This is a genomic window from Vibrio sp. 1CM23M (assembly GCF_023161755.1).
Classification (GTDB): domain Bacteria; phylum Pseudomonadota; class Gammaproteobacteria; order Enterobacterales; family Vibrionaceae; genus Vibrio; species Vibrio coralliirubri.
This window is the reverse complement of the sequence record NZ_JALNTR010000003.1, coordinates 438,866-496,536: the sequence shown is the minus strand read 5'-3', so window position 1 is coordinate 496,536 and position 57,671 is coordinate 438,866. Positions and strand designations below refer to the sequence as shown.

The 57,671-nt window shown below is 45.2% G+C and carries 38 protein-coding genes (1 of these 38 cut by a window edge); 19 read left to right on the top strand and 19 right to left on the bottom strand.

All coding sequences use genetic code 11. From position 1 onward, the window contains the following. Window positions 1–246: the 5' portion of a hypothetical protein gene (locus MSG35_RS13085; RefSeq protein WP_248384162.1), read on the bottom strand. Its footprint begins 129 nt before the window's first position; 246 of the gene's 375 nt are visible here — the first part of the coding sequence; the start codon lies at window positions 244–246; its stop codon lies beyond the left edge, outside the window. 249 nt (window positions 247–495) lie between these two features. After that, window positions 496–810, bottom strand: coding sequence for a hypothetical protein (locus MSG35_RS13080; RefSeq protein ID WP_026012397.1), 315 nt, complete (start codon window positions 808–810; stop codon window positions 496–498). A gap of 363 nt (window positions 811–1,173) precedes the next feature. Between MSG35_RS13080 and MSG35_RS13075 the strand changes: the two genes are divergently transcribed. Beyond that, a complete protein-coding gene (locus MSG35_RS13075) occupies window positions 1,174–2,556 on the top strand; it encodes an MATE family efflux transporter (protein ID WP_248384161.1) in 1,383 nt (460 codons plus the stop codon). Between the two features lie 96 nt (window positions 2,557–2,652). Here MSG35_RS13075 and MSG35_RS13070 read toward each other — a convergent pair whose 3' ends face one another. Both MSG35_RS13070 and MSG35_RS13065 read right to left on the bottom strand, forming a co-directional pair. Next, complete coding sequence (locus tag MSG35_RS13070) at window positions 2,653–3,216, bottom strand: type II secretion system protein (RefSeq protein WP_282449878.1); 564 nt, start codon at window positions 3,214–3,216, stop codon at window positions 2,653–2,655. A 414-nt stretch (window positions 3,217–3,630) separates the two neighbouring features. After that, a complete protein-coding gene (locus MSG35_RS13065) occupies window positions 3,631–4,686 on the bottom strand; it encodes a DUF1254 domain-containing protein (RefSeq protein WP_248384160.1) in 1,056 nt (351 codons plus the stop codon). 403 nt (window positions 4,687–5,089) lie between these two features. Between MSG35_RS13065 and MSG35_RS13060 the strand changes: the two genes are divergently transcribed. The 7 genes from MSG35_RS13060 to MSG35_RS13030 are packed head-to-tail and all read left to right on the top strand — an operon-like array spanning window position 5,090 to window position 11,631. Beyond that, a complete protein-coding gene (locus MSG35_RS13060; RefSeq protein ID WP_059018614.1) occupies window positions 5,090–6,058 on the top strand; it encodes a MoxR family ATPase in 969 nt (322 codons plus the stop codon). A 14-nt stretch (window positions 6,059–6,072) separates the two neighbouring features. After that, on the top strand, window positions 6,073–7,005 hold the full coding sequence (locus tag MSG35_RS13055) for a DUF58 domain-containing protein (protein ID WP_248384158.1): 933 nt from the start codon (window positions 6,073–6,075) through the stop codon (window positions 7,003–7,005). Between the two features lie 19 nt (window positions 7,006–7,024). Continuing rightward, a complete protein-coding gene (locus MSG35_RS13050; RefSeq protein WP_248384157.1) occupies window positions 7,025–7,564 on the top strand; it encodes a DUF4381 domain-containing protein in 540 nt (179 codons plus the stop codon). Then, on the top strand, window positions 7,557–8,582 hold the full coding sequence (locus MSG35_RS13045) for a VWA domain-containing protein (RefSeq protein ID WP_248384156.1): 1,026 nt from the start codon (window positions 7,557–7,559) through the stop codon (window positions 8,580–8,582). Before MSG35_RS13050 ends, MSG35_RS13045 begins: the two co-directional genes overlap by 8 nt. After that, window positions 8,575–9,555: a VWA domain-containing protein gene (locus tag MSG35_RS13040; RefSeq protein ID WP_248384155.1), complete on the top strand. Its 981-nt coding sequence runs from the start codon at window positions 8,575–8,577 to the stop codon at window positions 9,553–9,555. The genes MSG35_RS13045 and MSG35_RS13040 overlap by 8 nt, the downstream gene beginning before the upstream one ends. Then, window positions 9,549–10,268 (top strand): hypothetical protein, encoded by a 720-nt coding sequence (locus MSG35_RS13035; RefSeq protein ID WP_248384154.1) that lies wholly within the window; start codon window positions 9,549–9,551, stop codon window positions 10,266–10,268. The genes MSG35_RS13040 and MSG35_RS13035 overlap by 7 nt, the downstream gene beginning before the upstream one ends. Continuing rightward, window positions 10,255–11,631: a BatD family protein gene (locus MSG35_RS13030; RefSeq protein ID WP_248384153.1), complete on the top strand. Its 1,377-nt coding sequence runs from the start codon at window positions 10,255–10,257 to the stop codon at window positions 11,629–11,631. The genes MSG35_RS13035 and MSG35_RS13030 overlap by 14 nt, the downstream gene beginning before the upstream one ends. A gap of 43 nt (window positions 11,632–11,674) precedes the next feature. Here the strand turns inward: MSG35_RS13030 and MSG35_RS13025 are convergent, their stop codons facing one another. Then, entirely contained in the window at window positions 11,675–12,625 is a 951-nt protein-coding gene (locus MSG35_RS13025) for a LysR family transcriptional regulator (RefSeq protein WP_054541129.1), read from the bottom strand. 149 nt (window positions 12,626–12,774) lie between these two features. Continuing rightward, window positions 12,775–13,662, bottom strand: coding sequence for a LysR family transcriptional regulator (locus MSG35_RS13020; protein ID WP_048609074.1), 888 nt, complete (start codon window positions 13,660–13,662; stop codon window positions 12,775–12,777). A 153-nt stretch (window positions 13,663–13,815) separates the two neighbouring features. On the opposite strand from MSG35_RS13020, the gene MSG35_RS13015 reads away from it, so the two are divergent. Continuing rightward, on the top strand, window positions 13,816–14,421 hold the full coding sequence (locus MSG35_RS13015; RefSeq protein ID WP_048608466.1) for a short chain dehydrogenase: 606 nt from the start codon (window positions 13,816–13,818) through the stop codon (window positions 14,419–14,421). Window positions 14,422–14,505: 84 nt separating this feature from the next. Here MSG35_RS13015 and MSG35_RS13010 read toward each other — a convergent pair whose 3' ends face one another. From MSG35_RS13010 to MSG35_RS12975, 8 genes are all read right to left on the bottom strand, one after another. Further along, window positions 14,506–15,132, bottom strand: a complete 627-nt coding sequence (locus MSG35_RS13010) for a LysE family translocator (RefSeq protein WP_017066602.1) — start codon at window positions 15,130–15,132, stop codon at window positions 14,506–14,508. A gap of 218 nt (window positions 15,133–15,350) precedes the next feature. After that, complete coding sequence (locus tag MSG35_RS13005) at window positions 15,351–16,214, bottom strand: delta-class carbonic anhydrase (protein WP_248384152.1); 864 nt, start codon at window positions 16,212–16,214, stop codon at window positions 15,351–15,353. A 357-nt stretch (window positions 16,215–16,571) separates the two neighbouring features. Continuing rightward, a complete protein-coding gene (locus MSG35_RS13000; protein ID WP_248384151.1) occupies window positions 16,572–17,057 on the bottom strand; it encodes a hypothetical protein in 486 nt (161 codons plus the stop codon). 137 nt (window positions 17,058–17,194) lie between these two features. Continuing rightward, on the bottom strand, window positions 17,195–17,572 hold the full coding sequence (locus MSG35_RS12995; protein WP_248384370.1) for a VOC family protein: 378 nt from the start codon (window positions 17,570–17,572) through the stop codon (window positions 17,195–17,197). A gap of 124 nt (window positions 17,573–17,696) precedes the next feature. Then, window positions 17,697–18,065, bottom strand: coding sequence for a hypothetical protein (locus MSG35_RS12990; RefSeq protein WP_248384149.1), 369 nt, complete (start codon window positions 18,063–18,065; stop codon window positions 17,697–17,699). A gap of 136 nt (window positions 18,066–18,201) precedes the next feature. Further along, window positions 18,202–19,266 carry a tryptophan--tRNA ligase gene (gene trpS / locus MSG35_RS12985; protein WP_248384148.1) on the bottom strand — a complete coding sequence of 355 codons (1,065 nt, stop codon included), beginning with the start codon at window positions 19,264–19,266 and terminating at the stop codon, window positions 18,202–18,204. 250 nt (window positions 19,267–19,516) lie between these two features. Next, window positions 19,517–20,332 carry a hypothetical protein gene (locus MSG35_RS12980; RefSeq protein WP_248384368.1) on the bottom strand — a complete coding sequence of 272 codons (816 nt, stop codon included), beginning with the start codon at window positions 20,330–20,332 and terminating at the stop codon, window positions 19,517–19,519. A gap of 169 nt (window positions 20,333–20,501) precedes the next feature. Beyond that, on the bottom strand, window positions 20,502–21,833 hold the full coding sequence (locus tag MSG35_RS12975; protein ID WP_248384367.1) for a D-serine ammonia-lyase: 1,332 nt from the start codon (window positions 21,831–21,833) through the stop codon (window positions 20,502–20,504). 133 nt (window positions 21,834–21,966) lie between these two features. On the opposite strand from MSG35_RS12975, the gene MSG35_RS12970 reads away from it, so the two are divergent. Beyond that, window positions 21,967–23,160 carry a CynX/NimT family MFS transporter gene (locus MSG35_RS12970; protein ID WP_135384301.1) on the top strand — a complete coding sequence of 398 codons (1,194 nt, stop codon included), beginning with the start codon at window positions 21,967–21,969 and terminating at the stop codon, window positions 23,158–23,160. Between the two features lie 30 nt (window positions 23,161–23,190). On the opposite strand, the gene MSG35_RS12965 is transcribed toward MSG35_RS12970, so the two are convergent. Continuing rightward, entirely contained in the window at window positions 23,191–23,988 is a 798-nt protein-coding gene (locus MSG35_RS12965; RefSeq protein ID WP_248384147.1) for a helix-turn-helix transcriptional regulator, read from the bottom strand. Window positions 23,989–24,011: 23 nt separating this feature from the next. After that, window positions 24,012–24,545, bottom strand: a complete 534-nt coding sequence (locus MSG35_RS12960; protein ID WP_248384146.1) for a YbhB/YbcL family Raf kinase inhibitor-like protein — start codon at window positions 24,543–24,545, stop codon at window positions 24,012–24,014. A 243-nt stretch (window positions 24,546–24,788) separates the two neighbouring features. On the opposite strand from MSG35_RS12960, the gene MSG35_RS12955 reads away from it, so the two are divergent. The 4 genes from MSG35_RS12955 to MSG35_RS12940 all read left to right on the top strand — a co-directional run bounded on the left by MSG35_RS12955 (window position 24,789) and on the right by MSG35_RS12940 (window position 30,150). Next, entirely contained in the window at window positions 24,789–26,198 is a 1,410-nt protein-coding gene (locus MSG35_RS12955; RefSeq protein WP_248384144.1) for a DUF3404 domain-containing protein, read from the top strand. Continuing rightward, window positions 26,176–26,823, top strand: coding sequence for a response regulator transcription factor (locus tag MSG35_RS12950; RefSeq protein WP_248384143.1), 648 nt, complete (start codon window positions 26,176–26,178; stop codon window positions 26,821–26,823). Before MSG35_RS12955 ends, MSG35_RS12950 begins: the two co-directional genes overlap by 23 nt. Continuing rightward, a complete protein-coding gene (locus MSG35_RS12945; RefSeq protein WP_248384142.1) occupies window positions 26,823–27,635 on the top strand; it encodes a DUF2861 family protein in 813 nt (270 codons plus the stop codon). Before MSG35_RS12950 ends, MSG35_RS12945 begins: the two co-directional genes overlap by 1 nt. Before the next feature lie 103 nt (window positions 27,636–27,738). Beyond that, window positions 27,739–30,150 carry a glycoside hydrolase gene (locus MSG35_RS12940; protein WP_248384141.1) on the top strand — a complete coding sequence of 804 codons (2,412 nt, stop codon included), beginning with the start codon at window positions 27,739–27,741 and terminating at the stop codon, window positions 30,148–30,150. Between the two features lie 68 nt (window positions 30,151–30,218). On the opposite strand, the gene MSG35_RS12935 is transcribed toward MSG35_RS12940, so the two are convergent. After that, complete coding sequence (locus MSG35_RS12935) at window positions 30,219–31,121, bottom strand: LysR family transcriptional regulator (RefSeq protein WP_248384140.1); 903 nt, start codon at window positions 31,119–31,121, stop codon at window positions 30,219–30,221. A 128-nt stretch (window positions 31,122–31,249) separates the two neighbouring features. On the opposite strand from MSG35_RS12935, the gene MSG35_RS12930 reads away from it, so the two are divergent. The 5 genes from MSG35_RS12930 to MSG35_RS12910 all read left to right on the top strand — a co-directional run bounded on the left by MSG35_RS12930 (window position 31,250) and on the right by MSG35_RS12910 (window position 37,369). Then, window positions 31,250–32,314: an HlyD family secretion protein gene (locus tag MSG35_RS12930; RefSeq protein ID WP_248384139.1), complete on the top strand. Its 1,065-nt coding sequence runs from the start codon at window positions 31,250–31,252 to the stop codon at window positions 32,312–32,314. Window positions 32,315–32,317: 3 nt separating this feature from the next. Continuing rightward, complete coding sequence (locus MSG35_RS12925; RefSeq protein WP_050648613.1) at window positions 32,318–33,868, top strand: DHA2 family efflux MFS transporter permease subunit; 1,551 nt, start codon at window positions 32,318–32,320, stop codon at window positions 33,866–33,868. Window positions 33,869–34,144: 276 nt separating this feature from the next. Then, entirely contained in the window at window positions 34,145–35,734 is a 1,590-nt protein-coding gene (locus MSG35_RS12920; RefSeq protein ID WP_248384138.1) for a response regulator, read from the top strand. Further along, window positions 35,728–36,060, top strand: coding sequence for an Hpt domain-containing protein (locus tag MSG35_RS12915; RefSeq protein WP_017060508.1), 333 nt, complete (start codon window positions 35,728–35,730; stop codon window positions 36,058–36,060). The genes MSG35_RS12920 and MSG35_RS12915 overlap by 7 nt, the downstream gene beginning before the upstream one ends. Window positions 36,061–36,472: 412 nt before the next feature. Then, complete coding sequence (locus MSG35_RS12910) at window positions 36,473–37,369, top strand: sigma-70 family RNA polymerase sigma factor (RefSeq protein WP_048612578.1); 897 nt, start codon at window positions 36,473–36,475, stop codon at window positions 37,367–37,369. Window positions 37,370–37,574: 205 nt separating this feature from the next. Here MSG35_RS12910 and MSG35_RS12905 read toward each other — a convergent pair whose 3' ends face one another. Next, window positions 37,575–37,928, bottom strand: coding sequence for a hypothetical protein (locus MSG35_RS12905; RefSeq protein WP_172379086.1), 354 nt, complete (start codon window positions 37,926–37,928; stop codon window positions 37,575–37,577). 195 nt (window positions 37,929–38,123) lie between these two features. Further along, window positions 38,124–57,671, bottom strand: a 19,548-nt coding sequence (locus tag MSG35_RS12900) for a tandem-95 repeat protein (protein ID WP_248384137.1), incomplete at its 5' end; no start/stop codon positions are given.

Here is a 57,671-nt window from a genome sequence, read left to right as displayed (position 1 = left end):
ACTAAATTTAACACCCTCAACAGTAAAACTTTCCTGTTGATGCCCTCCATAAGGCATCGGGTTAAAGTTCTCAACACTTCCTTCAACAACATCATATTCACCCTGACCGTAATCAGATAAAAGGGAATATAATTGAATTATTAAGCTTCCCCCACTTAAAGCAGTCCAAAGCACTGAAAAAATAAGGAGTATTTTGAAAACCATACCTATGCTTTGTTCAGTCGCAGGCTTACCAACAACTTGCACATCCCAACTGGATAATTTCTTTCTATTTTTATAACCTTAAGCCGATATATATATAAATAACAAACCGGGAAGAGCGAAACAAAGTGACCACAACCCTTCAAACTTTATATTATAAACAACTTCGTACATTACGACCTCAATTGAATGCTAACACCTTGGCTAATCCATTTTGCCATAAACTCAAAATCGGCTTGAATTGAAAGTGCCAAACGTTGTGAATCAAACTTAACCTTCTTGTTATACAAGTGGTTAATTGTGCTCTGCAGTTTCTTTAAAGAGCAGGTTCAGAGGTTTAACCAAAGAGTAAATCCACAAGCCAAATGCTACAAAGCACCACATAAATAATGTTAGAAACAAACTAAATATTGGCCACATAGCCAAGGCGAGCAGCAGGCCTGATATGCCCGTTACTGGTGTTTCATCCCACTTTACAGTCTCCGCACCAAATATAGATGCGATACCACATACTAAAAAGAAGACAAAGAAGCTCAGGCTAAAGCCGATAAAGAGCATTTTGAAAAGAGACCTTTTCGATATTTTCTTAACTGTAATTTCCATTTTCATCCCTGTATTTGTATAACAGCTGTGCTACAGAAAATTCTGCCTAGTTCATTAGTCACCAATTGTACTAGCCTTTGTCTTTCCATAACAATCACTTATACCACAACCTTAGTGATTAGCGTGGCAAATATAGAAATTATCCAACTAGCATGATTTACAATAAATCAATAACTTACGTGAGTTAGTGTTGTGTTTTGACCATCAGAATCGGCCCCTACCTCAAAGCTAGTGAAACTCAATAAATCCAATGCTTGACCCTATACGGTAAGGTGTTTATATTGTCGCCCGCCCAACGGGGCACATCCTAAAATACACACCGGCCATCCTGCCATCATTCGTGTATTTATATTGGTGTTGTGAACTTCCATGCTAACGAAACTTCGTCCTTTTACTCGAGAATCGGGTGCGCTTATGCATCTTTCGATTCCAATCATTTTGACTCAAATAGCTACCCAAGCGATGGGATTTGTCGATACGACAATGGCTGGCCAAGTAAGCCCTGCCGATCTCGCCGCTATTGCACTCGGCACTAGCCTTTGGATTCCAGTGTTGTTGTTGTTACGTGGTGTAATTATGGCGTTAACACCTGTTGTCGCTTACCATCGCGGCGCACGTGACTTCCAGAGTATCTCTGTTGAATTCTTCCAGATGGTTTGGTTGGCATTAATTGCTAGCGTATTACTCATCGCTTATTTAGTGAGTGCGAAACCGATCTTAGAGTGGATTGGTGTAGCCGCTGAGATTATCCCTATTGGCAGTGACTATGCTTTCGCCCTAGCCTTTGGTGTGCCGGGTATTGCCCTGTTTTATACCTTGAATGGCTTCTGTGAAGGTATGAACAACACCAAAGTACCAATGATCATTTCGGTGGTTGGTTTGTTGGTGAATATTCCGGTCAACTACGTGCTTATCTACGGTAAGTTCGGCTTCCCTGAAATGGGCGCTGTGGGTTGTGGCTGGGCGACAAGCTTGGTGTATTGGTTAATGTCGGGAATGCTGTATTCCTACATTAAAGGTCATCACCACTACAAGACCATTATTAGCTTTGCCGATGCAAAACCAAAAGCGAAAGAGATGCTTCACCTTCTAAGATTAGGTTTACCTATCGGGATGAACATTGCTGTGTGTGGCAGTATCTTTGCGGTTATCGCTTTGATGATTGGCCGTATTGGTGCAGAGAACGTGGCAGCGGCACAAATTGCACTTAACATATCGAGCCTAACTTACGTGATTCCTATGAGTATCTCTTTTGGTATTACGATTCGTGTTGGACATGCATTAGGTGAGAAAGACGAACTAGGCGCAATTGAACGCAGCAAAGTCGGCATTTTGGTTGCCGCGTTGATTTCATTACTTTCAGTTGCGATGTTCCTGCTGTTCCCAGAATGGATCATTAGACTTTACACCACCGACCCTGCAATTAGCGCAACGGCAGCAGTATTGTTGACCTTTACTGCGATGTACCAATTCAGCGATGCATTACAAACGTCTGCTAACGGTGCATTACGTGGTTATAAAGATACCAAGATCCCAATGATCTTAGCCATAGCTTCATACTGGGGCTTAGCATTACCACTGGGCATGGTGTTGGGCTTAACAGACCACATTGTTCCTGCAATGGGTGAAGAAGGCTTTTGGATTGGTATTCTAACGGGCTTGAGCGTTTCAGCGACGCTGATGTTAATTCGCTTGCGATACGTGATTAAGAAGCGTGATTTGCCACCAGCAAGTGCTGCATTGTCAAACTAAGAGAAATCATCAAGCTAATACAAAAAAGCGCGTTACTACCAACCGGTAATTACGCGCTTTTTTATTGAATGTCTATCAACAGTTAAAGAATGCGGTTTAACACTCGTCGTTCACTATACGAACTGTACATTCACAACCACCAGCAGGACATTCATTTCCGGTAACTCGCCCACCAAAAGAATCGTAAAGAACATAACAACCCGAGGGTAAGGCATCATCAGTTATGTTATTTCTGTCAAGGTCAGCTTGACTGAATGGCTGAGTAAATCCCACTACCGTGTGTCTGTTGCCTAATTCAGAAATTATGCTGTCATCATCTGACAAGGTCAGGAAATGGAGCATGTTTAACTCATCACCTGATTCCCCTACACTTTCAGGGCAAAGGGTTCCCCAGTCGACCTCAACTCGACCGATACCAAAATCGATGACATAGTTACTCTGATCATCTGGATTTTCCGCACTGGGATTAAGTCCAACAATAATGGCCTTTGAGGTTACTTGTGTAATTACCCCTTCCATCGCACCCGCAACACCTTCAAGTACCGCTTCTCTTGCAGATTCTTGAATACCAAGGAACCTCGGGGCAGCTGTAACGGCCAACACTCCAAGTATCACGATCACGATGATTAATTCCATTAAAGTAAATCCGTTTTTCTTCATGACATACACATCTTTTGATAACTTAAATATTCGATAACCCAATGAATTACCTATAACTATACACCTCAAATAGGACTCATAACACTCCACGGCTATCGGTTTTTATAACGCTGGTATGTGGTATTTGTTCCCTTTAGAGGCAGTAAAGATAACTGGAAGCGTTGTCACATAAGGTGTCAGCGGGTTTAAATTCGAACAAATACGTGGGGAAACTGAAAGTATCGATGGAAGAAGGTTTAATTGATTTATTTGAACTGAGGCACGCTGCGTATAATCAAAGTTAGACCATTTTTTGACTCGGTCTTTCTGTTTCTCCGACCAAGAAAACAAGAAACGAAATAGAATCCATAAAAAACGCGCTACTACCATAGGTAATAGCGCGTATCTATCTATCGTTGTACGACTATCGCAACATTAGTTCACTACTTTCACGTAAGGAAGCACTCGGAATCCATCACGTACTTTTTGGCTTGGAATGTAATGACGGAAAGCTAAGTTAAACACACCAGAATCGTTCTCTGTTTTGATGTTGTTGACTGCATCATCACCACAACCAAAGCTTACAGTGTAAGTGCCGTCTGCATTTTTCTCAGCCGTGTTTGAGCTAACGTTCGCCACTTCACCAAACATGAAACCTTGCTTGTTGTAGACAGTTACCGACCAAAACGCTTGGTTTTTAGGGTCATCAAAGGTTGCCTGATGACAAGTGTCTGCTGGGAAGTTACCAGAGACTTCGTAGATATTGTCATCTAACTGCGCGCCACCCCAACCGATAGCCGCACCCACTGCGTACTTCTCTTTGGTAAACATCTCTTTTGAAGCATCTTCAGGGCTGGTAAACATACCAAACGTCGCCTGAGCACCATCGCGTTTTAGTAGTTTTGGCATTTCCATCTTAAGGTTTTTCTCGACCTCATCGAATGATTTCTCATCCACTTGCATTGCCATGAATTCGCCGTCTGCTTTTGCATCAATGCTCATCTGATCTTGGATTTTATGAACTTCATCTTTGGTGAACGTCGCATCAGTACGAACGATGACATACACGTGGTCGCCACTGTGAGTAGAAAGATCAAACGTACCAGAACCGTATTGCATTGGCTGAATGCGGTGGTCTTCTGTAATCACTTCCATCGACATGTATTTGCCTTCTGGAATCTCAGGTAGCGTAATCGTCGCGCCTTGCGAAACGTTAATCACAGCCATTGAGTAGTAAGTGTCTCGGTTCATTCGAACCACAGGCTGTTTATCGGTTGGCGTTAGTTCGCGTTTGTGTAGGAATTTATTAACGCCAACAAGCTCTTGGTTTTTCAAATATTGGCGTGACGTTTCGTACACCGCGTAATTGTCGACGGTAGTCACTTCACCATCGGCATTGAAGAACTCTGTCAGAGTTGAAACTTCTTCGGCTGCGTAAGAAGAAAGAGAAACTGCGCTTAAACCTAAAACTACTAATGCTAATTTTTTCATTGTTGACCTCTAATAAAATCGATAACGCTAAATCAATACATAGTCCATTTGTTTTTGTTCGAACAGTTAGTTCGTTAACCGCTCAACTTGTGAACAATGTTATCAAGGCAGCATAAATTAACAAATGACATCGCCGTATAAGAGATATGCAGCAAAGTAATGTTACTTATCAACCTTTATACTTGATTAAAATACAAACAATACAGTAGCCTATTTATAGACCATGCAATTCAGTATTTCCAAGGTGAGTCTTTAACAAAGATATGTTGATCGCGTATGTCGAAATTATTTTCGACTACCCTTAGCAAAGGTGATTTAAATAGTTGCTTTAACTAACAATATTTATCTTTTCGCCATCTGGTGACCTGAATCTCACTTGATTAATTAGTCAATAGGTAAGCAAATGAACCCAACGTTAGACTCTATAAACCAACTAAAGCAGCAGATGGAATCCTCGGTAATTGGCCAGCAGCATATGGTCGACACATTACTGGTTGCGCTACTTACAAATGGTAATGTTCTGTTAGAAGGATTACCCGGAACAGCAAAGACTCGTTCTATCAAATCATTGGCTTCTGCTCTAGAAGTTGACCTTGGTCGTGTTCAATTTACGCCGGATCTTCTTCCTTCGGACGTAACGGGCACAGAGGTGTATCAAGACGTAGATGGCAAACCGACGCTTACCTTCCAACCGGGCCCAGTTTTCAACAACCTATTACTGGCCGATGAGATCAACCGATCTCCAGCAAAGGTACAAGCTGCATTGCTGGAAGCAATGGAAGAGCGACAAATCACTGTTGCTGGTAAGACTTACAAACTGCCTGACCTATTCATGGTTTTAGCGACACAAAACCCGGTTGAACAAGAAGGGACCTACCCGTTGCCAGAAGCGCAAATGGACAGGTTTATCATGAAAATAAATCTCGATTATCCAGATGCGGATGCCGAAGAACAGATCATTAAGATGGTTCGCAGTGAGGAAAAACCAAGTGCAGCGAAGCCTGCTCCTATTGATCCTCAATGTATTTTTGATGCTCGTGATCAACTGCGCGACATTCATTGTAGCGACGCGGTTCTTAAGTACATTGTCGCGATTGTGGTGGCAACACGACAACCAGAGTTGTACCCAGAGTCACCCCTTTCACAATGGATTGGTGTTGGCTCAAGCCCGCGTGCAACCATCGCGTTAGACAAGTGTTCACGAGCGATGGCATGGCTAAACGGTAAGGACTTTGTTGACCCTGATGATGTTCGTAAAGTGGTTCATGGGGTTCTGCGTCACCGCCTGATTCTGTCTTACGATGCACTTGCTGAGGGCGTCAGTTCAGACCGAGTTATCGATGAGATTTTGTCTCAAGTTGCAGTAGCGTAATGCGAGAGGTCACCATGGAGACGAAACCAACACTTGATCCTGATATCTATATCAATCTAAAGGCATTGCGATTGTTGAAATACAAGGCGCATGGCTTTGACTTTCTGCCTAATCAGCCAATCAACAGTGCGTTAACGGGTCGTCATGTATCTAAGCTACGTGGACGTGGATTGAATTTTGAAGAGATGCGTCACTACCAAATTGGTGACGATATTCGCACCATGGATTGGAAAGTGACCAATAGAACGGGCAAGCCACACGTCAAAATATTCTCTGAAGAGCGCGAGCGTAACGTTTACGTCATGGTCGATCAGCGCACGAGTATGTTCTTTGGCAGCACAGGTCGAATGAAATCTGTAGTTGCTGCAGAAATCGCAGCTTTGATCGCTTGGAAAGTCATAGACAGTACCGATCGTGTGGGCGCCATTATTTATAACGACAGCACTGCTTTGCCTATTTCACCGCAACGCAGCGCAAATCACGTACTCAAAATACTCAATGAAATTGCGAGTAAGAATCAGCAGCTCAAAGCGGGAAAGGCGCAAGACACACAATCCAATTCGTTCGCTAAATTGTTTCATCAGGCGCAGAGGTTGGTTAAGCATGATGGGTTAGTGATCTTGATTACCGATGGCTACGGCTATAACGAGCGAAGCGAAGAGCAAATCAAGGCTTTGTGTCAGCACAACGATGTGGTGTTGTGTCATGTTACCGACCCACTGGAGCATGATTTAGCCACGCTTAATAAGATGGTACTCAGCGACGGGCAATTGCAATTATCCGTATCAGGCCAAGAAGCACAGTTACGCGATGCGTTTGCCAAAGACGTGCTTAAAGCCATAGATAATTTCACGGCAGTAGCGAAGAAATATCGAATCCCTGTATTGCCCTTCAACACCATCGATCCAACCGATGTTCAGCTTAGAAAAGCACTTGGCGCGAGTTAAATAACTGAGAATGCAGACTATGACGACTAATACTGGGCTTGAGCCTTTACAGCCAGAGAACGTGAATCCATTGATGGCCTCTTTGTCTGAGCCTTCTTTGCCAGAAAGTATCTCGTGGCTACCGAATGCACCAGGTTGGTACTGGCTGCTCTTGTTGCTGTTTTGCTTCGCTTTATATCGTGTCTATTTAGTTATTCAAAAGTACCTAGCAAACACATACCGACGCGCTGCCTTGGTAGAACTCGAGCAACTCTCTTTAGAGGCTCAATCCGGTGACATTTCATCATTTCATAAGCTACCACAACTGCTACGAAGAACCGCATTGTACGCCTTTCCTCGTACAGAGGTCGCCCCTTTAACCGGCACAGATTGGGAAAAATGGTTAGATGACCATTGCACCAATCGCCAATTTTCATCCGAGTTCTCTACATCAGAACTTTCAGGCGTACTTGCTCAACTCGCCTACTCTTCAGCAGCGACATTAACGGAAGAAAAACGAAACGCCATCATGGAGAACGTTGCACTTTGGATAAAGCATCACGAGGTGTCACATGATTGAATTTGAATACCCGATAGCGTTTGCACTGCTCTGTTTACCCTTTGCCGTGTATTGGTTATTGCCTGTTTACAAAGAGTCAAAAAGCGCGATTCAAGTGCCCTTTTTTGATCGCCTGATTGCCGTCTCTTCACAGGAGCCCTCTAAAACCGCAGTCAAGATGAGCCGTCGTAAAGTGCAATGGCTATTGGTCATTATCAGCTATCTTGCTTTAGTCATCGCGATTGCTAAACCGATGTGGGTAGGCGAACCAATTGAACAAAAAAAATCCGCTCGTGAAATTATGGTCGCACTTGATCTGTCAGGTTCGATGTCAGAAGAGGATTTTGCCGATAAACAAGGTAATAAACACGACCGTTTAACCATTGCAAAGCAGGTGTTGCGCGAGTTCGCAGCCCAGCGAGAGCATGACCGCTTGGGGTTAATCTTGTTTGCCGACTCTGCGTATGTTCAAGCGCCATTTACTGAAGATATTAACGTGTGGCAATCGCTGCTCGAAGACGTTGAGCTTGGCTATGCTGGATTTCAAACTGCTTTTGGCGATGCGATTGGCTTATCAATTGCCGTATTCGAACAAGAACAGAGCCGCCAAAGAGTGATGATTCTGCTCACCGATGGGGATGACACAAGCTCGAAAATGCCTCCTGTCAAAGCCGCGGAAATCGCCGCCAAATATGGCGTGAAGATTTACACCATTGCTATTGGTGACCCGAGTACTAAAGGTCGCTACAAGATGGATCTTCCAACATTGGAGAAGGTATCAGCCGCAACTGGCGGGCAGATGTTTCATGCCATGGACCGAAAGCAACTCGAACAAGCTTACGCAACGATAGATGAACTAGAACAGCAAGAGTTCGAACTTTTATCTCACCGTCCAAAACACAGCTTGCACCACTATGCATTTGGCGTGTGTCTGGTGAGCAACCTATTCGCTGCCTTAATCGTGTTTGGTGCAAATCTGCGTCGTAAAAAAGAAATAAAGCGCGTTATTCGCCGCAGAGAGGAGCTAACCAATGACTGATTTCAATACATGGTTTGGTGGCGATATCACCCAGTTTCATTTCATGCGCCCATTATGGTTGTTAGCACTGGTCCCGTTCGTGTTGTTTTATCGCGCACTCGTTCAACAAGACGATTTAGTCGCTCAGTGGCAGCCTGTGATGTCTAAAAACATGGTGGAACATCTGTCTCTCAACCAAAATCGAGCGCGTATGGTTTCTCCTAATCGATTGTTTTTGGTGTTTGCGGTTCTCGCTACGCTCATTATGGCGGGTCCAACGTGGCAGCAACAACCTTCACCATTTTTCGAAGACAATTCCGAGCTGGTGATCGCCTTGGATGTCTCTGATTCAATGAATAAAACCGACATTCAGCCGTCACGATTAGAGCGCGCTAAACAGAAGATCAATCAGCTCGTTGAGATGCGCGGCGATGCAAAAACCGGATTGGTTATATACGGTGGCAGTGCCCATGTCGCTATGCCTGTCACCAAAGACAAAGAGTTAACGCGATACTTCCTCGATGTATTGGATGGAAGCCTGTTACCAGATAACGAGAGCAAACCGGCTTCGGTGTTAAAGCCAACGCTCGAGCTAATCTCACAAGCAAAATCACCATCAACGGTTTTGATCCTGACGGACAAGACAAATGACCAAGCGATAGAAGAATGCACTAAAGCGTTTGAACAACAGCAACACCAAGTGATCGTTTGGGCGATGGGTGAAAACCCACAAAGTGGCGCAAATGGCACGGCAGGTTTAACGGAAACTCAGCTGGCTTCACTGTCACAACTGGCACAAGCAGGTCATGGAAACATGGTTTCATTCACCCACGACGCTAGCGATGTAGAAGCGGTTTATCAAGGCATTCAAAACAACCTGTTTGCGGTCAACGATAACGCCCTACCTTGGTTAGACGCGGGCTATTGGTTGCTGTTCTTGTTGCTGCCGATTCAATTGATGTGGTTTAGAAAAGGGTGGACGCTACAGTGGTAAATAATAAACAGGTAGTGAATCATAAGTTCGGTAATCTGACGAAGCCAACCTCTTCGACTCCGAACCAATCCAGTCGTTTAGCTTGGTTATCCAAACTTAAGCCAATGCACTTGTTGCTTGTGCTTATTGCAGGAAATCTGATTTGGGGAATAGCCGATAAGCACTCATTTTTTGATTTTTGGCTATCCAACGATCAACACGCTTATGTCGAGTTCAAACAAGGCAACTACGCGCAAAGTGCCGCTCTGTTCGATGATCCAACATGGAAAGCCTACAGTCGTTATTTGTCAGGTGATTTCCTTGGCGCGATTGACCAATTAAGCCCACAAAAGAGTGAACAAGGTGGCGAACCGGCAGCGCTGACTGATTTCGCTAAGTTAATCGTCGCGAACAGCTACGCTCATACAGCTCAATTTGATAAAGCCACTGCGCTTTACAACGAACTGTTGAACAACGAAAAGTATTCAGAACAAGCGACCAACAACCTAGCCGTTGTGGAAGCGGCAATAGAGAAAATCAAGAACACACCACCGACAAAACAAGATTCAGAAAAAGTCATTGATGATAGGAAATTGGTCGACGACGAACCAAAAGAAGGGAGTCAGAAGGAGCTCGTGATCTCTGACCAAGTTTGGCTAAAACAGGTCAGACAAAATCCATCTAAGTTTCTAAGACAAAAATTTCAGCAGGAATACAGCAATGAACAAAACTAAATCGACCGTCCGAGCATTCTCCCTTATGAAATGTTGGTTTACTGTCTTATCCGCGATGGTGCTTTTAATTTCAATGCCTGCCAGTGCTACTAACCTAGACCAGTTTGTCAGTGACGGAGAGTTGAAGCTAAACGTTGAAATTAAAGATCAAGATGTCGCGGTGAAACAACAAGTCGCACTCGACGTTGAAGTATTGAGTACCCGCCCCTTTCAAGAAGAGTTGGTATTACCTTACTTAGATATACCCAACACGGTCGTAAAGAAAGATGAGCAGAAAGTCGCGCGTTCAGCACGCACAATTGAAGGCACCAAGTGGTTTACCCAAAAAGCACGCTACTACTTGTACCCTATGCAAGCTGGCGAGTTTACTGTTCCTGAATTGAGCATCCCTGTTAGTGTAGAGCTTACCAGCGACAACGTTGTTAAGGGCGTGATTCAATCGCAACCCATTAACTTTACATCCAAAATGCCCGTGAGCAACATTGATACAGACGCGTTGATTGTTAGCCCAAATGCTGAGCTTTCAATATCAACCGATCGTCCGTTAACCGACGAGTTCGAAGTTGGCCACGCGGTCACTACCACGTATACGTTGAGCGTGGCAAATTCACACATGATGTTGCTGCCGGAGATCAACATCCCAGACATTTCCGGCATTGAGTTGTATCGCAAACCAGCAGTCAAAGAAAACGTGTTTAATCGCCTGAATAAAAGCAATACCGCGACACTCAAACAACAGGTAACGTTAATCCTGCAAGAACAAGGGAAAGTCGTCTTACCAAAACAGACCATGACATGGTGGAACACAAAGACCAATCAGCTGGAATCGTTGACTGTTGAGCAGCAAACGCTTCAAGTCGGTGACGCAAAGTTATTAGACTCACTAAGCAACACTTTAGGATCAAGCGACGGGGCTCAAACCTTATCGAATTGGCTAAGCCAATATTGGTATTACTTGGTCATTGCGGGAATATTCTTTGCTGCGATTGCTCGACTGATCGGAAATCACTTCATTGATTTAAAGCGTTATTTTGTCGCACGCCAGCAATTGAATACCAAAAAGTTGAGTATTAAATTTTGTCGACACGTTGAAGAAAAGCAGTACAGCAAAGCGGTGCAAACTGTCTATGAGATTACGGGGCGAAAAACCTTGTCGAAAGGCACGCTTCAACTGCCTCTAGATTCTGACTCAAACGACATTTGGAAGAAGTTATTGACGCTTGGCTACGCAAAAAATACTGAAGGCTCAGTTTCAGCTTCCCTCTCAGTTTCACTAACCGAAGCCAAAACACTGTTAAAAGCCATCAATGACTCGCCCAAAACACGAAGAACGCCATTTAGTTTTAATTGGAATCTGAACTAAGCGGTGAACTTAACTAAGCTGCGGTGTTAGCAAAGACGTTGGCTCAACTATCACAAACAACGTCTTCAATCACCGACACGACTAAGTTCTTGAACCATTGATGTGCTGGGCTGGTAACGGTTCTTTTATGCTCAATCAAAAACAGTTCGAACATTAACTCGGGTACATTATCTAGAGAGAATATCGGCACTATCTTGTCGCCTATTCCCTCTAGTTCAGTCAATTTGTGGGTCGCAACCAAAATTGTATTCGAACTCTGCATCACTTCCACCAACGTAAGAAGCTGTCCGCTTTTAAAGGCAATATCTCTCTGCATTCCATTCTTAACTAAGTAAGTATCTACAGGGTGTTGCAGCCCGTAATTCGAGCGAATATCGAGCGTGAGGTCGACAAAACGAGATTCGAGGCACTGCTCAAGCGTGACATTTTTAGCTTTCGCTAAAGGGTGATGTTCAGAAACGTAAAATACCGGATAGATCTGCCCAAGACTCACGTATGGGAATTCGATTGGATTGCTCGGGGCTTCGATGTGAATAGTAAAATCCACATCTCGTGATAACAGTTGGCTAGTAGGCGTTTTTGCAATCGGATATTCGATAAGACTCGCGTTCGGCGCATCGTGCATAAACCGTTCAGCAAGCGGCACAGAAAGCATCCGACTCATTAATGGCGGCACAGAAACAACAAAGGTCTGAACACATTCAGCAGGATCAAACGCAGATTTCGTTACTAGGCTTCGCATCGCCAATAGCAACTCTTCTAAAGGTGCTTGCAGTTCTAACGCTTTTTGCGTGGGCACTAAGCCATTCGACTCTCGATAAAACAGTGGGTCATCAAACAATTCTCGCAAGCGACTTAAGGTACGACTCATAGCAGGCTGAGACAAATACAAGGTATTAGCTGCGCGCGTTACGTTCCTCTCTTTGATTAAAACACTTAACGACACCAATAAGTTTAGATCCAGCCGAGAAAGCTGTTGTTCGATAGTCATCATAAGACATGCATCCGAGTAATATCACTCGTTAAATAATTGCACCATTGTGACTAACAAACAAGTAGTGATGATAACTGGCTAAACGTTTCGTTCAATAATGCGAGCTATTCAGTCGATGCGCGCTGCTATACTGTCATTTTTAATACCCGTTATTCCTCAATCTTGAGCAAGGATGTGACCCATTTTTGTAGTGGGTCTTCGTTATATCTCGGGTGCCAAGCAGCCACCACATCAAAGCTTTCTGGGGAGTGCTCCATTGGGATCGTCACCAAATTGAACCCTTCAATAGCTCTGGATGGCAAAAACGCAATAGAATCTGTGGTGTTTAAATACATGGGTACAATGGAGAAACACGGTGCGGAGACCACGACATTGCGCTTTAACCCAAACTGACTGAACCATTCATCAATCGATCCTTTGAAGTTAGGACGCGATGGTGAAGCAATAATGGTGGGATAAGTCGCCACTTCCTCTAATGAAGGTGTGGTTTGTGCTATTGAAGAATGAGGTGATGCAACACACACATGATGCTCTTCAAACAACTTAATGACTTTGTAGCTATCAGGAATATAGTCCGGAAACGCGATAGCTAAATTGACCTTCCCGCTTTCCATTAGCTCATGCAAATTATCAATTTCAAAATCACGCACAATCAGCTTTAAGTTCGGTGCTTGTTCCCTTAACTGCGCGATTAAACTCGGCAAAATGATCTGCTGTGCGTAGTCTGTTGCCGCAATAACGAATGTCCCTTTGGCTTTTTGTGGTACGAAGTTTGTTTTAGATAACAACAAATTGAAGTCGATCAGTAAACGATCGACACCGACAGATAACTCTTGTGCGAAGGTGGTCGGAACAAAGCCGTTGGTTTTTCTCACAAACAACCTATCGTCAAACACTTCTCGCAGTTTCTTCAAATGCTCACTGACAGCTTGCTGAGTCATCCCCAATTGATTCGCAGCTTTGGACGCGTTCTCTTCACGGATTAAAGCTTGGAAAACTCTAAGCTGCTTTATATCTAATCGGTCTAGTTTACTCACACGCACTCGCTTCGGTGTAGTTGGATTCCATGTGAGTGTAACACTCAACAAGAAAAACCAGTAACACTCACAATTAGACTTTGTTTCTACTTGTTTAGCGATTTAGTTAAAGTTCTTCCATCGAAACGAAACATATACAGTTCGGAGAACAACATGAAAACAATCATTCTAATTGGCGCACGTGGCAAGATGGGTCAAGCAGCATTAATGGGACTAGGCAACCATAACGTTATCACTGCGGGTCGCTCTGGCGATGTCGACCACATCGTTGATATCACTGACCCGCAATCAATTGAGGCACTTTACAAAAAAGTCGGACACTTTGATGCAGTTGTTAACACCGTTGGCTTGTGTGAATACAACACCTTTGCGGATATGACTGAAGATCAATGGATGACCACGGTAATGAGCAAAATGATGGGACAAATCAACCTTGTTCGCATCGGCCAAAAGTACATTGCTGATGGCGGTTCATTTACTCTAATTAGCGGTATCTTGAATGTTAAACCTATTCCTTTTGCGATTGCTGATGCTACCACTAGCGGCGCAATTGATACCTTCGTTAAGACTGTCGCTTATGAAATGCCAAGAAACACACGTATCAATGTCATTAACCCGACTGTTCTTGCTGAAGCGTGGGATGTTTACGGTGAAATGATGCCAGGTTTTGAACCTGTACCAAGCAAACTTGTTGGCAAAGCGTTTGAGCGCTCGGTCGATGGCTTTCTTACTGGTGAAGTGATTTTCGTAGACGCGTAATGCACGAACATTAGCTACTATCCTGCAACTAAAAAGGCGAACCCATCGGTTCGCCTTTCTGTTTAAAGAATCGTATTTATCGATTTATCGATTTATCGCCAAATATGAGCCAGCAGCAATCATTATTCCACCAGCACTTTGGTTTAACCTTTTATGTGCGCGTGGCGTTTTCAACAAACCTGCCATTCTGCCCGCGCCTACAGCGATAAGCATTAAACCGGACATTAGAGCAACAGATGCTAGCGCAGAAACCAAGACAATATCTTGTGAGCGCAGAACAGTCAGATCAATGAAAGTCGGCAAGAACGAAATATAAAACAGAATCACTTTAGGGTTTGATGCTGAAATCAAAAAGCCTTGCGCGAAACTCGCGAGTTCGGATTTCTGACTTTGTTTGGCCGCAAGTTCCGCAGAGCCTTGCACTTCAGGCAAGCTCTTAAACATCTTGTAGCCCAAGTAAATCAAATAAGCTGCACCAACGTAGCGAATCACCTCAAACGCAATCGACCAATTCTCGGCAATCGTCGCTAGACCAAAACAGGCAAGCGCAAGGTAAATAAGATCACTGCATATCATACCTAACGAAAGCGTGACGCACTTTCGCCATCCTTGAACCATAGCACGAGCTAAAATGGCAAATACGCCAGGCCCCGGAGTAATACCAAATACAAACATGGCAATAAAGAATGTAATCGCACTTTCTAATGACATTGGACTGTCCTTTGCTATAACCCAACATAATTGTTCATGAACGTATCATGGAGCTTCGATTCTGGTAAATAACGTTTTTGACTAAATACGATTTACACAACTCATGTTTTGAATAAGTGTCGCACGCAATTTACCCACCAGACTTAATTAAACCTAAAACCTAAGTGCTTTTCGTTAGGGCATAAAAAAAGCGAACCTATTGGCTCGCCTTGATCATTTTAGTCGTTACGAATAGGTGATAACAGCTCAGGGTTAACCACCAAGTTTCTCACACCGTGGGCATGGTCTTCGTTAAAGGCATTGCCTTCACACCAGCTCCCCACTGTCGCGATGTTTACTTTCGCTACTTTTGGACGAACGCTCCATGTTACTTGGAAAGGTGAACCTTGCTCATTATAACCAGGACCCGTTGTAGAGCCTGCGTATTGAATCGCCGATCCCGTATCTTGTGGGATGTTTGGTGCTTGGTGTAAACCGTTCACTTTTGAGTGTTTAGCGAGCGCTTCAAAATCGAGAGCTTTGTCATCATTCACCAATACTAAAACTTGAGTTTCTACACGCAGTTGCGGGTTGGTAATTGCGTCGTTAAAACAAGCGCCCAATGTTTCACCCGGTTCAACTTGCGCCGTTGAATAAACATAGTGAACTTCAATGGTGTCACCCGAATGCAAAGAACCATGATCGCTTGGACAAACCTTACCCTCAAATGGTTTAAGCTCTGCATCACTCAACTTACCTGTGTATTTAAAGCCGCTTTGAAAACCCTTTCCATCACCGTTGCCGGCGTATTGGGTAAATTCGCCACCTTTGTGTTCTGCGTTCTTATGGAAGTGGATATTACATAGGTTCATGGCTGTTGAATCTGGCGCATCCGAAAACAATCGAGCGTTTGTTCCTTCGGCTGAACCTAAATCACGAGGCGCTTGTGGGCCAAAACCTTTTCCTTGCGTGTTTTCAGACAGGTTCGCTCTTTGTTCAGTGATGACGCTGTCTGCTACAGACTCATGGCTCGCGTCAGAAGCGTTTGCGTGAGTCGCTAACATAACCATCGCGACGCTTAAAAATGCACTCTTATTCTTCATATCTCTTCCCTAGAATATTGATAACTAAACCTAAACCGACTTAACAGCAAACATCTTACTATGCTCGTAAGTGAATATAAGACTTGTCTTTGTAAGATTAGATTTCATTGCTTACTTTGGGATGAGTATTAGAACCCTTGATGCATATAACAAGTCAAACAGGGTAAATTCGGCGAGCCCCTTCCAGAACTAATAATTTCCTATTTTCGTTAACCGTCGCCTGACTCAGCGCTCAGATAAGTGAGCACGATTCTTAGGAAGAACGGTGGCCAGATTTAGACGATCAAAAAAGGCGAACCATCTGGCTCGCCTTCACGTTTCATTCTATCTATTAGGTTGGTGTTCTTGGATGGCGATTTAACCGTTACCGGTGGCAAATATCCCAAACGTCATGACGTTCAATGCATCTGTCACGCCCTCTAGTGATTTAATCACAGTCTTAGTCGGTTGGTTATGACGAATAAAATAGCTTCCGATGCCTTTTTCACCGCTACTCTTAGCATCGCTTTCCGTTGTTTCTGTCGCTGCTACTTGAGAAGGTTCCACTGATTCTGGCTCTGGCTCTGGCTCTGGCTCTGGCTCTGCATTAACGTGAGTTATCGTGTCTTTATTTGAATCAAGGTTAGTGACTGGTTGATGATTAACGATTGAATCATGGGAAGAATCAACGCTGGTCTCAGCGTTTGTATCGCTTGAAGTCTCAAGGTTACTCTCTCCCTCTACGCTTTTCGACATAGCGTCTTCGTTGCTCAATGTCTCATCGTCTAGCTGATGATTACTCGTTGAAGAACAAGCTGTTAAGAAGAACAGGCCAACGATGAATATGAGTAAGTTTTTCATCATAATGATAAAGCGCAAATTAATAAAACATTGTTCGATTGTATTTTATTTGGCTGACGACATCCAGTGATAAGCGGAGTAAACACGAAAAGTTACGTTCTTGAAGAGTAAACAAAAGCGTACGGGTTTAGTGCCCAAGACTAATAATTCGAGAGCTCAATCAGATTGCCATCAGGATCTCGAATATAAACGGAAACAATTTTTCCCGTCGTACCGGTTCGCTGTACTGGTCCCTCCTCTATCACGACGCCTTGCGCTTGGATATGTTCGGCAACTTCTGCAATTGATGTATTGGTAACAAAGCAGAGGTCTGCACTTCCGACCTGAACACGCATTGCCTTTGGCTCGAACTCGCTACCACTGAGGTGTAAATTGATCTTCTGCGTCCCAAATGACAACGCCAACCTGCCCTCACCAAATTCGATGGGCTTCATTCCAAGCACCCGTTGGTAAAAGTCGACCGTAACTTGTAAATCACTCACGGTTAATACCAAATGATCCAGCTGACTGATTTCCATCATTACCTTCCTGTAACTAAAAGTGATAAGGGCTTATTGGCGGTGACTAGGCATAGCTAGGTGAACAATGTCATTCGACAACCCACATAACTCATAACAGAAATGTAGGTTGGAATTACTGAACTTAGCCTTCGCTCTTACTGAGTGTGTAGGAAACTAAGCTATCATCACGGACCTTAAACAGCCAAACATTCTCGCCATCTACAAATTGAAATTGATTGGTTGATTCAGTCGGCTTTAATTTACCAATAAATTCAGACAATGCTGGCTCGTTGATGATAAAGCTTCCTTCTGAAGTATTCGCATCCAGATCGTTATTCACTTCAATAGTCAATGTAGATCTAGGCAGAATATCGGGTAACCAACCTCTGTCGAACAATCGCTCTTGTTTGGCTTGCGCATAGGTCGAATACTCATCGCTAACCACATCTGAACAGCCAGACATTAGGGCCCAAACTGGAAGTAGCAATGGGAGTAAAACACTAGTTTTCATTTAATTACCATAACTTGAAAGCTGGAATTTGAGATCATACGTTGCCATACAACCTCATTTCCATTCACAAAACCATTTTATAAATCAACCGCAATCACCATTCAAATTAATTAACTTTATTTACATGCAGCCAGTACTAGAAAATATTCAGACCAAAGACGTTTTTTACATCGAACAGTACCTTTTGCGTTCTTTCCCTAGAGACTTCGCTACCATTTCGCAAAATATTGATGAGCAGGGCTTTGTCATCCAACAGCTCAGCTCTTCTTTCACGAATAGGACGAAGCATTTCTTGCAGGCACTCTTCCAACACTTTCTTAGTTTGTCCATCGCCTAACCCACCTCTTTGGTAATGCTCTTTTAGTTGACTGACATAGTTAGCGTCACTATGAAAAGCATCAAGATAAGTGAACACGATATTGCCTCCTACCTTGCCTGGGTCTTCAATTCGCAGATGATTTGGATCGGTATACATGGATTTGACTGCAGCTCTGATCTCTTTCTCTGTCGCACAAAGATTAATGGCATTGCCCATCGATTTAGACATCTTACTTTTACCATCAGTACTAGGGAGGCGAGATGCATTGCTGAGAAGCGGCCTGCATTCATTCAAGATTGGTTTGCCAGCGAGCGAATTCACTTTCCTTACTATCTCATTGGTTTGTTCTAACATCGGCAGTTGGTCATCACCAACGGGCACTAAAGTCGCGTTGAAAGCGGTGATGTCTGCCGCCTGTGAGATCGGATAAGTGAGGAAGCCTGCTGGAATTGAACGTCCAAACTCTTTGTTCTGAATTTCGCTTTTGACCGTCGGATTGCGTTCCAAGCGAGCGATAGAAACAAGATTGCTGTAGAACATGGTGAGCTCAGCTAACACCGGCAACTGTGATTGCAAACAAATCGTGGTCTTGGTCGGGTCGATACCCACCGCAAGATAGTCAGCGACTACATTGAGAATGTTGGAAGAAACCTTCGAAGGATTATGGGCGTTGTCGGTAAGCCCTTGCATGTCAGCGACCAATATCGTTTGGTCGTGAATGTGCTGCAAAGAGACTCTTTGTTTAAGTGAACCGACGTAATGACCCAAATGCAAAGGCCCAGTTGCTCTATCGCCAGTCAGAATGATTTCAGGCTTGTTGGTATTGTTCTTACTGCCAGTATTATTGTTGCTGTCGATATGGCTGTTTGAGTTGGTATTCATGGTGTATCTCCAAGTTAGAAAGGCTACTGGAGATAAAAAGAGGCGACATTTTTGATGACATTCTCAGCTACCGTCCAGCAGCTAAAGAATGTGAGTATTCCGTGCTGCTCTGTTAAGAGCACCACCAAAAAAAATTGAAGTTGAAGCAGAATTAAATTTCATGGTTAAAACCTATCAACAATACAGACAAGCGACAACTTTTATTTACGCGCACCAAGAAAATAGGTTTTAAGATTAACAGGTTATAGACTTAATCTTTACTGGAACACAGTTCAGTGATTCGGTCAGACATGGCTTGGTTGACTGTGAAATGGGTGTTGAGGAATGCTAGTTGGGCAAGTGCCGATTCAGCTGTGCGCTCGTAACCTTGGGTAAAGCTTGGTAGCAGTTGGGCAAACTTAGGAAAGCGTACTTCTAGCCTTCTGTCAGACATAAATTCATCAACGAATTCAGGCTCAGACTGTTCAGTTTGATCCACAAGATCGATCAAACGATCAAGTGCGTAAGATTGAACGAACCGACTGCCCGACAGCTTTTCGCCTCGGTTATAACGAGACATACCCACATAAAGATTGGTTAGTGCTTCACCGATGATCCATTCTTGAGAATTCGTTTCAGCGACACCTTTTACTGGTGGAACACAACACTGAGTATCAAAGTCTGCTTCCTGCCAAACAATGCGACCTTCAGCAAACGGAATATGCGCTAATTCGTGTGGTTCGAATACCGCAAACTCACAGAATATTCCATCGGCATAAAGTACTTTATAACCATCGACGGTGTTCCTTACGGCATAGTCGATTGGACGAATGTCAGATAACCAATGCAAGCTGTCTAAGAAGTATTGCTTGTGCCCCGTTTGCACTATCGCGAAGAAATCAACGTCTGAATACTGATCCAATCGCTCCGTTTCAATGCCAACAGAACCTAGCCCTAATAAAGCATGCGCCTTACCAGAAGCTTTCAAAGATTCCCCAATCGCATCTAAACGCTGTAAGAGTTTTTCTGGTGTATTTGGACTTAGTGTATTTGGCTGTAGCGTTTCTACTTCTTTATCAGATTGAATCGTTTTATCTGCTTGCATCACTCTATCCCTATCAAATTGAATGCCACTCAACCTAACTGATAGTTAGAACACCTATGAAGCCTAATTTATAAAATATGTGTTTGAGATAACGATCTGCGCAAGTTATTGCTTCGTTTCAACTCATCAATCATCCGTCTTTCTATCCAATTTACACCGATGACTTAGCTAAATACGCTGCCATTTCTTGCTCTGGCACCATGCCTCCGCCTGTCGCCCACACAAGGTGTGTTGCATTCGCTAGCGTCGACTCATCAATTTCTAGTCGTGCAAGGTATTCACTATTTTGTTCAACATGAATCGCACCCGGCATACCTGCTAGCGCTGAAGGCTCAAGTTGAATGCCCTCTACTTGGTTCATTTCTCCTAACAATTGGTACATACGCTCATCGGTTAATGTATAATAACCATCAAGCAAGCGCTCCATCGCGCGACCCACGAAACCTGACGCCCGACCCACCGCCAAACCGTCTGCGGCTGTTAAGTTGTCGATACCAAGATCTTGAACCGCAATCTCATCATGCAAACCCGTATGAACACCGAGCAACATGCAAGGCGAATGGGTCGGCTCAGCAAAAATACAATGCACATAGTCGCCAAAGGCCATCTTCAAGCCAAATGCGACACCACCGGGGCCGCCACCCACACCACAAGGCAAGTAAACAAACAAAGGATGCTGTTCATTAACCACAATCCCCTGTAGCTCGAATTGCTTCTTGAGCCTTTGCCCTGCCACCGAGTAGCCAAGGAACAGGGTTTGCGAGTTTTCATCATCAATGAATAAGCATCGAGGATCTTGTTCCGCCTCTTTACGCCCTTGTTCCACTGCAACACCATAATCTTGTTCATATTCAACAACGTTGACGCCATGCTCTCGAAGTTTGCTTTTCTTCCAAGCTCTCGCATCTGCCGACATGTGAACAGAGACAGTAAAGCCCAATTTGGCACTCATGATACCGATCGACATGCCTAGATTACCCGTAGACCCTACCGCAATGCTGTATTGCTGGAAAAAGTCACGAAATTCAGGTTCGAGCAACTTACTGTAGTCATCGCTCTCACACAGTAACCCGGCTTCAATCGCAAGCTTCTCGGCATGCGTTAGTACTTCATAAATACCGCCACGCGCTTTGATTGAACCTGAAATCGGTAAATGGCTATCTTTCTTCATCATCAAACGCCCTTTTACAGGCTGCTGATAATGCGCTTCCAATACTGCTTTCATAGATGGAATGTCAACAAGCTCAGATTCGATGATGCCATTAGTCACTTGAGTTTCCGGAAACGCCTTGGCTAGATAAGGAGCAAACCTTTGTAGCCTCATGCTAGCATCGTGAATATCTTGTTCGCCTAATCCCACATAGGGTAAACCTTGCTCCAAAGTCGTGATGTTTGGGTTAAACCAAGTCACTTCTTCGAGTGCCATTAATTGTTGAAGTAGTGGGAAGTTTGAGATGAGCTTGTCGATATTCAATGCAGTCATGGGTGACCTTTTCTGGCTAAGCGCGTACTGCGCTGGTTCAATCATTAGTAAACCTATTTAAACGGTATTTGTGTAATCATTCAATGATCTGTAGGCTAGCCTGTCTTCTCATAAGCAAACAGTAGAACAACCTATGAGCGCCTCTCTTCGTAATAGCATTTTCGTGATGTTAGGGATTCTATTCCTAGCACTTAACCTTCGTGGGCCTTTTACGAGCTTAGCTCCTGTGCTTTCTCAGGTTATGGAAGGCCTCAACCTTACGTCGTCGGCTGCTGGCTTCTTAACAGCTTTGCCACTGTTAACTTTTGCCTTATTTTCACCATTAGTCACCAAGATATCCCAGCGAATTGGTCTAGAGCCAAGCTTGCTATTAGGCTTAGTTCTGATCACGACTGGGATTACCCTGCGCTCTGCCGGGTTAATCCCAACCTTGTATATCGGTACGGTGATGATTGGGCTTGGTATCGCGATTGGTAATGTGTTGTTACCTGTTGTAGTGAAAATTAGCTTCCCTACTCGTATTGCGACCGTTACTTCTCTGTACATCTTTACGATGGGCATCGGCTCGACGTTAGGCTCAAGTTTGATGGTGCCATTTTCAGAGCTCACCTTATTCACTATGACAGGTTGGCAATTAGCGCTGTTAATGAACTTGGTATTTCCAATATTAGCTTTGATGATCTGGTTGCCTAAAATCAGAAAGCGCTCATCTTCTGCTAGCGATAACAAACAACAAGACAAACCACTGCCTTTGAAACAGATGATTAAGAGTGGCGTAGCGTGGCAAGTAACGCTAGCGCTTGGGCTTAACTCATTTACCTTTTACTCTTTGGCTGGCTGGTTGCCACAGATCTTGAACGACCTTGGCTACAGCGAAATCGATGCAGGCTACATTTATGGATTTTTGCAGTTTTCGACTATGGTTCCAGGGCTGCTGTTACTGCCATTCTTAGCCAAAAGTGACAATCAACAATGGCTCATCACTCTGTGTGCATCGAGTGTATTTATTGGATTGATTGGTCTGCTGTATTTGCCTGAGTTTGCGATTTTTTGGGTGGGACTGTTCGGATTAGCCAACTGCTCGACGTTTATTATCGCGCTCTCTTTTGTTGGCTTGCGTACATCGAATAGCAGCCAAGCCGCATCATTGTCGGGTATGGCTCAGGGAATCGGTTATGCGTTGGCAGCCACTGGTCCAACGCTGGTGGGTAAGCTTCATGCTCAAACCGATTCTTGGAGTGTGCCTATTCTGCTGATCGCATCTGTTGCCTTTGCGTGCACGATTTTCGCGGCATTGGCAGCACGAGATAAGAAAGTGAGCGTTTAAGCCAAACAGAATGATTACGGCGTCGCGACTTTATTTGCTCGCGACTCTATGGCTGACGACGGTTTTGATGTATTCACTTGGCGACAAACCAAATTTGCCTTTAAAGCGCTGACTAAAACGCCCTTCCGATTGATAACCGCAAGACTGAGCCAACATCGCCACATTCTGCTGTCCGTTTTGCATCAGATAAAGCGCGTGACTCAAGCGAACTTCAGCCAGTACCTCTCGATATTGCATACCTTCCAGTTTGAGCTTTCGAATCAGTGTAGCTCGGCTCATCGCAAAACGCTCCGCCACCGACTCTAGCGGATGTTTCTCATCTGGTGAATGTGAAAGATAATGGCTAAGCTTTTGGCTAAACGAGACGTTGGCACTGGCAAACAGTCGATGCAATACCCCTTTTTCAGCCAATTGCTGGTACAAGCCCTGCAGCCAAAACTGTTGAGTCTCTTTGCTCATGCTCTGTGTATCAAACGAAAACAACGCATTGAGTGAGTCTTGTAAGTTTCGATCCGCTTTCACCGTAGGCAGTCCCAGATCATTCGACCGCTCCTCACTTAAATCAAGCATCGCCTGAGAAGGTTGGAATTGAAAGCTGAACACTCGCGACAAGAAGCGCCCTTTGTGGGGCATGTTCTCAAAACTTAGTGAAACTGATGCCTCACACAACAGAAGCTCAGAATGTGAGAGCTCTGCCGCTGAATCTTTCCAAAACAGGCGCTTACTTCCTGTAATGATCTGAATGATACTAGGGGATAGAATCCTCACATTACGCAGCTTCTGCAACTGCTCTGCACGAAAGATCGTCACTTGATATTGATGATTCATCTCACCCCCTTATTTACTTATTATCAACGTGTATAAGTTGCGGTCAGTTTCGCTTTGTCTAAAGCCATACTGTTCAACGTGAATCCAACCACTGCTGACGGCGTGTTTTCGTCGAGGTTAAGTTTGTCCGTTGGCAATGCCCAAACCGTGAACTGGTAACGGTGCATGCCATCTTTTTCTGGAGGACAAACGCCACCGTAGCCAACTGTACCGTAATCAATGCGACCTTCTTTGCCACCCAACTTAGAGATATCGACACCGCGAGATAGCTCGTTCACAGTTGCAGGGATATCAAACGCAACCCAATGCCAGAAGCCACTTTCAGTCGGTGCATCTGGATCATAAGCTGTGATTGCAAAGCTTTTGGTGCCTGCTGGTGCATCTTTCCACATTAACTGTGGTGATAGGTTATCGCCGTCACAACCCCAACTTGAGTATTCAAAAGTCTTCGCCATTGGGTGACCTTCTTGAATATCGTTGCTGGTTAATTCGAACGCCTGAGCAGAGCCTGCGGCCAAAATACTGATTGCCAATACTGATTTGATGATGATTTTCATAATGGTTCCTCTTATTAGGTATGAGCCCAGTATAGTCCCCTCAATCCGCCCAATAATGACAGTAAGTACACAATTATCTAGTTTATTTCAAATAAATGATACTTACTGTATTTGTACTTTATTATTTAAAAGCATGACCCACACGACAATTTGTTGTTAAAAGAACACTTGTTGACATTCAGGTTACAAATCGCGCCCAAAACTCTTTAGACTCGCCCCACGACTTTTAACGAGAATGATTGGATGCGCAGGTTTACATTGGCTCTTTGCTTGATCTTTTGGCTCCCAACTCTAGCCAATGCCCAAAGTTTGCAAGATAAGTGGCAAACCCTGTATCAACTGAGCTGGCAATCATCTCCAATCTTAGTATCTCAACAAGAGTTGGCTCAGTATCCGAAAGTTCTGCTCCATGAAAGTAGCCGCTATCCTGATTTCAACCAATTCAGTTGGGACGACATCGCAGCGTTAGCGTCAATACAGGATCACTGCCAAGCAATTGAAAACAGTAACCCTTCATTACATGATGCCATCGAGTTTGAGCTCGCCTTATGTCAGCAACAAGCATTGGATTCGATTTGGTTTGCAGCACACTCCAAAATACACCCCGCCGGTGGCAGCTTTGCTGATCGTTATTTGGCAGCTTACCCAGACGTAAGCGAGCAAATACGCCCGTTTTTGAGTATTACCAACCCACAGCACCCTCTATATACAAAGCTAGAAGCGCTAACTGCTCAAGGCAGAGAGGCATTGCTCAATGGATACCGCGCTTGGCAACAAGATGATGTGCTTTGGTTGAGTGGCGAACAAGGCTGGAAAGCCATTCCCTTAGATGTTTGGCAACCTATCGCAGAGCAACAAGAGGTATCTTTGGCAGGTGAAACCTGTACTTTTCGTTACAGCAACGTGTGCTTAAGCGAGCCTAGCAATGACAACCTGATCATGAAAACCTTGATATTTTCATTGCTGTTAACGTTGCTTTCCGGCCTCGCTAGAGTCTTATACCTAAGAACAAAACAACGAAAAGAGAGGCAGTTCGTTTTACAGCTTCTTACTCATGAACTGCGCACGCCCATTACTAGCCTAGGCTTAACCGTCGAAATGTTTAGAAATCGCTACGATGAATTTCCTGATGAAACTCAAAACGCGGTTTGGCGTTTAATATCCGACTATCAAAGGCTCTCTCAACTCACCGAAAACAGCAAAGTGTACCTAAGTTCGGATCAGTCAGAGCCTTTGTTAAAGCAAAATGCATCATTAGAAGAGTGGCTCGATCATGTATGTGAAAAGCACAATATTTCTTATCAATGTGAAGCGCGTGAAGTTGAACTGAACCTCCCCTATTACTGGCTAACCATCTGCTTGGATAATCTAATCAAGAATGCCAAACAACACGGTAAAGGTAAGGTGCTGGTAAAGGTCGAACTCGGAGACAAGCTGACGATTGAGGTGCAAGACGAGGGGCACTTCCCTTCGCCGATACAACGACTCATGTCTCGTGTCACGCCAAGTGAAGCGCACAAACTGGATAACATGGGCATTGGCCTGACTATTGTCGAGCACTTGATGAAGCAAGCGAATGGCCGCCTCATTATTCTTCGTAACCCAACCCGATGTATTTTGGAAATTGCTTATGAACACCCTACTGCTGATTGAAGACGACCAACTGCTTGGACAAGGCCTCGTCAGCTTCTTTGAATCCAATGGTTACCAATGCCTTTGGGCGAAGGATACAGAGAATGCCAGTAAGCAATGGTTTCGAGCCGATCTTGTGATACTGGATCGACAGCTTGAAGATGGGGACAGCTTGCAACACCTTCCAAACTGGTTGCTCCTCAAAGCGCTTCCTGTGATTGTGCTGACCGCTAAAGTAGAAGTTCAACAACGTGTTGAAGGTTTAATGGCGGGAGCCAAAGATTACGTGACTAAACCATTTTCGAACGATGAATTGCTCGCTCGAGTCATTACCCAGCTTCGTCCGTTAGGTGTGAGCCACTTAAATTACGCAAATATCCAAATCAACTTGTCGGAACGGATCGCTTATCTGGACGAAAGCCCAATCACGTTGAAGCCTAAGGAGTTTCAGCTATTGGTACTGTTTGTTCAGAACCAAAGTCGTGTGTTTCACCGAGATGAATTACTCAATAAAATTTGGGGGTATCAGGCCTTTCCTAGTACCCGAACTATTGATAATCACATACTGCGCTTACGCCAGAAGCTGCCAACCTTGAATATAGAAACACATCGTGGCGTTGGTTACCGCTTGGCTGGGGAATCATAATGAAAGTCACTTCGTTAACCGCACTGCTCTGCACCTTGCCGTTCGCAAGTCATGCGGCATGGTTTACCGACACGCCATTGCAGCACACCTATCAATCTCTGCTTGATGACCAACCTCAAGTTGCGTGGCAAGAGCTGCAAATCGCACTCGATCAACAAACACTCGGTAGTGAGCTTTGGCTGCCAGTCAAACAAGAGGTATTAAGCCAGACACAATGTGGAACCTCACTAAAACAAAGTGCAGAGCCGAAACACCACATCCAAGTCAGCTTCATTCGACGCTATGGTTTGTCGTCGCACGGTTATCAAATCAAAGTCTCTGCCGAGCAACTCAACAAAGGCTTAGAAACCCAAACTCTTTCTTTGGTATCGCCCAAAGGCAAAGTCCTTCTTGATGGGCAACTCGCTTCCAATAATGAGTATCAAGAGATTGAAACCAATGAAATGTTCATCAAACCCGAATCTGGTGTTTATCAACTAAAGATAGGTTCAAATCACTACCCTATTATTGTCGCTTTAAATGACAGTAATCGATGGCTGACGCTCGAAAGTAAACTCAGCGAACCACATATCGTGCTCTCACCTCCAAAGGTGATCGACAACTGCCCCGACGCTAATGTGAGTTGGCAATGGTTTGATGAAGACTACAACCTGTTAGGTTACAAAGTGCCAGTCAAAACAGCGCAAGCACCCGTTCCCACAGAAAGTCCACTTGGAACTAAAGCCAAGCACTTGAGTGCTTCGGTTGAAATGTTTGAATACCAAGGCGCAATTGAAGTCCAATATGTGCAGCGCGTCGCCGTGCCTTTCTAATGGAATATCTCTAACGCCAAACAGAGAATAGAGACATATAGGTGACAAAGCACTAGCGCTACTTAGGTGTAATAACCGTACTTACCCTTTACGGAATCTAGATATGCTCAGCGTACGTTACCCACTCATTCTTTCCACTTGTGCCATTGTGGCTTTAACAACCGCTTGCCTGTTTTCATCCAATGCACAAGCGAGCCAAATAACGCTCACCAGTAATAGCAGCGTTAACGGCAGCAGTATCCGCGACAACGCTAACGCCACTACCAGCAATACCGTCTCTATATCGTCGAATACTCTAGAGATAGATTGGAACGGCTTAAGCGTTAACAGCGCAGCTCTCACCGTTGATAACAAACCACAGAAAGCGACCAATCTGGTTATTGGCTTTTCCGATAAAACTAGATCAGCAAAAATCGCCACGTGGACCTTAGTACCCAGTGGGATAAACGTTGAGGCAGAGCTTAATCAAGACCAGCTCACTTTTCAGTTCAGCTTACCTTCAAATATACAGGTGAAACGAAACGAACCCATCGAATTAGCGTGGTTTGATCTTGCAGAACAACAAACTCAGACACTATTTCTACCCTTTAGTGAAGGCATGCGCGTGCCTACTGACAACAAGCTTTGGGCAAGTTATCTCGTCGGCAACCATTCTGGAAGCAACACTACTCAAGACTTAAAGATGCCTTTTTGGACAATACAGCAAAACAATCATTTCATTAGCTATCAAATGGTTAATGCAACCAACAATCAACTGCTCTTCTCAGAGGTATCCTCTGATACTTCAACAAATTCCAAGACCAAAATTGACATGAAGGCATCACACCAATTTACGATGCTCAATCAATCGCAGCCTTTTATTGTTCGTATCACCCTCGGAGAGTCGTGGTTAGATGGTGCCAAACAATACCGCGATTGGCGCATCAATAATGACCAGTCTGAAACACTTGTAGCAAAGCAAAAGCGTAATCCAGATGTGAGTAAGCTGATTGGCGTGAGCCACGTTTATTTGTTTGGCAAAGATCCACTAAGCGTCCAAGATGTAAGCGACTGGTGGGGATTGAAAACATGGTATCTAGAGGGCTCTAAACTCAACGTTTCCAAGGAAGCAAAAAGAGAGCTTTCATCACTCTCCAAGGGCAAAGATTGGTTCAGTCAGTACCACAAACAATTATTGTTGGACTCTATTAGCCAGTCGTTGCAGGTGTTATTTCCAGTCGGTACTGCGACACTCGAAAACAACACGATCAAAGCTCAATACGTGGCAGCGCAGAATAAGAAAAATTGGTTGGTTGAACACGCCTCCCCCTACCTAAACTCGTCAGAGACTTGGGGACAAGCGTTGTCTTCAGATATGGTCGCCAATCTAAATAAGGCAGGCTTAAACAAACTTTGGATCGGATTTGATAATTGGATGCCAGCATTCTATCAACCTAACGCTGTGGGTCTGGCAAAACAGTCAGGATATCTGGTCGGCACCTATGATTCCTACAACACAGCCATTCCTGCGAAGCTGAACGACAACTGGCTAACCGCTCAATTACCAGAGCCAATGCGTCAAAGTTGTGCCATTGAACTAGCGGATGGGAGTTTGAAAAAAGGGTTTCGAGGTAACGGCTTTTACTTAAACCCGAACTGCCATTTAGAATATGTAAAACAGCGCGCTCAAGACATTATGAGATTCGGCAACTTCAACAGCTTGTTCTTGGATGTTGATGCAACCGCCATGGCACGTGAAGATTACAGCGGCTCTATAGACAGTCATAGCAACAGCAATGGAAATGGCAATACAAACGAGTCGGACATGCTTTCTTCCTTCAACAACCGAATGCAGTGGCTTAGCGAGCAACCATCGTTAGTATTAGGATCTGAAGACGGCAATAGCCTAACAACAAAAGGCATCGCGTTTGCACACGGCTTAGAAACGGTTGGTTTTGGTTGGACAGATAAAGACATGAAAGAAAACCGCCAATCTCCCTATTACTTAGGTCGTTGGTACCCAGACCACAAGCCTGACTTCTTCTTTAAGCCGGCCGAGGTTAAAGAGCCCTATAAGTCGCTACTGTTTTCGCCACAATATCGAATTCCACTTTACCAAGCCGTTTTCCATGATGAAGTAATCAATACGCACCATTGGCATTCAGACAGCCTTAAGTTCACTAATGTACAAGCAGAACGTGACTTAACCGCCATGCTATACAACACACCAGCGATGGTTCACTTGACCAGAGATGAAGCTTTATCAAGTTCAAGCCCGAGAATCAAAGCACTCAAACACTATCAAGATGGCTTTGAACCAATGCACGAACAGTTATGGGATAAACAGTTGGTCGATTTCGAATGGTTAGATAAAAACGGCGATGTTCAACAAACTGAGTTTAGTGACGGGAGTAAGATCATTGCCAACTTCTCTAACAAGGCATTTCGTCACAACGGTATCGATATTGCTGGCCTATCAGTCAAAGCTATATTAGCGAATGGACAAGTCGTCGACTGGCAGCCCAATCATAGTTAGCTTCGATACAGTTTAGACAATAACGAATAATAGGAAGCCTAAGCACTTTACCACTAAGATTTACCCCGTTACTTTTGCTTCCTATTTTGAAAGGCAGTCAGTAGATAGTCGATAAAGACCTTCTTACGTTTGGGCATCAACTGCCTGTCTGCATACACTAGGCTTACTGAAACTTCTGGCATCTCATATTCAGGTAACAAGCGAATCAGCTTACCTGTCTTGAAGTGTTCCCGACAAATGAATTCAGGAAGCACCGCCAACCCAAGCCCATCGACACACGCTGTTAGGCATGCCGTGATGGTATTCACCCGCAACTGACACGGTAGATCGATCAAAACCGACTCACCACCTTCTAATTGTAAATGCCATTTGGGTAGACGCGCGGCCTTGTTCACTACCTCAATCAATCTGAATGGCGGTTTAAGATCATTGGGCGTAGAGATTTCATCGAACTGTTCTAAATACTCAGGACTGGCTGCCAATACACGCTTTGATGTTGTGAGGTAGCGAGAAACCAAACTCGAGTCCACTAGCTCACCAATTTGTGCGTAAAGATCGATCCCTTCCGCAATGATGTCGACTTCTCGATTCGACAGTTCTAAGTTCAAAGTCACGTTTGGGTGCTCTTTTAGGAAGCTGTGGATGTATTTGGCTAATACTTGATGCCCCAATTCGACAGGCAACACAACATTTAGCTGCCCTCGGATCAAATCCTGATTGGCAGAAACCTCTAGCTCAGCTTGGTTCATGATCTCTTGCATCTGCATGCTCGACTGATAAAAGCGCTCACCCTCTGGCGTTAAGACTAAACTTCGTGTCGAACGAGTGATCAACCTCACACCTAAGTGCTGTTCTAGCTCATCTAGCTTTCGGCTGACGGTCGACTTGGTCATGTTCAACGCTTCTGCTGCATGCGTGAAACTCCCACAATCAACAACTTGTGTAAAAACAGTCACAGCATTTAAGTCCATCGTACTTCTCCCAAAGCTCTATTAGTTAGATTTTTGCAACAGTGTTTCCCTTTTTTCCTATCTTATCAATCAATCGAATTCATTTACAATTCGTTACATCTAAATAAAAACAAAATGAGAAATAAAAAATGACAGAGAACAACAACGCTTCGCAATCAGTAAGCACAAAAAAACGTAAAAAAGCTCCGCTTATTGCTACTGCGATCATGCTGTCATTGGGTTTAGCCGGTGCTGGGTACTGGTACGGTTATGGCCAGTACTTTGAATCTACCGACAATGCCTACCTACAAGGCGACATCACGAATATTAGCCCTAAGGTGTCTGGCTATATTGTTAAGTCTTACGTGAGTGATAACCAATCGGTTAAAGAAGGTGATTTGCTGGTTCAAATCGATGACCGTGATTACCAGTCAGCACTCGCTCAAGCAAACGCCCATTTAAGCGTCGTGCAATCAGACGTCAAAAATCTAGTGGCGCAACAAACGTTACAACGTAGCAAGATTAATCAAGCAGAGAGCCGCGTTGATTCTGCACAAGCTGAATACGAACGCGCAACTCAACAAGTAGTACGTTCTCGTAGCTTACTAAAGCGTAACTACGCGTCTCAAGATGAAGTCGACAGCATGGTCGCACAACAAAAAGTGACTCAGGCAGATTTAGAAGAAGCAAAAGCAAACCTCGTTGCAACCAATGATCAATTAACCGTTATCGCTAGTGAGATTGAGCAAGCAAACGCATCCGTGACCGAAGCTCAAGCCCAGAGAGATCAAGCACAGCTTAACCTGGATTACACCCAAGTTTACGCGCCAGCAGATGGCGTGATTGGTAAACGTAGCGTACGTGAAGGCTTGTTGATTCAAGCAGGTGCACCACTTATGAGTTTGGTACCAAACAACCAAGTGTGGATTGAAGCCAACTTCAAAGAGACACAGCTAAGTGGCATTCACAAAGGCCAAACGGTTGAAGTCGAACTGGATGCGTTCCCGGGTCAACCGCTTGAAGGAGTGGTAGACAGTTTCTCCCCTGCGACTGGCGCTAAGTTTGCGCTCCTACCACCAGAAAACGCGACCGGAAACTTCACTAAAATCGTTCAGCGTGTACCGGTGAAAATTACGATTCCAGATCAGCAAGAGTTGAAAGGTCGACTGCTTCCTGGTTTGTCTGTGGTAGCGACCATCGATAAACGAGGCTAGACCATGAGTAACGCTGGGGTTGTCACCCAAACGAATGACGATGGAGAGGTTTCAAGACGCCATTGGATCGCCCTATTTGGCGGCTTAATCGGCGCGTTTATGGCGATCTTGGATATTCAGATCACCAATTCGTCTCTCAAAGATATTCAAGGTGCGCTGTCTGCCACCTTGGATGAAAGCTCGTGGATTTCTACGTCTTACCTAGTCGCAGAGATGATCGCTATCCCACTCAGTGGTTGGCTTTCTAAAGCGCTCGGTAAACGCCGTTATATCACGTGGACGACAGCCATCTTCACCATTTCATCTTTGTTATGTTCGTTCTCTTGGAACATGACCTCGATGATCGTATTCCGCGCGATGCAAGGCTTCAGTGGTGGTGCTTTAATCCCGCTTGCTTTCTCGCTGGTGATTCAGTTATTGCCGGTCAACAAGCGCGCTGTGGGTATGGCACTGTTTGGTGTAACCGCGACCTTTGCTCCATCGATCGGCCCTACCTTTGGTGGTTGGCTGACGGAGAACTTCTCGTGGCACTATATTTTCTACATCAATATTCCGCCTGCTTTGCTCGTGATCACCATGATCAGATATGGCTTGGACGATGAAAAGCTCGACCTTGGCACGCTTAAAAAAGCAGACTGGTTTGGTATCGCCACCATGGCATTAGGGCTAGGTTGTTTGGAAGTGGTACTAGAAGAAGGTAACCGTGAAGAGTGGTTCAGTTCGAGCTTTATTGTTGGCTTGAGTATCGTCTCTGCTGTGAGTTTGGTTTACTTCGTGATAAACGAACTTCAACACAAGAAGCCATTGGTTAACCTGCGGCTATTGCGGGATGGGCAGTTTGCGATGTCCTGTATCGCCTATTTGATTCTAGGGATGGCGTTGCTTGGCTCTATCTATGTTCTGCCGATGTATCTCACTCAAATTCAGCAATATAACGCGATGGAAATTGGTGAAGTATTAATGTGGATGGGTTTCCCACAGCTGCTGATATTCCCAATTGTGCCTAAGCTAACACAGATTATTAAGCCTAAGTACTTGGTTACCTTTGGCTTCGCGATGTTCGGTTTTAGTTGTTACGTAAATACACACATGACAATCGATTTTGGCGGACAACAGCTAATTTTATCCATGGTTCTGCGTGCTATTGGTAGTCCGTTCATCATGGTTCCGCTGTCTTTGGTTGCCATGAAAAACATCAGTAAAATGGATACACCAGACGCATCAACGTTAACCAACGTGATGCGAAACTTAGGTGGTGCTTTCAGCATCGCGATTATCGCTACGCTATTGGATAACAAAACCCGTGAGCACTTGGCACACATCAAGGAATCGTTACCTTCCGTGAGTCAACTTGGTTGGCAGACGCTTCAGCAACAACAAGCGTTTTTCATTCAGTCAGGAAGTGATGCGGCAACTGCAATGCAACAAGCGCAAGCAAGCTTGCTCGGCACAATGCAACGTGACGCTGCCATCATGGCTTACAACGATGTGTTCTTAATGATGACGGCGTTCTTGGCCCTAGCCGCGGTGTTGATTCTAAACATGCGTGATTAGCGCTGGAGTTTCGGTAAATAAAGCTTCAAGCAAAGAACAACATTTCGAATAAAAACTCGAATAATAAAACAGAGAGGTGAGCTTATCGGTTTGCCTCTTTTTTATTTCTAAAACACGTATAACCCCACAAAAATCAGGTAAAAGTAACCTGCGTTTGAAGGATTTCATAAATGTTTTAATTACCAATAGTTTATTGAGTGTTTGTATGTGATATAGGCACCTTGACAATGTGCAACTTGACACCTAGATTAAAAATAACATTTGGTATTGAGGAAAATGGATTTGACCTTACCACCTGACCTACGAGTTTTAATTGTCGACGACTCCAAGAGTGCAACTATTCTTATAAAGCAGCAACTCTCGAGCTTGGGCATTTCACATGATTGCATCTTTATTGCGACCGACTATCGACAAGCCATTAAAGCAGTCGAGACACACTCTTTTCATGTACTCCTCATCGATTACCACTTAGAACAGTCTTTTACTGGCTTTGAGCTGTTGGGGATTCTGTATCGAAATCGCCTCATCGATCATACGGTGGCGACAATCTTACTCTCTGGGGATATGCGTCAGGAAACAGTATTAACCGCCCTTTCAGGTGAAGCACACCACTTCGTATCTAAACCAATTAACACTCAAACGTTGGGTAAAAAGATCCAAAGTGCCGTGTCCGTTTCAAAGAAGCTCACCCAACTGAATGATTTGTATCCCATTGCCAGTCAAGAGAGATTAGCTCAATCTTTGGCGATCTCCCCTAATGGCACTAGCGTCCAATTCGAAGCGACATTGATTGAACATTTAATAGCAGGTAAAAAATGGCAGTTACTCGCTAGCGTCATTAACAACTCGAAAACCAACATGCACCCAACAAAATTGGTGGCTGAGGCACTCATTCTCGACAGCTTAGGCAAGCCAAATTTAGCCATAGATAAGCTCCACAATTTTCTAATAGCACAGCCACTTTCTTTGAGCGTGATTGACTGCTTAAGCTGTATCTATGAAAAACATAAAATGCTGCTGCCTGCTCTTAAATTAGCGATTCGTGCATTTGAGATGACTCCCAGCATCAGCCATCGTGCAATCAGGGCGATCGACTTAGCTGAGAACGCAGATAACACACATATGATCATAAAGTTAGGTGAGATGTATGCAACCCACATTTCAGCTGCTGACATTGATGTCATCCATTCCATTGGTGCGCACTTTAATTCCTTAAAAGCAACGTATCAGCGCGAGACGCAACTAAAGTACAAACGTATTTTGCTTGAGCACGCCAACCAATTCACCGAGTTGGTAAACCTGAAACTTCCAGTTAAACAACAGCAGCAAGTTTTGGCCAGCCTCGCCCTATTTCAGAGCAGCATATTGCTCATCGAAAATAGCCCTCAGGTTGCCCACAAAAAAGTGATTAGAGCTTCGACACTGTTAGCGAACAATTTCCACAGCCAACCGACTTACTTGCTCACTCAGTTATTACCCGTGCTCGCCCACTTTGGTGAGTACTCTCTTTATCATTTAACAGTGGAATGTCTCAAATCTCGTGGAGAAGCCGTAAATCACCAACTTGAGTCCAAAAATGTCGACCCTTCAACGTGTATAAACATTGAAAACTTGGGTTCGATCCAAGAAATAAAGGACTACATTCACAGTTACCCATATTCAGTTGCTGCCAAACTTGACTATATATACGCCGTCAATAAAGCTCATATAGATGAGAAACTTAGCGACGACTATCTAGAAGAAATCTTACAGTTAGAACTTCCTCCAAAATGGAATCAATGGATTAGTGATTCATCAAGGTATGGTTTTTCCACTAAGCCGCCTAGCCCATTTTCAACATTCAGCCGACAGGAGTCCACATGCTAGACTTTGATGCTTTAAACGCCTATTTAGACAATGACAGAGACGTCATTTACGCCGTTTTGTCTACATATCAAGAAGACCATGGCAATTCGCTACAAGAGATCGAAGAGTTGGTTCAACAACAAGATTGGGGCAAACTTCATTTTACCGTGCACACCTTAAAAGGCATTTTAGCCAGCTTTGGTGAAGAAACGGCCACAGTTGCATTGGAAAGAGTAGAACAAAACACACTCAATAAGCTTGCGCCGCAAGATGATGATCTTTCGGTTATCTACAGCGAAATGAAGATCATTAATCAGCAAATTGATGAGGTTCTTAGCACTTATTAATCGATAGTATTAAAACGTGCGTGGCGATACTTAACAGCCGACACAGCTAAAAGAGTTGAGGTACTTAGAAACATTGAACCTCGACTCTTACCATTTTTCTCATCATTTCCCCTCTCAATTATAGTTCTAAACCACACCTATAAATTCACGTCATTTATCTAGACAAACCAATGCATAACACATGTTTTATAAACTAGCCGCCTTAATGTTTTAAATGAAAAACCAACACACTGGATGAGATGCAAAATAGTTAAATATTTGTAGATCTTTTTGTGACATAAACATACGAAATTGCATTTTATTTATTGGTAAAGAAGAAACTGTTATCTACACTCTAATGAAACCAAGCGTTAATCACTTGGTGGCATAATAATAAAATAAAACGTTCAGTCGGCTAGATAAGGACAAGGAAATGAACAACGATAGTTTTGCTGCGTTTCAGGGGCTCACGGATGAAACACCCATTACCGAATCATTTTCTACCAGTGCAGATCCTTATGCTCATTATCTAAAGGATATTGTTGGCATTGATCTGCTGTCGCGTGAAGATGAAGTGTATTACGCAAAATTGAATCGCGCGGGTGATAAAAAAGCGCGTGATGTTATGATCGAATCAAACCTGCGCCTTGTTGTGAAAATCGCAAAGAGTTACCTAAAGCGTAAAGGCAATAATTTCACCCTGCTCGACCTGATCGAGGAAGGCAACATTGGCTTAATTAAAGCCATCGACAAATACGATCCAGAACCAGGTTATCGTTTTTCAACCTACGCTGTCTGGTGGATACGCGAAAACATTGAAGCCGCACTGATGAACACGGGTCGAACCGTTCGATTGCCAGCCCACGTGTGTAAAGAAATAAACAGCCTCGCCTCAAAAAAGCTCGATGTAAGCAAAAAAATGAGTAAAGAGGTTTCAATTTCTGAGTTATCAGACAGTTCAGGTGTTAAGGCCGAACGCGTCGATCAACTGGTGGCGTTAAGTGGGTTTATTGACGTGACGACAACGGTTGGAACTAGCCATGCTCCTATGGTGCTTGATCAATGCGAAAGTGAATATATCCCCGACCCTCAACAAGACTGTGAAGATCAATCCTTTACCCAAGCTCTAGAACAAATCATCCATACACTTCCTCCAAAATTACAAAAGGTGCTAATCCACCGTTTTGGTTTCTTTGATAACAACGTGAAAACGCTGTCTGAGGTCGGACAAATGTTGGATGTAAACGTTTCTAACGAGCGTGTTAGACAAATGCAGAAAGAAGCAGTCGAGAGAATTCAAAAACGACTCAAATTTGATGGTTGGGTGTAAGTCGTAACCCAGTTGAAAATAGCGTTAAACCAAAACAGCAACGTAATTAAAAAAACAACGGAAGTAAAACAAAGAACCTTAAGGGTGAGCCTCAAAGCTTGCCCTTTTTGTTTGCCTAATTTGCTAGAAAAACAGAAAGATCTTAAGCACACAAACCCAAAGTCGCTAATGCCTAATGGCAAAGGAAAATTGCCACAGCATTAACTTACCTTAGAGAATTGACTCGCTCACTGCGCAAAATGAGATAATTGATATAAGTGGTTTCAAGACAATCTTGTTCCCACACTGATAAAATCCGTTTGGCCGCAAAATAATAATCTTTGTTTCTCAACAGCATCCCAACGGTGCGGCTAAGCTTTTCAAATCGAACGTGATCGCTCGCAGAGATGTAGTCATCTTCACTTTCAATAATGGGTGCTAAACCATCAGCAAACCAATTATTCAATATTTCTCGCATCTCTAATTCAGACTCAGGCACATCCACACTCGACAATTCTCGATGTTGAGGCGGCGGCACTATGTACTTCGACGCTTGCGGTGAACTGACATAACGATACATGCCCTCACTCCTTTTTAACTCTCTCTATAGTAACTAAGAACATTCTTGTGGATTCTCAAGTTTTTTGAAGCCAAAGAATGAATCTCAGGGACAAATAAGAAAGCCATGCAAAGGTCACTCTACATGGCTTTGCTCAGGGCAACTTTACGCTGCCCTATCTACTTGTCGGTTTAGACTAAAACTAAGCTCTCTCGATTAAATCGAGCTTTGGTCGAAGTCGTTGCCTTGATCAGTTCCAGTTTGAGAATCTGAATCGAAGCTTCCAGAGTCGTCCGTGAAGTCAACACCTTGGTCTTGACCTCCCGCACTTGTCCAGTCGCTGCCACCAGATTCCATACCCGCCATGTCCGGTTGCTGTTCTTGCGTAGAACCTTGCATGGTGTATTGATCATCGACCTCAACTTCAACAGAACCGCTAGCTCCGTCTATTGAGCTACCCAATTCGTCGTAACCTTGGAATTGGATCTCGCTAGTACCTTCGTAACCTTCTGGTAGTTCGACAGATACAGGCTGCTCTAGGTTGCCACTGATTGTGAAGCTACCATCACCGTTATCCAGTGCGTTACTCACAGTAGCGCCCTCAGGTAAGCCAGACATATCAGCGTAATCAACCGATTCGTTACCACTCACCTCATCAGGAATCGAGATAGAGATGGTATCGCCCGGTGCCGCTGTTACATCTGCTGTACTGTCTTCAGTTTCAGCATCTTGAGCTTGGTCATTAGCTTGTTGAGCCACTTCCACTTGTTGCTCTTCTGTTGCTTGAGCAGCTTGGACTTGTGGTTCATCACTTTGTACTGAATCATCCTCAACTTGGATACTTAAGCTGTGACTTGATACTTCACCGCCGTCGTTAACTTCAACATTCATCGCTAAATTGCCATCGAAGTCTTCGTTCGGCCAGTAAGTCCACTCACCTTCGCCTGATTGGGCAAAGAAGCCAGCATCGTTCGCGTCTGCAACATCAACAACTTGTGCAGAATCACTCACGCCCAACTCACCCACCAGCTGTGCATCCGTGATAGTTAATGAACCATCATCAGCTAAGGCATAACCTTCGCTCGCCGCTGCTTCATCGCCACTTTGGATATCCACATTGAAGAAGCTTTCGATGCGATTCTCGCCATCGGTCGCTATAAATCCAACTTGAACATCGCCGGTGTAGTCTTCAGCAGGTGTGAATTGATAGTTACCTTGGTTATCGCTCTCAATTACGCCCTGACCTTCCATCAAGCTTACTGACTCAATGCTCAAGCTATCGCCTTCTGCATCGCTCAGGTTCGCTAACATGTCTTCGTCAGTGAACGATAAGGTGGCATCCGCTGCGATTTCCGTAGTCGTGATGCTGTTAACTTCTGGTGCTGCATTCTCTTGTGAGTCGCCTTCTTTCACGACTACGCCAGTTTGCTCATCATGAAGCACGCCATCTTTATCAACCACGTAAGCAATGTCTGCTTCGCCAGTAAAGCCTGGTGCTGGTGTGAACGTCCAAGTGCCATCGCCATTATCGACAATCTCACCTTGGCTGCGGTCGGCAAGATGAACCAGTTTTACTTCATCATCACTGTCAGCATCCACATTCTCAGCCAAACCAATTAGGTCGTCCGCCGTTAGGATGATGGAATCACCCGCTACAGTTTCGAAATCACCTGAATCGATACCATCATCAAACGCTTCCGGCTCATCTCCGTAATCAACCGTTGTTGCGCTTACGGTTACGAAGAACTCACCATGGAAGTCTTCAGGCGGCGTCATTTGAATGTTTGAGATATCCCAGTCGAACAGGTCGATGTATTGACCCGGTTCGGTGATTATCACGGTATTCACACCATCTGTTACCTCGAATCCAACAGGGAAACCTGTCATCACCAAGTTACTTAGTGTTTCTGAATCATCGACTAGGCCAACGTTCAGTCCCAAGTGACCTGTTTCATCTTCACCGAAGACTAATGGACCGTCATGGTCGGTTGAAATAACCGCGCCATCTGCGACAGGACGTACGTACACAGGAACATCGAGAACCGTTTCGAACTCACCGTCACTCACGACAACTTGTAGGTCAGAAACACCCGCAAAGTCGCCTGTTGGTGTGAATGTCCAAGTACCATCACCGTTGTCTGTTACTTCTCCGCCATCTTCACCGTCTGCGGTGATAATGCGAGAAACAACAAGGTCAGCGGTATCAATGTCACCGAACAAGTTCATCAAGTCGCCAGCATCGAAGGTGAACGCGCCATCTTCGTCTGTGGTCATCATTGCATTGCCGACATTGAATGGTGCGTCGTTAACCGGAATGACATCCACATTCAGCGAGCCATCAACCACTTCTTCACCGTCAGTAGCTTGATAACCCAGTTCTACTAAGCCATTAAAGTCTTGAGTAGTCACTAAGTGATACATGCCGTCTGGTTGCTGAGTTAAGGTCGCATTCGCTGGAGCTCGTACTGTGATGCTCTCAATGCTGATCTCGTCGCCATCAAGGTCTGTCACTTGATCCGCGATGTATGCTGGGTCAATCACCATGACCACATCTTCTTCGCCTTGCATCTCAATCATTGGCGCTTCAGGTGCATCATTGACTGGCGTAACATCGATGTTGCCGTCGACTGAAATTGTCTCTTGGCCATCGCTAACGTTAAACGTCATTGGCACATCGCCATTGAAGTTTTCGTTTGGTGTAAATGACCAAGTACCATCTTCGTTATCTAGCAACTCACCCAAGCTAGGGTCGATTTGTAGACCAGAAGCTGACAGCTCGTCTGCGGTGTTATCGATGTCGGTAGCTTGAGCCAACAACATGTCTTGTGTGATAAGAATGGTGCTGTCTTCGGCTGTAGTTAGTTTCACATCCTCAGATTCAGGTCCATCGTTCACGGCCAGAACTTCGATTCCTGCCGTTGTTGTTGCCGTTGCACCGTCATCATCGGTCACAACCACATCTAGGCTGATATCACCATTAAAGTTCTCGTTTGGCGTGAAGGTCACAGACCCATTATCGTTTTGAACCAAGGTGCCGTCAGAGCCTGAGTAAGTCACGCTTTCAAGCGACACTTCACCATCAACGTCCGAGCTATTAGCAATTAACTGCTCAGGGCTGATTGTGATGGTGCCATCTTCGTTCATTTGGTAAGACGTAGAACCCGCTACTGGTGCATCGTTAACATCCGTTACCGTCACACCAATATTGGCATCGACTGTCTCAGTGCCATCAGTCACTGTGAAGCCTAGGTTGACATCGCCATTGAAGTTCTCGTTCGGAGCAAAGCTGTAAGTGCCATCACCATTATCAGTGAACACACCTTCTGCGCCCGTGTAAGACACATCCGTAATAGACAAGTCATCGCCGTCAATGTCTGCAGCGCCTGCTAGTAGGTCTGCATCCGTGAAGATTAGCGTTCCATCTTCCTCGACGGTGAAGCTTTGGTCAGCCGCTGTTGGTAAGTCATTAACAGGGTTAACCGTTAGTTCGACGCCAGCTTGAACCGTTTCAAGGCCATCTGACACATCGAAGCTTAGGTCTATGTCGCCGTTGAAGTCAGCATCCGGAGTGATAGTAAATGAACCATCATCGTTCGCTGTTACAGCCGCATTGTCGCCTGCAGATAGGTTGCTTGCGATCAGTGCATCACCATCAACATCGGATGCGTTAGCCAGCAACTGCTCTTGAGATAACGTAATTGAACCATCTTCATCAACCGAGTAAGCCACGTTTCCAGCCACTGGTGCGTCGTTAACTGCAATGACTTCAATACCAGCGGTAGTCTGAGCCGTTGCACCGTCGTCATCAATAACCGTCACATCAAGGTTGATGTCGCCGTTAAAGTTTTCGTTTGGTGCGAACGTTACCGAACCATCTTCATTTTGAACCAAGATACCGTCTGCACCTGAGTAGCTAACGCTATCAAGCGACACTTCACCGTCCACATCGGAGCTATTAGCAATCAACTGCTCAGGGCTCAATGTGATGGTGCCATCTTCGTTCATTTGGTAAGACGTTGCGCCTGCCACTGGAGCATCATTAACGTCTGTTACCGTTACGTTGATATTTGCATCAACCGTCTCTGTACCGTCAGATACTGAGAAGTCCAGACTTACATCACCGTTGAAGTTCTCGTTTGGTGCAAAGGTGTAAGTGCCATCGCCATTGTCGGTAAACACACCCTCTGCGCCAGTGTAAGAAACATCGGCAACTGAAAGCTCATCACCATCAATATCAGAAGCACCCGCTAGCAGTTGCTCGTCTGTAAAGGTAAGTGAACCGTCTTCTTCAATGGTGTAAGCGACATCTTCTACAACCGCGATGTCATTCACTGGATTCACAGTAAGGTCGGCCGTTGCAACAACCGTTTCAGTACCATCAGAAAGGTCGAAGCTAAGGTCAATATCGCCATTGAAATCGGCATCCGGTGTGATAGTAAATGAACCATCATCGTTTGCCGTAACGGTAGCGTTATCACCCGCGGTTAGGTTCGCAGCGGTAAGGTCATCGCCGTCCACATCCGATGCTTGAGCAAGCAGTTGCTCTTGGCTAAGAGTGATTGAACCATCTTCATCCACTGAGTAAGCCAAACCGCCAGATACTGGAGCATCATTAACCGCGATAACTTCAATACCCGCAGTGGTTTCAGCCGTTGCACCCTCTTCATCAGCAACGGTCACATCTAGACTGACATTACCATTAAAGTTTTCATTTGGTGCGAAGCTGTAAGTACCATCGCCATTGTCGGTAAAGATACCGTCGGCACCTGAGTAGGAAACATCGCTAACGGATACATCACCCTCAATATCTGAGCTGTTTGCAAGAAGCTGTGCATCAGAAATAGTAATCACGCTATCTTCGTCAACGCTGTAGGTCGTTGAACCTGCAACCGGTAGGTCATTGACGGCAATCACGTCGATGCCAGCGGTTGTTTCAGCTGTTGCGCCATCTTCATCCATAACAGACACATCAAGGCTGATGTCACCGTTAAAGTTTTCGTTTGGCGAGAAGGTGTAAGTACCATCACCATTATCAGTGAACACACCATCTGTGCCGCTGTAGCTTACATCGCTAACAAACACTTCCCCTTCAACATCTGAGCTGTTCGCCAGAAGTTGCGCATCGCTTAGGGTAATGCTGCCATCTTCTTCAATACTGTAAGCGGTAGTTCCAGCAACCGGTACATCATTAATTGGCACAACTTGAACATCAATATTTGCCGATACAACATCCGTACCGTCACTAACATCGTAAGTTAGGTCGACGCTGCCATTGAAGTTCTCATTTGGAGCGAAGGTGTAAGTGCCATCACCGTTATCCGTAAACACACCTTCGGTGCCTTCGTAGTTAACAGATTCAACAGAAAGGTCGTCGCCATCGATATCCGTTGCACCAGCGAGTAACTGCTCATCAGTGAAGGTTAATGAGCCATCTTCATTGATGGTGTGGTCATGGTCGTAAATAACCGAAAGGTCATTAACTGCTGTTACGGTAACGTCAAGTTCCGCAGGCGTAACCCCACCGTTGCCATCGTCCACGTTGTAGCTAATGGAGAATTCACCGTTGAAGTTCTCTTCCGGTGTAATGGTGTAAGTACCGTCACCATTGTCAGTGATAAGCGCGTTCTCAATGGAAACATCTCCAACACTTGGTTCGTTACCCCCCGTATCACCAGAATCATCACCTTCATCGCCAGTTAGCAACTCAGAGATATCAATGCCGTTTTCATTCGCAAGCGCTTCTTCTGCCGTTGGCAAATCGAACGCATTTTGAGTGCCGACATCTTGGCTTGGAACAATGATGCCATTCACGATATCGAATACATGCCAGTGGTCACCTGATGGGTTATCAGATAAATCCGGGCTGAAGGTTTCAACCAATGTATCGCCTACAAACACCTGAACTTGTACATCTTCAACACCATCTACATCCCAACTTCTGTTGGTGTAGTTGTGTACTGAATAGTGCATGTCAGCATCTTGGTAGTTTGGAATGGTAATGGTTTCAGGACCATGGCCATTTACATCATCCACATCTTGTTGAACAACATTACCTTCACCAAGATCATGGCTCATGTCGCGGTAGTAAATATGGTCTAGCTCATTGCCATTCTCTGTATCGTACAACCATAAGTGGTTATCCATATCTCGAGGGCTTTCACCCCAAGTCACCACGATACGCATATCTGTTTCTTCAAGTACTTCAGATATCGCGGTTACGCCACCATTCACATCTTCGCCCGCAGGGACAAGGAAGCTGTTAGTAATAGAGCCTTCTTGCTCAATGGTGACCGTACCTTGGTCAACGACTGAACCTGTAACAGAGTAATTTCCTGAGTCATCCGTTACTGTGGTGTAGCTATTGCCAGCGCTGTCGGTCAGGGTGACTTCTGCACCAGACACTGGATTACTGGTTTCAGCATCCAACACAGTGCCAGTTACGGTTGTTTCATCACCCTGCTCTCCAATAATTGCGGTCATGTCATCGTCTTCGATGTCAGTCGCGAATTGTAGGAGCTCTTCTTGAGTAATGGTGTATGAACCATCTTCTTCAATGGTTATCGCAACATCAGCAGAAACAATTGGCGCGTCGTTCACTGGGTCAACGGTTAAGCCTAAGTTAGCGGCAATTGGAGTGTCGCCATCGCTGATGCTGTAGGCAACATCGATGTAGCCATTAAAGTTTTCGCTTGGAGTGATTGAGAACGTGCCATCGCCATTATCGACAATCGTTGCATCGTCACCCACTAAGGTTAAGTCGGAAGCGACAAGGTCATCGCCCTCAATATCAGCGGCATTCGCAAGTAGCTGCTCCTGCGTGATAGTGATGACATTATCTTCATCAACGTTCGCGTAAACATCAGATGTCGTTGGCAAGTCATTGACTGGGTTTACCGTCAGATCGGCGTTCGCCACAATTGACTCAGTACCGTCCGAAATATCAAAGCTTAGGTCGATATCACCATTGAAGTTAGCATCCGGCGTTACCGTAAAGGTGCCATCGCCATTATCAACAACGGTTGCATTATCGCCTGCGCTTAAATTGCTTGCGGTCAGGTCATCGCCATCCACATCAGAGGCTTGAGATAGCAACTGCTCTTGAGTCAGAGTAATCGAACCATCTTCATCAATGCTGTATGCCAAGTCACCCGATACTGGTGGATCGTTAATTGGAAGAACATCAATACTTGCGTTGGTGGCTACTGTCGCACCGTCTTCATCTGTCACCACTACATCGAGGCTAACATCGCCATCGAAGTTTGCGTTCGGTGCAAAGCTGAATGTGCCGTTGCCGTTGTCAGTAAAGATACCGTCAGCGCCTGTGTAAGTAACACTATCAATCGCCACTTCACCTTCAATATCCGAAGAGTTCGCCAACAGTTGCTCTGCACTGATGGTGATAACTTCATCTTCGTTGACTGAGTAGCTGGTTGAGCCTGCGATTGGCGGATCGTTCACCTCAAGTACGGTGATTCCCGCGGTGGTCGCTTCTGTTGCCCCTTCTTCATCGGTAACAACAACCGCTAAGCTCACATCACCATTGAAGTTCTCGTTTGGCGAGAAGGTGTAAGTGCCGTCACCGTTGTCTTCGAACACACCGTCACTGCCAGTGTAAGTCACGCTATCAATCGCAACCTCACCTTCAATATCTGAAGAGTTGGCTAATAGCTGTTCGTTACTGATCGTGATTGAGTTGTCTTCATGCACAGTGTAAGACGTGCTACCCGCCACTGGTGGATCGTTCTCAGGCGTCACGCTCACATCAATGTTGGCTTGAACCGTATCCGTGCCATCTGACACATCAAAGCTGAAGTTCACATCACCATTGAAGTTCTCGTTTGGCGCAAAGCTGTAGTTCCCGTCACCATTGTCGGTAAGCACACCATCAGCACCCGTGTATGTCACACCTTCGACTGTTAGGTCATCACCTTCAACATCCGTCGCACCCGTTAACAGGTCAGCGTCAGAGAAGTTAAGAACCCCATCTTCACCAATAGTGAATGCTTGATCTTGTGGCTCTGGCGCATCATTGACAGGTGTTACCGTCAAGTCTAGGCCAGCAGCGACCATGTCCTCTCCATCGGTGACATCGTAACTAAATTCGATATTACCGTTGAAGTTTTCACTCGGTGTAATGGTGAAACTGCCATCGTCGTTCATTTGAACGGTCGCATTTTCATCATTGGTGGTTAGGTTGATTGCTGATAGGTCATCACCATCAATGTCGACAGCGTGCTCTAGCAACTGCTCTTGAGTTAGCGTGATGCTGTTATCTTCGGCTGTAACGGCACTGATATCACCATCAACTTCTGGAGCATCGTTCGCTGGCGAGATGTGAATCGTCACGTCTTGCGTAGCTGTTGCGGTTGTACCGGTATCAACATCTGTTGATGTTGCATTCACAGTTAGAACCACATCACCATTGAAGTCACCTGAAGGGATAAACTCTAGCCCTTCTAGCTCGCCTGGTTGCAATGACCAAGTGCCATCACCGTTATCAGTACCTGCAGAAAGCGAGCTGCCTTCTGGCACGTCTTCAATCAAGATAGCAAGATTTTCTGAGCCATCGGTATCGGTTAGAGCGGCATCAATATCGAGTGGTACAGGTGTATCTTCGGTACCAATGATTTGGTATTCCGCGTCAGACACTGTGATTTCGATGTTGTCGATACCAAACGATTCGTCATTAACGCTTTGATTCAGGGTTGAACCGAAGCCAAGTTCAAGTTGGCCGTCTTCAACGGGTACCGTTAGGTTGATTTGGTGTGCTTGGTCATTCCAACCACTGAAGCCCTCACCTTGCGATACGCCGTGAACCACTTCGCCGACTTCATTTCCTTCTGAATCGTAAAGCGTTGTTGTGCCATCTTCGGTACGGAACGCAGAATTATCTAATGTCGTTAGCTCTTCGCCACCAACAAAGATTTGGAACGACTCACCATCCCAAGAGTCAATTTCGTAGAAGCTAAACGAGATATTAACTTCGCTCACATCACTTGGAATGTCGTAAGTTTTGCTGACGGCTTCATCACCGCCCGTTCCACCAATACGACCTAGCATGTCACCCGACTCGAAGCCTTGAGAGCTTTCTGTGCCTGTATTCCAACCGTTCGAGCCAGACTCGAAGTTATCGGAAGCAATCACCAAGTCAGACGCAATCGACAGCTCTGGCATATCAACCACAGATTGAACATCAATTGTCGCTTCTGCTGGTACTGTCGCTGTACCGTCATTCACGTCGAACGTCACATTCACATTGCCGTCGAAGTTGTCATTCGGTGCGAATGTATAAGTACCGTCACCGTTATCAACCAAAGTACCGCTATCTGAAGCCACATTTTCAACCGATAGGTTATCGCCATCAATGTCGCCCGCATTTTGCAGCAGTTGTTCTTCAGTGAAGGTAAAGCTGGTGTCTTCTTGAGTCACAAATTGTGGCTCACCGACTGTTGGCAAGTCATTAACTGGGTTAACCGTTAGGTCAGCCGTTGCTTGAAGCGTCGCATCACCATCGGTAATGTCAAAGTTCAAATCAATGTCGCCATTGAAGTTAGCATCTGGCGTGATAGTGAAACTACCATCATCGTTTGCTGTAACTGTCGCATCACCACCAACAGTTAAGTTAGCCGCTGTTAAGTCATCGCCGTCAACATCACTCGCTTGAGCAAGTAATTGCTCTTGGCTCAACGTAATTGAACCATCTTCGTCCACGCTGTACGCCAAGTCGCCCGATACCGGAGCATCGTTCACAGGCAGAACATCAATGCTTGCGTTGGTCGCTACAGTTGCACCATCTTCATCAGTAACGACAACATCCAGGCTTACATCACCATCGAAGTTCGCGTTTGGTGCGAAGCTGAATGTTCCATCGCCATTGTCAGTAAATATGCCGTCAGCGCCTGTGTAGTTAACGCTATCAATCGCCACTTCACCTTCAATATCAGAAGCATTCGCCAACAGTTGCTCTGAACTAATGGTGATAACTTCGTCTTCGTTCACTGAGTAGCTGGTTGAGCCTGCGATTGGTGGATCGTTCACCTCAAGAACAGTAATACCCGCGGTGGTCGCTTCGGTTGCGCCTTCCTCATCGGTAACGACAACATCTAGGCTCACTTCGCCGTTGAAGTTTTCGTTTGGTGAGAAGGTGTAAGTACCGTCACCGTTGTCTTCAAAGACACCATCAGCGCCAGTGTAAGTCACGCTATCGACTGCCACTTCACCTTCAATGTCTGAAGAGTTAGCGAGTAACTGTTCGTCGCTAATTGTGATTGAGTTGTCTTCATGAACTGTGTAAGACGTGCTCCCCGCAACAGGCGGATCGTTCTCTGGTGTCACGCTGACATCAATGTTGGCTTGAACCGTATCCGTGCCATCTGACACATCAAAACTGAAGTTCACATCACCATTGAAGTTCTCGTTTGGCGCAAAGCTGTAGCTTCCGTCGCCATTGTCAGTAAGAACACCGTCGGCACCTGTGTAAGTCACACCTTCAACCGATAGGTCATCCCCATCGATATCGGTAGCACCCGTTAGCAGGTCTTCATCTGTGAAGTTCAAGACACCGTCTTCGCCAATGCTGAACGTTTGGTCTTGAGGTTGTGGTAAATCGTTAACTGGATTCACCGTTAGGTCAGCGGTAGCAACAAGAGTGTCTGCCCCGTCGCTAATGTCGAACGTTAGGTCAATGTCGCCATTGAAGTTCGCATCTGGCGTAATGGTAAAGCTACCATCATCGTTAGCAACAACTGTCGCGTCTCCATCAACCATTAAGTTAGAAACAGTAAGGTCGTCTCCGTCTACATCGCTAGCTTGAGAAAGAAGTTGCTCTTGGCTCAAGGTAATTGAACCATCTTCCTCTACGATGTATGCCAAGTCTCCTGATACTGGAACATCATTGATTGGTAAGACATCAACCGTAATATGAGTATCAACTTGAGCGCCGTCTTCATCTTGAATGGTCACATCCAACTGGACTTGGCCGTTGAAGTTTTCATTCGGTGCAAAGCTACATGTGCCGTCACCATTGATTGAGAAGATTCCGTCTGGACCGTCGTAGTTGATCTCAACAAGTTGTACGTCACCTTCAATATCAGAGGCGTTCAGCAGAACCTGAGACTCATTAAAGGTCAGTACCGAGTCTTCATCGATAGTGTAAGACGTTGGGCCAGCAACTGGCGGATCGTTCACTTCTAGAACCGTAATGCCCGCAGTTGTCGATACAGCTGCATCGTCTTCATCCACAACAACCACATCAAGGCTAACTTCGCCATTGAAGTTCTCGTTTGGAGAGAAGGTATATGTGCCTTCACCGTTGATTTCTAGAACACCGTCACTGCCACTATAGGTAACACTATCAATCGCTACTTCCCCTTCAATATCTGAAGAGTTCGCTAGCAATTGTTCGTTACTGATCGTAATGGAGTTGTCTTCATGAACGGTGTAAGACGTGCTACCCGCCACTGGAGGGTCATTGTCTGGCGTCACGCTGACATCAATGTTAGCGGTTACCGTATCGGTACCATCTGATACATTGAACGAGAAGTTTACATCGCCATTGAAGTTTTCGTTTGGCGCGAAGCTGTATGTACCATCGCCATTATCGGTTAGAACACCATCTGCGCCAGTGTAAGTCACACCTTCAACGCTTAGGTCGTCCCCTTCAATGTCCGTCGAACCTGTTAATAGGTCTTGGTCTGTGAAGGTTAATACACCATCTTCATTGACTGTAAATGCTTGGTCTTGTGCTTCTGGACCATCGTTCACTGGTGAAACCGTTAGCTCTAGATTGGTAGAGACAACATCATCACCATCAGACACATCAAACGTAAAGCTAACATCGCCATTGAAGTCAGCATCTGGCGTTAATGTGTAAGTACCATCACCGTTATCTGTGATAGTTACACTGTCGTCATCAGTCGCTAAGTTAAGCGCTGTTAGTTGGTCGCCATCTAAATCACGAGCATTAGCTAACAAGTCTTCTTGCGTAATGATGATAGAACCATCTTCTTCCACTGTTGCTGCAACAGGAAGTGCTTCAGGTGCATGCTCAATGTGTGCGCCTGTCGCGTTAATGTAAATGGTTTGGGAAACCGTTTCAGAATCATCATTCGATAGCTCTGTTGCGGTTGCGGTTACATGTACTTCAAGCTGCTCATTGAAATCTTCTGGTAACTGGATTTGTAGTGAGTTTTCGATAGCCGTTGTCGGTAAGTTCACCGTACCATCAGGGCCAACCGTCACTTCACCACTGTAGATTTGGCTGTTCACTTCACCGACATCGATTGTGAAATTGAAGTCTGAATAGTCAGCATCACCGCCGCCATACAAATCTTCAAATCCGTAAACGAGCTCGCCATCTTCATTAACCGTCGTGCGAGTATGCTCGATACCATCTTGGTTTAGCTGAGAGCTTGAACCACCATGGAAGATCGCATCACCATTCTGCCCTTGAACTACAGTTTCAGTGCCATCGGCAGCAACAAATACAAGTTGAGGATCAACCGTATCCATGTTCGCTGGCGAACCATCCGCTGCGCGGAACTCGTACTGACCTTCCTGCATCGCGTCAAAGTCATTGTGCTGATGTCCGTTTGGAATCAAGAACAGGTTGAAACTTTCACCTTCTTCAACTTGGAAGCTGAACTGGTCTTGTCCTGGAACAAGGTCACCGCCGCCACCAACTTGTGATGCATTTTCATAGACAACTTCAACACCCGTGATATTACCGTCTTCGTCAACTTTGTAGTAACCCGCTGCGTTTTGGTAACCTGCCGTTTCACCTTCAAACGTTACTGTAATTTCAGTGTCGTTGTAACTGGTGATACCGTTCTCTTGGTCATTCAGAACGCCTTCGTTATCGTATTGAATAACCGAACCTTCTGGCACACCATCTACGGTTACGGTAAGTGTTTCAGACAAGTCTTGGTCGACAAGCGCCGCTGCAATGTTCAGTTCAACAATGCCGCCAGGCTCAACCAAAATAGCTTGGTCATCAACGTTAACGCCGTCGCCATCGGTTATCACAAGATCCGGCGCATCCGCGACCGCTTCAATATGAACGCTAAGGTCTTGTTCTACCTCGTCAGTGCCGTCGGTAACCGTAAAGCTGAACTCTAGGTCACCACTAAAGTGCTCTTCAGGAACGAAGCTAAACGTGCCGTTACCATTGTCGGTGACTGTACCTTCATCACCAGAGTAATTGATGCTGGTAACGCTAAGGTCATCGCCATCAATATCAATCGCACCACTCAATAGATCTTCTTGAGTGAACAGGATGCTGCCATCCTCTTCGATGTGGTACATGCCTGGGGCAACAATTGGAATGTCATTCACCGGATTCACGGTCAATGTCATGTCATTGGCGGTACTGAGTTCACCATCACTCACTTCATAGGTGAATGCGATATCACCATTGAAGTTTTCCGAAGGTGTCACTGTGTAAGTACCATCGCCATTATCTACGATACTTGCATTCGGATCGTTGGTTTCTAGCGCGCTCGCAAACAGCTCATCACCATCTTGGTCACTCGCGTTCTCCAGCAACATCGCTTGTGTAACGAGAATTGAACCATCTTCGTCGACATCCGCAACCATTGGTGTTGCTTCTGGCGCATCATTAACGAACTCAACTTTTAGGTCGATGTTTGCGGCAACCACATCAGTGCCATCGCTCACATCAAACGTTAAGTCAACATTGCCGAAGAAGCCCTGCTCTGGCGTTAATGTGTATGTACCATCACCATTGTCTGTCACATCTACCGTATCACTCGCACTTGTCACGTTCAGTACGGAAAGCTCATCACCTTCAACATCTGTCGCTTGTGCTAATAGTTCAGCTTCTGTAATGGTGATCGCTTGACCATCTTCCGTTGTGAAAGACATGTCTGGAACGTCTGGTGCATCATTGATTGGGTTTACGGTTAGGTTAAGGTCAGCTGCAACAGTTTCGATCGCGTCAGTGACATCGTAAGTAAATTCAATCTCACCAAAGAAATCAGCACTTGGTGTAATAGTGAAGCTACCGTCTGGGTTTTCTACAACAACCGCATTTGGATCGTTGGTCGCAAAGTTAACCGCTTCAAGGTTATCACCATCGACATCCGTTGCATTCGCTAACAGATCCTCTTGAGTGATAGTGATTGAACCATCTTCATCAACAGCGGCTTCAATTGGACCGCTAACTTCAGGGCCTTCGTTGACAATTTCAACGTCTACTCTTGCAGTACTTGGTGCGCTTGCTTGACCGTCACTGATATCGAAGGTCAGGTTCACTTCACCGTAGAAGTCCTCTGCAGGTTCGAAGGTAAAGGTATTATCACCATTATCCGTTAACGTACCTTGTGTTTGGTCTGCAAGTAATAGGTTTTCGACATGAAGAATGTCACCATCAACATCGGTCGCGCCAGACAATAGGTCTTTCGCTTCGATGATCATAGAGCCATTTTCAAGCATTTGGGTGTGCAATGGTTCGCCCGGAACCGGCACATCATTAACAGGTACAACGGTCAGATCTAGATGGGTTGCAACTTCATCGGTGCCATCGAATACCTTGTAATCAATGTCGATTTCACCATTGAAGTTTTCATTCGGCATGAAGGTAAATGTACCATCACCATTGTCGACTAAATCACCGTCATCACCACCGTAAGTGATGTCAGAAATAGACAGCGCATCGCCTTCTACATCTGTAGTGTTCGACAGTAAATCCTCAGCACTGAACGTAATACCTTGGTCTTCGTCTGTCGATAGAACCATTGGACCAGAAACGATTGGCGCATCATTCACCGACTCAAAGTTGATGTTAATGATGTTGTCATCAGTCAACTCACCATCAGAAACTTGGTAACCTAGCTCAATTTCACCGTAGAAGTTTTCATCTGGTGTCACCGTCCAAGTACCATCGCCGTTGTCAGTCAGTGTTGCATGCTCTGAGTTTTCACCCACCAGCTCAAGATTTTGAATATCAAGATCATCGCCATCGATATCTGATGCTTGTGCCAGTAACTGTTCTTCTGTAATCACAACAGAAGCAAATTGAGCAGAACCTTCAGTATCGACAGTAATATTAGGAAGATCAGCCGTTAGCTCAATTTCGTTGTCACCGGCATGGATGTTCAGTTCAACCGTTTCAGTAATTTCTGAACCGTCTACACCAATCGATGTGAACACGGCTTCATCATGACAGGTTTGTGACACTGTCATGTTTTGAACAACATAAGTACCATTTCCTTGAACTGTACCGAGTTCAAAGTAAGACACTGGTTGGTCAACCGTTAACGTGTAGTCTGTCTCGAAAGTACCACGGTCTTCTTTGTGGTAAGTCATCGAGTCAATTAGGTCACCGTCCTCATTGAACGCTTTGATTTCTACTTCCGTAAAGTGACGCGATTCTTCCATGAACCAACCACCTAAACCATCTAGGTGGAAACTGATTTCATTGATGTCTTGACCTTCAACTGAAATAGTCAGTTTTTCATCACCACTCAACCCTTGGCGATCGGTATCACCAAGGCCGTGGCCTATGTGGGTGTTACCATTCCAAGCACCAAGCGGATCATCGTTACTTTGAACCGTAACCGTTAAATCACCATCCGAGAACTCACGAGTGTATGGGTCAACTTCTGTACCCCAATCGTCTACGCTAGCGTTATCGTCGAAGGTACCAATTTGCGTAGTATGTGTGCCTTCAGCAAGAGCCCCCTCACTTGGAACAAAGCGTACTTCTGTATCAGCCGGTACTTCTTGCCCTACTTCCAGCACCACCCACTCATCATTAACATTCGCTTCAATGATGCCGTTTTCTGGCGCTTGGTCTAAACGCAGTGCAGGTTCTTCACGAAGCGTCACACCAACCGTTTGGTCTTCTTGCGCTTGTATGAAGATCTCTTCGCCCGCATCTGGCGCATCATTAACTGGATTAACCGTTAGATCGAGTGTGGTCAGAACTTCATTGTCACCATCACTGATGCTGTATGTGAAGTCCAACTCGCCATTGAAGTTTTCTGTGTGCGTGATGGTGAATGAACCATCGTCATTAGCAACAATTGTCGCGTCAGGGTCGTTGGTTTGAAGATTAGATGCCGTTAACTCATCACCCTCAACGTCAGTAGCATTCGCAAGCAACTGTTCTTGAGTAATAGTGATTGAATTATCTTCGTCGACTTCGGCTTCAATACCGGACGTTTCAGGGCCGTCATTGACAGCAATGACATCAATGCCCGCTGTGGTAGTCGCCGTTGCACCGTCTTCGTCAACGACGACAAGATCTAGTGAGATGTCTCCGTCGAAGTTTTCATTTGGCGTAAAGGTGTAGGTGCCATTACCGTTATCAACGAACGAACCATCGTCACCAGCGTAAGTAACGCTCGATAGAGCAACATCACCCTCTACATCTGAAGAGTTCGCTAATAACTGTTCATCACTGATCGTGATTTGGCCATCTTCTTGAACTGTATAAGCTGTCGAGCCCGCTACAGGTGGATCGTTCTCCGGCGTTACACTTACATCAATATGGGCGGCTGTTGAACCCGTGCCATCAGAAACATCAAATGAGAATTGAACATCACCATTGAAGTTCTCGTTTGGTGCAAAGCTGTAAGTGCCGTCACCATTATCACTAAGAACACCATCAGCGCCCGTGTAGAGCACGTTTTCAATCGACAGCTCATCACCATCAATATCTGACGCACCTGCAAGTAGGTCAGCATCGGTAAATAGTAACGTACCGTCTTCTTCAATCGTGAACTGTTGATCTTGCGCTTGTGGCAAGTCATTCAACGGGTTCACTGTGATATCAAGACCAACTTGAACCTCACCACCATCGTTATCGATGATATCGAAACTCAGGTCGAGGTCGCCGTTGTAATCAGCGTCTGGTGTAATGGTGTAGCTACCATCGTCATTTTGTTGGATGGTTGCGTTTTCATCGGTCGAAAGGTTAATAGCTTCTAGGTTTTCGCTATCAATATCACCAGCTCGCGCCAACAACTGATCTTGGCTTAGTGTGATTGAGCTGTCTTCGTTGATGGTGTAAGCCAAATCGCCCGATACTGGTGGATCGTTAATTGGCAGTACATCAACATTAATCAGTGTCTCTACCGTCGCACCATCTTCATCTTGAATGGTCACACCCAATTGAACCTGACCATTGAAGTTTTCGTTGGGTGCAAAGCTACATGTACCATCACCATTTACAGTGAAGATACCGTCTTCCCCATCGTAATTGATACCGACTAGTTCTACATCACCTTCAACATCAGAGGCATTCACTAGAATCTGAGATTCGCTGAACGTCAGTACCGAATCTTCATCAATGGTGTATGACGTTGGACCTGCGACCGGTGGATCATTCACTTCTAGAACGGTAATGCCCGCGGTGGTCTCATCAATCGAACCGTCTTCATCAGCAACAATAACGTCAAGGCTGATATCGCCACTGAAGTTTTCATTAGGAAGGAAGGTATAGCTGCCATCGCCGTTATCTTGGAACACACCATCAGTGCCACTGTAAGTCACAGTATCAACCGACACCGCACCTTCAATATCCGAAGAGTTAGCTAGCAACTGTTCATCAGAAATTGTGATGGCATTGTCTTCATTGACCATGTATGAGGTTGAACCCGCAACTGGCGGATCGTTCTCAGGAGTCACACTCACATCAATGTTAGCGCTGACTGTTTCTGTGCCATCAGACACATCGAAACTAAAGTTCACATCACCATTGAAGTTTTCATTTGGCGCAAAGGTATAAGTACCATCACCGTGGTCGGTCAGTACGCCATCACCACCTGTATAGCTAATACCTTCAACAGTTAAGTCGTCGCCATCAATATCGGTGGCACCGGTAAGTAAGTCGGCATCTGTAAATTGCAGCGTACCGTCTTCTGCAATACTGAATTGTTGGTCTTGAGGAACCGGCAAGTCATTAACTGGGTTAACAGTAAGATCGGCGGTTGCTTGAACCGTGTCAGTACCATCAGTGATGTTGAATTGAATATCAATGTCACCATTGAAGTTCGCATCTGGCGTAATCGTGAAACTGCCATCATCGTTAGCTACAACCGTCGCATCACCACCAACCGTTAAGTCGCTCGCGGTTAGGTCTTCACCTTCAACATCAGACGCTTGAGACAACAGCTGATCTTGGCTCAGTGTGATTGAACCATCTTCGTTAACGTTGTAAGCCAAATCACCCGATACTGGCGCATCATTGATTGGCAGTACGTCAACATTGATGACGGTTTCAACCTCTGCACCATCTTCATCACGAATGGTGACATCAAGCTGAACTTGGCCATTAAAGTTCTCATTTGGAGCGAAGCTACAAGTGCCGTCACCATTTACTGAGAAGATACCCTCAGGACCATCGTAGCTAATACCAACAAGCTCAACATCCCCTTCTACATCTGAGGCGTTAAGCAACACTTGAGACTCACTGAAGGTCAGTACTGAGTCTTCATCAATGGTGTAAGACGTTGGGCCTGCAACCGGCGGATCGTTCACTTCAAGAACATTGATGCCCGCAGTCGTCGCGTCGGTAGCACCATCTTCATCAGCAACAACCACATCCAGTGCAATTTCACCGCTGAAGTTCTCATTTGGCGAGAAGGTGTAAGTGCCGTTACCATTGATTTCGAGGACACCGTCGCTACCAGAGTAAGTCACGCTGTCTATCGATACATCACCCTCAATATCTGAAGATGTTGCCAATAGTTGTGCATCAGAAATGGTAATCGAGTTATCTTCATTTACGGTGTAAGACGTTGAACCCGCAACTGGCGGATCGTTCTCAGGAGTCACGCTAACATCAATGTTTGCAGACACCGTATCGGTACCGTCTGACACATCGAAGCTAAAGCTCACATCACCATTGAAGTTTTCGTTTGGAGCAAAGCTATATGATCCCTCACCCAAGTCAGTTAGTACGCCATCAGTACCTTCATAAGTGATACCTTCAACCGTCAGGTTATCACCTTCAACGTCTGTAGCGCCTGTTAACAGATCCGCGTCTGTGAACAGTAAAGTACCGTCTTCTGCAATACTGAATTGTTGATCTTGAGGTACTGGCAGGTCGTTTACTGGGTTAACGGTTAAGTCTGCAGAGGCTTGAACGGTATTGGTGCCATCTGAGATATCGAAGCTGATATCGATGTCACCGTTGAAGTTCTCATCTGGCGTGATGGTGAAGCTGCCGTCATCGTTCGCAACGACTGTTGCATCACCGTCAACCGTAAGGTCGCTGGCTGTCAGGTCATCGCCTTCCACGTCAGAGGCTTGTGATAGCAGCTGCTCTTGACTTAGACGGATAGAACCATCTTCATCGATTGAGTACGCGAGGTCACCCGATACAGGCGCATCATCAACGGCTGTTACGCTCACATCAATGTTAGCTGATACCGTATCGGTGCCGTCTGACACATCGAAACCGAAGTTTACGTCGCCATTAAAGTTTTCATTAGGAGCGAAGGTGTACGTACCATTACCGTTGTCGGTCAAGATACCGTCACCACCGTCGTAGGTCACACCTTCAACCGTAAGGTTGTCACCTTCGATGTCTGTAGCACCTGTTAATAAGTCAGCATCGGTGAAGATGAGCGTACCATCTTCTTCAACACTGAACTGTTGATCTTGAGGGACTGGTAAATCGTTAACTGGGTTAACCGTAAGATCTGCAGAAGCTTGAACCGTGTTGGTGCCATCTGAGATATCGAAGCTGATATCGATGTCGCCGTTGAAGTTCTCATCTGGCGTGATGGTGAAACTGCC

Bases quoted from the DNA above. Each gene is read 5' to 3' on its own strand.
- MSG35_RS13080 (WP_026012397.1), bottom strand. From the start codon at position 810: ATGAAAATGGAAATTACAGTTAAGAAAATATCGAAAAGGTCTCTTTTC.
- MSG35_RS13075 (WP_248384161.1), top strand. From the start codon at position 1,174: ATGCTAACGAAACTTCGTCCTTTTACTCGAGAATCGGGTGCGCTTATG.
- MSG35_RS13070 (WP_282449878.1), bottom strand. From the start codon at position 3,216: ATGAAGAAAAACGGATTTACTTTAATGGAATTAATCATCGTGATCGTG.
- MSG35_RS13065 (WP_248384160.1), bottom strand. From the start codon at position 4,686: ATGAAAAAATTAGCATTAGTAGTTTTAGGTTTAAGCGCAGTTTCTCTT.
- MSG35_RS13060 (WP_059018614.1), top strand. From the start codon at position 5,090: ATGAACCCAACGTTAGACTCTATAAACCAACTAAAGCAGCAGATGGAA.
- MSG35_RS13055 (WP_248384158.1), top strand. From the start codon at position 6,073: ATGGAGACGAAACCAACACTTGATCCTGATATCTATATCAATCTAAAG.
- MSG35_RS13050 (WP_248384157.1), top strand. From the start codon at position 7,025: ATGACGACTAATACTGGGCTTGAGCCTTTACAGCCAGAGAACGTGAAT.
- MSG35_RS13045 (WP_248384156.1), top strand. From the start codon at position 7,557: ATGATTGAATTTGAATACCCGATAGCGTTTGCACTGCTCTGTTTACCC.
- MSG35_RS13040 (WP_248384155.1), top strand. From the start codon at position 8,575: ATGACTGATTTCAATACATGGTTTGGTGGCGATATCACCCAGTTTCAT.
- MSG35_RS13030 (WP_248384153.1), top strand. From the start codon at position 10,255: ATGAACAAAACTAAATCGACCGTCCGAGCATTCTCCCTTATGAAATGT.
- MSG35_RS13025 (WP_054541129.1), bottom strand. From the start codon at position 12,625: ATGATGACTATCGAACAACAGCTTTCTCGGCTGGATCTAAACTTATTG.
- MSG35_RS13015 (WP_048608466.1), top strand. From the start codon at position 13,816: ATGAAAACAATCATTCTAATTGGCGCACGTGGCAAGATGGGTCAAGCA.
- MSG35_RS13010 (WP_017066602.1), bottom strand. From the start codon at position 15,132: ATGTCATTAGAAAGTGCGATTACATTCTTTATTGCCATGTTTGTATTT.
- MSG35_RS13005 (WP_248384152.1), bottom strand. From the start codon at position 16,214: ATGAAGAATAAGAGTGCATTTTTAAGCGTCGCGATGGTTATGTTAGCG.
- MSG35_RS13000 (WP_248384151.1), bottom strand. From the start codon at position 17,057: ATGATGAAAAACTTACTCATATTCATCGTTGGCCTGTTCTTCTTAACA.
- MSG35_RS12995 (WP_248384370.1), bottom strand. From the start codon at position 17,572: ATGGAAATCAGTCAGCTGGATCATTTGGTATTAACCGTGAGTGATTTA.
- MSG35_RS12990 (WP_248384149.1), bottom strand. From the start codon at position 18,065: ATGAAAACTAGTGTTTTACTCCCATTGCTACTTCCAGTTTGGGCCCTA.
- trpS (WP_248384148.1), bottom strand. From the start codon at position 19,266: ATGAATACCAACTCAAACAGCCATATCGACAGCAACAATAATACTGGC.
- MSG35_RS12975 (WP_248384367.1), bottom strand. From the start codon at position 21,833: ATGACTGCATTGAATATCGACAAGCTCATCTCAAACTTCCCACTACTT.
- MSG35_RS12970 (WP_135384301.1), top strand. From the start codon at position 21,967: ATGAGCGCCTCTCTTCGTAATAGCATTTTCGTGATGTTAGGGATTCTA.
- MSG35_RS12965 (WP_248384147.1), bottom strand. From the start codon at position 23,988: ATGAATCATCAATATCAAGTGACGATCTTTCGTGCAGAGCAGTTGCAG.
- MSG35_RS12960 (WP_248384146.1), bottom strand. From the start codon at position 24,545: ATGAAAATCATCATCAAATCAGTATTGGCAATCAGTATTTTGGCCGCA.
- MSG35_RS12955 (WP_248384144.1), top strand. From the start codon at position 24,789: ATGCGCAGGTTTACATTGGCTCTTTGCTTGATCTTTTGGCTCCCAACT.
- MSG35_RS12950 (WP_248384143.1), top strand. From the start codon at position 26,176: ATGAACACCCTACTGCTGATTGAAGACGACCAACTGCTTGGACAAGGC.
- MSG35_RS12945 (WP_248384142.1), top strand. From the start codon at position 26,823: ATGAAAGTCACTTCGTTAACCGCACTGCTCTGCACCTTGCCGTTCGCA.
- MSG35_RS12940 (WP_248384141.1), top strand. From the start codon at position 27,739: ATGCTCAGCGTACGTTACCCACTCATTCTTTCCACTTGTGCCATTGTG.
- MSG35_RS12935 (WP_248384140.1), bottom strand. From the start codon at position 31,121: ATGGACTTAAATGCTGTGACTGTTTTTACACAAGTTGTTGATTGTGGG.
- MSG35_RS12930 (WP_248384139.1), top strand. From the start codon at position 31,250: ATGACAGAGAACAACAACGCTTCGCAATCAGTAAGCACAAAAAAACGT.
- MSG35_RS12925 (WP_050648613.1), top strand. From the start codon at position 32,318: ATGAGTAACGCTGGGGTTGTCACCCAAACGAATGACGATGGAGAGGTT.
- MSG35_RS12920 (WP_248384138.1), top strand. From the start codon at position 34,145: ATGGATTTGACCTTACCACCTGACCTACGAGTTTTAATTGTCGACGAC.
- MSG35_RS12915 (WP_017060508.1), top strand. From the start codon at position 35,728: ATGCTAGACTTTGATGCTTTAAACGCCTATTTAGACAATGACAGAGAC.
- MSG35_RS12910 (WP_048612578.1), top strand. From the start codon at position 36,473: ATGAACAACGATAGTTTTGCTGCGTTTCAGGGGCTCACGGATGAAACA.
- MSG35_RS12905 (WP_172379086.1), bottom strand. From the start codon at position 37,928: ATGTATCGTTATGTCAGTTCACCGCAAGCGTCGAAGTACATAGTGCCG.